This window comes from Nostoc sp. (assembly GCF_036917575.1).
In the GTDB taxonomy this organism is placed as follows: domain Bacteria; phylum Cyanobacteriota; class Cyanobacteriia; order Cyanobacteriales; family Nostocaceae; genus Nostoc.
Genome location: NZ_JBALDC010000050.1, coordinates 57672 through 115342, shown reverse-complemented (window position 1 = coordinate 115342; position 57671 = coordinate 57672). Strand labels below are relative to the sequence as shown.

Sequence of the window (57671 nt, the reverse complement as noted above, 5' to 3'; positions counted from 1 at the left end):
ATAATTTCTGGGAAAGTACCAACCGTTACCATCTCGATAGCTAACTGGGGCATCGACGACCGTTGAATCTGGCGCATACTTACCACTAGCAAAAGCAGTATAGTATACAAATGGTTTAAAAGAAGATCCGGGCTGCCGTTGAGCTTGAGTTGCACGATTAAATTCACTGGTCTTAGGATCTATACCACCCACCAGTGCTTTGATAAAATGTGTGCGCGGATCAATTGCCACCAAGGCCATTTGATTCTTAGATAATCCTTGCCCCAGAAGTGTTTTATGCCACTTACTAACAGTTTCCTCCGCCATAACTTGAAAGTTGGCGTCAACTGTAGTTTGCACCCGCATTCCACCTTTAAGTAGTGTCTCACGCCCAAACTTCTTAGCTAACTCCTGGGCTACGGTATTAGTTATATAGGGTAGGGCACTACCTTGAAAGGATTTAATTTTTCCAAGTTTGATTTCTTGCTTGAGGGCATTGTCGTATTCTGACTGGTCGATCCAGTTCAAATCCCGCATCCGTCCTAGCACTTCTTTTTGTTTCTGTTTTGCCAGCTTCATGCTCACAAAGGGGCTGAATTCTTCTGGGGCTTGGATCAAACCCGCCATCATTGCCGACTCACCCAAGCTTAAATATTCTGCTGACTTATTAAAGTAACTGCGGGCCGCCGTTTGTACACCATAATTGTTATGACCCCAATAAACTTGATTGAGGTACATTTCTAATATTTGGTCTTTAGTGAGAATTTGCTCTAACCGGATTGCTAGCACAGCTTCTGCTAACTTGCGGGTAAAAGCACGCTTGCGAGACAAAAATAGGTTTTTTACCAATTGCATGGTGACAGTAGAGCCACCCTCTTTGACTCCGCCGGCTGCTGCGTTAGTTATTATGGCCCGGCCAACACCAGTGGGATTAATACCGTGGTGATCGTAGAAGTGGTCATCTTCACTTGCTAATACTGCCCGTTTTAAATTCGGCGAAATTCTATCTAGAGGTACGACTTCCCGGTTGGCTTCCCCGTGAATACTTGTTAAAAGTTTACCCTTAACGTCATAAATGTAAGTTGTTTCTGAGGGAAAGAAGTTACGTAGCTGTCTCACATCTGGCAAATTACGGAAACTGATGGCTAAACCAACTAGTCCTCCGGCTACAATGGAACTTGCCAGCATGGTGATTGAGAGGAGAGTACCGCCAGTTACCTGACCGACTCCTTTCAAAAACTCAAAACCTGATGAAGCCCGACGCTGTGGCTGTTTATCTTCAAAAGTCCTAGACGACGACACGGCTATTTCACTTCCTCACTTGTAAATTTAACTGTAATTGATTGGGTGAAGCAAGGCGGTTAGTTTTTTGCAATTATAGTAGTTTGGCGGATGAGAAAGTGGATAAATTGCCAGTGAGTATAACCAACTTAACTTCGAGTGTGCAAAACATAGCTAATAATCAATCTCTTCGGATGACGCAAGATATGAATTGGTTACGTCGTGGTGTAGTAGAAGTATTCCCACAATCAGATGATGTTAACAGCGAAAATTTAGAAAAACTCTTGCTAACTACACAACAACCTTTAAGGATCAAATTAGGCATTGACCCTACAGGTACTGATATTCATCTTGGTCATAGCATACCAGTACGAAAACTGCGAGGATTTCAAGATGCAGGTCATACAGCAGTTTTAATTATTGGCGATTTTACCGCACGTATTGGTGATCCAACTGGTAAATCTGAAGTGCGTCGTCAGCTTACAGAAGCAGATGTAGCTAAAAATGCTCAGACTTATTTAGATCAAGTACGTCCTATCTTGGATTTTGACACACCAGGAAGGTTAGAGGTGCGCTATAACTCCGAATGGCTCTCTGGATTAAACTTAGAGAAAATTTTGGAGTTACTCTCCACGATGACGGTGGGACAGATGTTAGCGAAGGAAGGATTTGCCGATCGCTATAAAAAAGAGAATCCGATTTTTATTCATGAGTTCCTGTACCCGTTAATGCAAGGTTTTGATTCGGTTGCAGTAGAGGCAGATGTGGAATTGGGTGGCACTGATCAAAAATTTAACCTTGCTGTAGGCAGAGATTTACAGCGCCATTTTGGTCAAAAGCCCCAATTTGGTATGCTATTGCCAATTTTGATTGGCACAGATGGCGTGCAAAAAATGTCTAAGTCTTTAGGTAATTATATCGGATTGTCAGAACACCCAGGACAAAAGTATCAAAAGTTGCAAGGAGTTCCCGACCATTTGCTGTCAGAGTATTTTGAACTGTTGACGGATTTACCTTTGGATCAGCTGCCAGAAAATCCCCGCGATCGCCAAACACTTTTAGCATGGGAAGTTGTTAAACAGTACCACGGTGAAACCGCAGCCCAAGAAGCCAAAGAAGCAGCCCAAAGCGGTGGTAAGGAAGGTGCAGTTCCAGAATTTTCTCTAGCTGGCGTGGAGCAATTCCCTTCTAAGTTAGCGTATATTCTCAATGTCACTGGCTTGTGCAAAAGTACCGGGGAAGGAAAGCGAAAAATTCAAGAAGGTGGAGTGCGCCTAGATGGCGATCGCATCACTGATGCTGATATCACTTTCGATGCTCCTAGTGAATTACAAGGTAAAGTTTTACAAGTTGGAAAAAATAAGTTTGTGCGCTTAGTGCCTTAAATGGGGAATGGGGAGTTGGGAATGGGGAATGGAGAACAGGTAGGACAACGAGTTATTGTGGCTTTGGATGTGCCGGATGAACAAAGTGCGATCGCTCTTATAGATCGGCTACCGCAAGTAGTTTGGTGGAAAGTCGGTTTAGAGTTGTTTACTAGCACTGGCCCGAAAATTCTAGAAGTGTTAAAGTCTCGCCAAAAGCGCATTTTCTTAGATTTAAAGTTTGACGATATTCCCAATACCGTTGCTGGTGCTTGCAGGAGTGCAGCTAGATACGGAGTGGATTTACTGACAATTCATGCCACTGCTGGTAGAGATGCCCTGAAAGCCGCAACTGAGGCGGCACAGGAGGGGGCTGCAAAAGCAGGCGTACAGCCACCAAAGTTAATTGCTATTACCCTGTTAACGAGCATTTCGGCTCGGCAGTTGGCATTTGATTTAAAAATACCCCTAGAATTGCCAGAATATGCTCTAGAAATGGCACTGCTGGCTCAAGAATCTAGTTTGGATGGCGTAGTTTGTTCGCCTCAAGAGGTGGCACAGCTACGACAAACTTGTGGAGATGACTTTTTGCTTGTTTGTCCAGGGGTTAGACCAACTTGGGCTGATATTGGCGATCAAAAGCGATCGCTCACTCCAGTACAAGCCATTAAAGCTGGTGCAGATTATCTAGTGATTGGTCGTCCCATCACCGCTGCTACTGAGCCTGAATTAGCCTGGAAGCGGATTTCTGAGGAGTTAATCACGGTGGCATGAAGCTAAGAGTCAGTGAGAAACTCAGAGTGCAGAATGTAGGGGAGAACAATCTTGCCTCTTCGCTCAGTCAGAAAAATTATAATTTTTTGTTTGCTTGTGGCTTCTGGGTTGTAATTTCAAATAGCTTTGCTTACCCAGCCTTCTCAATCAACCCCACCCCTAAACCTTCAGCGCTAGCAGAAAAGGAAAATGTCAGCAGTGATGCGAAGTCTTTGTGTTCTGAGCAAAATTTAGAAACATTAACTATACAGCTACTGCAAAAACTACCTAGTTATACCAATCGCGCTAGTCAACGCGCCCGCCGCCTCAGTAGAAGCAGTCAGGTTTACAGTTATATGTTAGTGGCAGGAAAACCTGAATTTATTCCTCTGCCCCTCAACCTGGAAGAATATAGTGCAGATGCGTCTAAAAGTGCTGCATCAAAAGTTGAGCAAGTTTTCTTTACTACCTTGGAGCGGCAGTACATAGATCAGAAAGCTGTAGAATTGCAAGAGTTTCACTGGCTGTTATTGACTAAAACTAAAAGTGGTTGGCAACTAGTGATGATGTTTTCTCAAGTTGGTTCCTATTCACAACAGCAGCCACTATCTCCACCACGAGATAGTAGTAACGGTACTGTTGCCCAAGGGGTTAAAGCTTGGTTACGCGATTGTGAAGCTGGAAGTTTACGTCAATAAAACCTAATTCCCAATCTTCGTAAATTAGAAAAATATTAAGTGATGTCTAAATATACTTACTCAAATTCTCTCTAAACAGGATTATCACTTGTGGTTATAAACTACATTGAAATAATTGCCAGAACGAGATTTAGAACATCTTGATTATGATCGTTTTATTGAGGAGATTGAAAAATTGGGTAATGAACAATAACATAAGTTTGAAAGTTATTTACTTCCTTTGAAATACTCTGGTGCGGTATAACTCCTTGTTAAAAGTAAGCTAACGTTTTACAGCACGGCGTAAATAAATTATCCATTTCAAATCAGTAAAATGCTTACGCTGTATTCATTTGGAATTTTGTTCGTGAGTCCGCAAGCGTCATTGTGAATTTTGAATTCGCCTCTTACGGTACTATTTATTTTCATAGAAGATACATCACTTAACTAGCTCGTATCAGTATGATTTTGCCTGTATCTTTAGGAATATTTTTAGGAAAAATAGTTAATAAATAGCTAAAAGAAGCAGACATTATTTAAAAACGCAGATTGGCTTTAATTTAAGCGTTGTAACTCCCGTTTTTTGGCGATAACATGGAAAGAAGTATATTTCAAGCTTTATCAAACCGCGTTTATCGTCAGTTTTTTTATGGATATTCAGTTAATCAATATCGGCTTTGGTAACATCGTGTCTGCCAACCGAGTAGTTGCCATTGTCAGTCCAGAGTCTGCCCCGATTAAGCGGATTATTACCGATGCACGGGATAGAGGTCAACTGATTGATGCAACTTACGGTCGTCGCACTAGAGCTGTAATTATCACTGATTCCAGCCACGTAATTCTGTCAGCAATTCAGCCGGAAACGGTAGCGAATCGCTTTGTAATTTCTCGCGATCATCAAACTGTAGATAATTGATTAGCAGTGGATTTTTCCCACTCCTCTTTGTACCGAATCGGTAGTACCATGTGAATTAGACAAATTTTTTGTCGCTCTTGCTACAAATTCTTTAGTCAGTAGTGGACTAGACCAGGAATACAAGACTAATGAATAATATGTATTGATTGATTCACAGGTTGAAGGGATAATGCCAGCCATCCACAGCAGTGCAACTACCGAAGAATGCTTACATTTAGGCAGGTTAATTGTTTTAACTGGCCCCAGTGGGGTCGGCAAAGGTACTTTAATGCGATCGCTCCTAGAGCGTCATCCAAAACTCTATTATTCTGTATCTGTAACAACTCGTTCTCCTCGTCCAGGGGAAATCGATGGCAAAAGTTATTACTTCATCAGCCGCAGCAAGTTTGAACAATTAATTGCTGAAGGTAAATTTTTAGAATGGGCAGAATTTGCTGGTAACTATTACGGCACTCCCCGTGAAGCTGTACTTAACCAAATTCATGCTGGTAAGTTGGTGGTGCTGGAAATTGAATTAAAAGGGGCAAGACAAATTCGTGCTTCCTTTCCCAGTGGCTTTAGCATTTTTATTTTACCGCCTTCTTTTGATGAATTAGAGAGACGAATACGTTTTCGTGCCCAAGACTCTGAAGAAGCGATCGCCCGTCGTCTGCTCCGCGCCCAAGAAGAAATTCAAGCCGCAGATGAATTTGATATTCAAATCGTTAATGACGATTTTGAAACTGCTTTAAATGATATTGAAGCAGTTTTGTTTAAATAAATTAGGAGTTAAGAGTTAGAAGTTATGAATTATTTAAACTCCTAACTCCTAACTCCTAGTAATTAACCAAATAGACCTTGAATTAGTGCCAAATTACTAGTCAAAAAGTAAGCAACTACTGCACCACCAATACCACCAATCAAGAAAGAACTGGCGAAGTTGTTCCAGCTTTCTTTAGAGTTAAAAGCATCTGCTGGAGGCTTGGGTACGGTAACACTAGGAAGTGCTTTGGGTGGATTGCTACTGGCATACAGCGACAGAGCGCCTGTAAGAACTACAACCAGACCTATGGCTGACAGCAACCCAGCTAAATTAGCATTATCTGTGTCCCGCAGTGGGCCCAATTTGGCAAAGGGGCCAAATAGCCAGTAACCATGAGCCATACCAACTTCCAAACCGCGTCTAGCAGGAGCCAGACCTGGGCGATAGGCAGGTAAATTATTAATGAACCACTTGCTCAAGGAAGAAGAATTAATCGGGGTTTCTAGATTACCTAGCTGTGGATCGCCGAATGCGGGAAAAACAACTTCACGATTTCTCGGATCGCTGGGAAGATTCTTTGATGCATCTACTGCTTGTGCCATATTTTATGTTCGCCTCTAAAATTAAAATGGTGGCATTTTCATATTAATAATAATTGTAGCTAAAGAAGCATTTTGTTTAAGAAGTTTAGAAAAATTAATTTAGCTTATTTTAAAACCGTGAAACTCGCGATCTGTAAGCAGAATCACGAGTTTCAAAAAACTATTTTTGCTGCCTATTTTTGTGATAATTCTGCCTAACTAAGGTGAATACATCAACTACATAATATTAAGCAAAAAATAAGACATTGATTCAACTGTCCTAAATTCCATTTGACACTTATGGTAGTGGGTGGAAAAGTAAGTCGGGGAAAAAGCGGTTGAATTCAATCAAGATACCTGCTGTGATGGTCAGCCAGATGGTAGCTGCCACGGGCGCTGTGGAAAGGAATTTAATCAAATAGGCTGATTGAGCGCCTTTGTCTGCCATGAATTTAGTCTCCAAAACGAATGAATTAGTTAAGCTGATTTAGCGTGGAGAAATGGGGATTTCTGAATCCTTGGCTGCTAATTTTGCAGAGAGCAATTCTTGGACTGCTGCTACTGGCCAAGTAAAACCTGAAGCTATTATGGGTAATGCCAAACCAATATCGATTTGGATTTCTTTTAGTTCAGTGTTAGATTCCTTTTTAATTGCTTGCAGATAGGCACGACCTACCCAACCAATCCAACCAGCAATATATAGAAATAAAATGCTAGGGATCAAAAAGTCACCAGCATGATCTAGGCGACCATCAACAATCAAGTGGGGGTATCCTTCAGGACCGCACAGCTCCTGAGAATAACGCTCAAACCGCTTTCTCCCTGATTCGGGATCAGCGGTGGTATTACGGGCATTAGCTGCTAGCTCTTGAAAAGCGGGATTATCTTTGCACGGTGTCAAATTGGCCCCTAAAGCTTGTGCTGGGGGGGCAAAGTTGAACCAAAGACTAATCGCTAACATCAAAGCAAACAATCGTCGCATAGAGTTGTTTCCTTTTATTACAAAACAAGAAGTTCTTTGTACAAAACGAAGCGGCTTGTACAGTTGTTTATTTGCATAACTAGGAAGTCATCATACTCTTGGGTGGGAACCGAGTAAAGTTTAAGTAAATAAAAGTTAAAGCTTCTCAACCAAAATTAGTGCTGAGTGCTGAGTAATGAGTGCTGAGTATAAGAATTGTTGTAGGGTAGTAAAGAAGCAAGATTTTCTCTCTACTATTCAGGACTCAGAACTCAGAACTTAGAACTCAGAACTTAGAACTCAGCACTCAGCACTCAGCACTGATTACTCTCAATGGCAAACGTTTTAGCAATAGAAACCAGTTGTGATGAAACAGCCGTCGCAATTGTTAACAATCGTAAAGTTTGCAGTAGTATCGTAGCCTCGCAAATTCCAGTCCATCAGCAGTATGGCGGGGTAGTGCCAGAAGTAGCGTCTCGCCAGCACTTGGAAACAATAAATGTTGCGATCGCACAAGCTTTAGAGCAAGCCGAATTAGACTGGGGAAAAATCGATGCAATTGCCGCCACTTGTGCGCCTGGACTTGTCGGAGCGCTATTAGTGGGGTTAACTGCTGCCAAAACCTTAGCAATGGTACACAACAAGCCATTTTTGGGAGTTCATCACCTCGAAGGTCACATTTACGCAACTTACTTGAGCGAATCAACTTTAAATCCCCCTTTCCTTAGCTTACTGGTTTCAGGCGGACATACAAGCTTGATTTATGTCAAAGATTGTGGTATATACGAAACTCTGGGACAAACCCGTGATGATGCTGCGGGTGAAGCCTTTGATAAAGTGGCGCGATTGTTAAAGCTGGGTTATCCGGGTGGGCCAGTGATTGACAAGTTGGCACAAGAGGGGAATCCTCAAGCCTTTGCTTTACCGGAAGGAAGAGTTTCTCTACCCGGTGGGGGGTTTCATCGTTATGATGCGAGTTTTAGTGGGTTAAAAACGGCTGTATTACGTTTAGTACAGCAGTTAGAGAAAGATAGTGGACAAGTACCAGTGGCAGATGTAGCAGCTAGCTTTCAGGAAGCGGTAGCGCGATCGCTAACCAAAAGAGCGATCGCCTGTGCCCTTGACTATAATCTAGACACAATTGCCATTGGTGGCGGTGTAGCAGCTAATAGCGGGTTGAGAAAAAACCTTCAAGCCGCCGCCATTAAACATAACCTACGCGTCCTATTCCCACCTTTAAAATTCTGTACCGATAACGCCGCGATGATTGGCTGTGCTGCTGCTGACCATCTATCCCGTGGTCATACATCTCCCCTGACACTAGGCGTTGAGTCTAGGTTAGGGCTTACTCAGGTGATGAAGTTGTATCAACCAATTGAGTAGTCATTTGTCATTTGTAACTACCAATGCCCAATGCCCAATGCCCAATGCCCAATGCCCTATATCCTATATCCTATAACTATTGACTATCGCTCGGATATGATCGGCCACTGCATCCGGCTGTTCTAACATCGCTAGATGTCCACAATTAGGAATTTCCAGAACATTTTCACCACAATATTGAAAAAGTCTGTGAAAGCTAGCTAAATGGCGCACATACTTGGGTTCCATAACCTTGTCTTCGGCGCCAGCCAAAAAATAAACTGGCTGCTTCAGTTGGGATACCAGTTCAGGTAAACGATTGATTTCTTCTTCAGTTGTGGAGTCTAACAGAGTTCCCAGAGCTGCTTCTGGATCAGCCACAACGAAATCTATTACGCGCTGACGTGCCCAATAGCGCTCCAAAGGACGAGCCACACTAGCTCTAGTAAACAGCAAATCAATCAAAGGCACTTGGGAAAGCCAGCGCGGACGGATTTGCAAAAATTTCTGACCCGCCGAGCGAAACTGCTCAAAGGCTTCTTTGAGGTAAATACCACCGCCAGCGTTGATACAGATAACTCCCTTAACACACTCAGGCATTTGATCTGCTCCCCAAAGAGCGATCGTCCCCCCTAATGAGTGACCAATTAGCCAAGCACTCGTAATGTTGAGTTGTTTCAACAGAGCTGCTAAATCCTGAGTATACGCAGCAGGAGTATAAAGAGAATCAAAAGATGAATCAACCGTACTACTAGAGATGGGCGTCAGACTCAAAGACGTTTGTGCTCGACTAAAATCGGTTTTTACCTGAGATTGGGATTCGCCAAAACCCCGCAAATCATAGGACAGGCACTGCAAATCATTTGATAAGCGGGAAATCACAGGTTGCCAATATCCACGGCTATTGAGCCAACCGTGGATAAATACTAAAGCATGGGGGCAGGAAGTGGGAGCCGTTAGCTCGTATGCGTGTGGAACGCCCAAGATTTCGATAGTTGCCATACTTATATCGTACCCTTAAGGATGGGTGCGACTAAATACTAAAGTGGAAACAGTTAGAAGTTGGGAGTGAGGAATTTTATTTACCCAGCAACCTCTGTCGCACTCCTTCAGCAATTTTGTGACCCAGATATTCAGGAATGAGGCTTTCATTCGGCCCTAACAAGTAGAGAATTAGCCGTGTACGTCCGCGCCAAACCAGTAAATTGGCATTGACTACCAAAAGGTCTTCTTGCCAGATGGCGTACATCACTTTATAGAATAATCCTGGTTGATTATCAGCTTCAATCACTAAAGCAGGCAGATGAAAGACCGGATCGACATAGAACTCAGTTTGTACCTGCTCTAAACCAGTGTCAAGATTAAATTCTACTGCCAGCATCTCTTCTACCTCAAACCGACCTCCTAAAGCCTCGCGAATGGCGCGACAGACATTTTCTGCGGTTTTCTCGGTCAAGGCTTTGCTACCACGAGATACCAAAAGTTTGATAAAGACTAACATTGGCGGACGGATCTGACCATATAAACTCAGACCGTGGATAGTCAACCCGTAAGCTGCTAGTACACCAAAAATATCGCTGAGGAGAAAAGACTGGTTACGGTAAGCAAAATGCAGGGCACTTTTACTACCTTCCGGTTTCAGTTCAATAACAGCGCGTCTAGTTTTATAGAGACGGTAGGCTAGCCGCAAATTTTGCAGTTGAATTTCACTACTGACGAATTGCTCATAAAACTGGGGAAACGCTCGGTTAAAGCGCTTTAGGAGTTCCAGTGTTGAAGATTTTAAACCAGAAGCCATTGTTAAGGGTAAAACTCGCTTGCTTTCGTCATCTGGGGGCTAGGTATTTGGGACTGGGGGCTGGGGGCTGGGGACTGGGGACAAGGGGGACAAGGGGGACAAGAGAAGAGTGTTCTCAATATCCAATGTCCAATGTTTTATGCTTCATGCCCAATCCCTTGTATACAATACACTTCTAAGCTAACGTGCATTTAAACTCTATACGAGCAATTGCCAGGATTAGGTTTTTTCATTTTGAATTTTGAGTCGCACCTTTGGTGCGCTAGAAGCGCAACTTGAATTTTGAATTAGTTATATCCTTCCCTTTTTGGTGAATTTCTCCTAGCCTTTACAACAAAATGCTAAAGTTGAAAATGATTGGTGTGAAACATGCTCTAACTGGCTGTTACCATTGCAAATCCCGAAAACAACCGAAAAACTTTGAGTGTAAAGGGTAGTAAATGGGGGTAGCGATGTTAAAAGTGAATCAACACTCCTGAGAGTGGAAACCAATTCAGTTATACTACCCGAACCGCGTTGGCATGGGTTTTTGGAAAACTTGGTTTAGTACTCCTGAATCTGTAGGGACAACTAGGACTAACCTCTTTGAAGAGCATACAGCAGAAACTGCGGGCAATAGCCCCAGTAGTATTAGCGAAGCTTCTCCAAAGGAGGCTCGGATCGTGTTCAGCACGGAACGAGATATTGACCTATATGAGCTAGAAGAACTCTGTGATGCAGTTGGTTGGTCGCGTCGCCCTCTAAGAAAAGTGAAAAAAGCTATTGAGCATAGTTTTCTCGTTGCCTCAATGTGGCAAGTGAGAGGAAACCAAAAGCGGCTCATTGGTTTTGCCCGTGCTACTTCAGATCATGCGTTTAATGCCACTATCTGGGATGTAGTAGTTCACCCAGACTTTCAAAGTCAAGGACTGGGTAAGGCGCTGATGAAATATGTTCTCAAAAAACTTAGGAGTGAAGAAATTAGTAATGTCACTCTCTTTGCCGACCCCCATGTTGTAGATTTCTACCGAACTATGGGGTTTATGGCAGATCCAGAAGGCATCAAAGGTATGTTCTGGTATCCTCACTAACACTCAATCCAAATAAAACCCGATTCGCACAATAAAATCAGGTAGGTATAGTAGTATAAATCTATTATTTTAATTTGGTTTGACAAGGTTTAGCCGACGAACGAACAAGTAATATCTCTTGTAAAACGAAGTCGGCAGACAAACCTTTATCAGTGTAATTATCTAAATTTAGCTCTAATTTGCAGAAGATATAAATATATTAGGCATGAGCAGTGTTATGTGATATGATTGGCTTAACGCTTTTGTGAAGTGCGATCGCTTTGATGGGAAACTAAAACCAAACCCAAAAAAGCAGATTGAGTATAACGGGATGTAGCGCAGCTTGGTAGCGCGCCTGCTTTGGGAGCAGGATGCCGCAGGTTCAAATCCTGTCATCCCGATTTTATCAATAAATATAGTCAATACTTAAGGTAATTAGCTAGGTTTATCTTTGCTAAATCTGCAATTTAATTGAATATTTTTACGGAGAATACCGATTAAGCTGTTCTGCCGTTGAAGCTTAACAGGCAAATTTCATCATTAAGTTAAGTAGGTTGGCAGAATAAAACCAAACTATGTAAACAAAAATAAATAAGGCTAAAACCCTCTTGCCTCCTACCTTTTGCCTCTTACCAACTACAAATATTTACGCCGTTCTATTTAGTAAGGTGATTTTTGACACTGAGCTTTGTATATATTTCAGAAGATATTAAACCAATCGCAGATGGAACGTTGATTAAGTAATAGCGTCAACCAATATTAGAAAAAGCCGATAAAATAGCATTTATCATCTCCAATGTTGGAGAGAGCAAGAGATTTTTTGCTGTTTGAGAAGACATATAATAGGCATCTACGACATTTCGCGCTAAATAGCGAAGCAAAACCTGGAAAAACACAACGTTAACAGCCAATTTGTGAAAACGATACTATAGCAACTCTAAATAGTTAGGGAACATTGGATTTTGACTGTTGAGGCTTAACACTCAACTTCAAGGCGCACAATGAATTTTTTCAAAACTAAAATGAATTGCTATATAACTAAAGCTAGTTGGTGCTGTGCAAATCCAACCATTTGTTGAATTTAATTGGACTATTGATGCGAGGAGCAGTCATGAAATCATTTATTCGCTTAGGTGCGACATTGGGTATAGCTGGCAGTGTATTTTTAACAGGGCTTTCAGGAATAGGCAATATGCCAGGACTGGGCAATCTAGAAGCGATCGCTTTACCACAAGATCAGGTTGTGAAAAAGCTCCAAGAAGTACCTGTATTCACGCTTACCAATCCTAAAGGCGAATTCGTAGTTCTATCAAGAAACAACGCATCTAAGCCGATCTCACAAGTAGGATTTTTTATTAGCAAGCAAGATGCTCAAAAATTCCTTGACAGCCGACTCAAAAAAGAAAACCCTCAGTTAGCAGGCACTCTACAGGTTAGACCTTTGTCCTTGGCAGACTACTACAAAATAGTCCAAGAAAGCAAAAAGAAATCAGATTCTGTGATTTATACTTTAGTGCCGACGCAACAGCAAGTAGCCTCGGCAACAAGTATGCTGAATCAAAATGGTAAAAAGGTAGAGCAATTCAATGGTATTCCTTTGTTTGTACCCAAATTTAAGAAAGATAATAGCTATCTGACTATTCCCCTTGCTAAAGGTAATGAGCGATACATCCCTTTCTTTTTTGAGAAAGAACAAGCAGTGGCTTTGTTAGACGAATTCAAAAAAGCCGTGCCAAAGGAAGCAAATAACACTGAAATTCAAGTGGTGGATTTGTACGGTGTTATGGAGGCTCTCAATAGCAGCACCGATCCTAGTATCAATAAAATTATTCTGTATCCATCACGGGAGTCGATTAACTTTATTCGCTCCCTTGCGCCAAATCAATCACCAGCAGCCAAGCCAGCTGCCGCCGCCCCCGCCCCGAAAAGATAACGGATATGCGCTCCAAGGTTGAGGTATGGGGGAGAAACATTTAATAGTCTCTGGTTTACAACTTTGGCAGTGGCGGAATGCAGCTCTAAAAGCAGCGATCGCCACTGATGTGCCACCAAGGGAGGTAGATTGGCTACTCCTCGAAGTTGCTGGATTAGACCGCTTGTCACTGCGTTTAGAGTCTTTTAAAAACTGGCCACAAATCCAGCTGCAACTACCTTTAGAAGAGTTAGACCAACTGTGGCAAAGGCGATTAAATGACCGCTTACCAGTGCAGTATATTGCCGGCGTTACACCTTGGCGTAACTTTCAAATCGCTGTGTCAAGTGCAGTTTTAATTCCCAGACCAGAGACAGAGTGCTTAATTGATTTAGCTTTAGCAGCTGCTAGTGGTATGTCAGGACATTGGGCGGATTTGGGTACTGGGAGTGGAGCGATCGCACTGGGATTAGCAGATGTCTTGCCAAAAGCAACAATTCATGCGGTTGATTACAGTTTAGAAGCTCTGGCGATCGCTCGATCCAACGCCGATAATTTGGGTTTTGCAGACCGGATTCGATTTTATCAAGGTTCCTGGTGGGAGCCACTGACATTCTTAAAAGGTCAGTTCAGTGGTATGGTGTCGAATCCCCCTTACATACCCACCATCACTTTACCTACTTTGCAACCAGAAGTAGTTAACCACGAACCACATCTAGCTTTAGATGGTGGCGTTGATGGCTTAGATTGCATTCGCCATTTGATCGAAATCTCCCCCAGTTATTTGCAATCTGGTGGCGTGTGGTTGATTGAGATGATGGCAGGACAGGCAGATACAGTGCAAGAACTTTTGCAAAATCAAGGTAGCTATTATAAAATTCAAATTCACGCTGATTTAGCTGGAATTGAACGCTTTGCCCTGGCTTATAAAAGTTAGGAAATAGGGTATGGGGCATGGGGCATAGGAAATAGGAAAAATGTCCCATGCCAAACTCCATATAAAATGACACAAGTTTCTCTAACAAATCTAATAGCTGGCGCACACGCTGGTCTTTTGGTGAGCTTTCCGACTGATACTGTTCCGGCACTTGCAGTAGTACCAGAAAAAGCAGCATTAATTTTTGCGGCGAAGCAACGTAGTCAAGACAAACCTTTGATTTTGATGGCTGCTAGTGCTGAAGATTTGTGGCTGTATGTCAAAGGTAGTGAGAACGAGTATAAAGTTTGGCAAGAAGTAGCAGATAAATATTGGCCAGGAGGGCTGACATTAGTTTTGCCAGCAAGTCAACGCTTACCAAAAGTTATGAATCCTATCGATCCCACAACAATTGGTATTCGAGTACCCAACAGTGCGATCGCTCAAACTATTTTGGCTCAAACAGGCCCTCTTGCCACCACTAGCGCCAATTTTTCTGGTCAGCCGCCTTTGCAAACAATCGCAGAAATTGAGAATCAGTTTCCCCAGGTTTTGACTTTAGCAACGACAGAATACCAGGGTGAAATGTTGGGGATGGGTATACCTTCCACCGTTGCGAAATGGACAGGGATTAATTGGCAGATTTTACGCCAAGGTGCGATTGAGTTAGATTTATCAACTGATAACCAAGTATAGGTAGCTATAATGTTGTTTTCATGTTTTAACAACAGAGAAATCTGAAACTTTAGTTGGCGCTGTTGTATTTAATTAGCAAGTTAATAATTGCCAGATATGAATTGGAGCAACTGGATATATTTAGGAGTAGGAATAGCACTAGGTATAGTTTTCCGTCAGTTATTTGGGCGATGGCCTAATGTTTCATCTAGTTCATCCCCAGTAGCGCCATTAGCTGAACAGGATATACCACCAATATCGCAACAGCTACAGCAAACGCAGCTAGCATACCTGATGGCCAAGGAGATGAGCCAGTTTAAAGCTGGTTTTTTGGCGCGGACTACCCATGAATTGCGATCGCCTTTTAATGGTTTGATTGGCTTACATCAATTAATTTTGTCAGATTTGTGTGAAAATCCAGCTGAAGAGCGAGAATTTATTGCCCAAGCTAACGAGCGAACACTGAAGCTGCTGAAGCTAATGGATGAAATTCTCAACGTTGCTAGAACTGAACATGGCACCAATAAATTAGATATTCAGCCTATACCCTTAGCCTCAATTTTAGAGGAGGTTCATGACTTAACTTATATGCTGGCGGCAAATCGCAATTATCCCTTACAGTTATTACCTGCCGACTCAGAAATTTATATTTTGACAGATTACCTCTGGCTGCGCCAAGTATTAATCAGTTTAATAGATACTACTATTACTCAGATGGAGGAAGGCAGCATTTGTATTTCCAGTAGCACTCTATCTACAAACAATTTTGTAAATATTTGGCTAGATATCCCAACCCATGCTATGACCTGGAGTGAGCCGATTGATTTGCTCAAAATCGAAGATCAGTTGACCCAGATTGACCAGAAGAAGACTGCTCTTTCTCCAGGAATGAGACTGTTAATTAACCAGACTCTGCTGGAAGTTATGGGAGGAAAGTTAGAAATCTTGCCCTCAACCACAGTGAAGGAACCACCTCAGCAGCTTACCAGACTACAAATATCTATCCCCTTAGTGAGTAGTCCTGAGTAGTAGAGAGGAAATCTTGTTTCTTGACCACTCTGCTACTACAACAGTTCTTATACTCAGCACTCAGTACTCATTGCTTGGAACTGTTTTGGTGATTCCTGAAGCTGAACTTCTGTAGCAGAAACGAAAACACGGTTAGCTTGATTGTGTAGCACCATCGTAGTGTTAGTATTGGGTTGAAAACCAATCTTTTCGTAGAAACCCTGGTGGTGAGTAGTCATCAGATAAATACGCTCAACCGACTTCATGCGGGGATGTCTCAAAACAGTTTCTACTAAATTGCTTCCCAAGCCACTATGTTGATAGTCTGGATGAATCACAACATCCCAAATTGTGGCGCGATAGATGCCATCAGATGTTGCTCTGGCAAAGCCAATGAGTTGATCGCGAAGGCAAACAGAAATTACTGGCTCACTGTTGGTAATAGCTATATCTAAATCTTCAATACTGCGTCCCTTTGCCCAGAAAGCGGAAGCGTTTAACAATTCTTGGAGTTGATAAAGGTCAATTTCAGACTTGCGATCGCTAAATTTAATCTGAAGATGATTCATGTATGTACGTGTAGAGAAAGAATTCAATGACAAACCCACTTCCATAGAGGATGAGTTGCTCCCTGTTGACGTATCCGATAAACTTGTTTTTCTAAACGTTGTTTTTCCTGCTGTGGTAGTCCGAGTAGAATATTCCGACTTTGCCAAACTAAAACAGCAGCAGTCATCCCTAGACAAAAGGCCAGACCGAAGGTAGACAGTGGATGGTAGAACAATCCAAATCTCACTGCCACCCAGGTAAAATCTTGTTGCCACAGAGCAATTTCTGCACGTAGACCCCACAAAGAAACAGGCGCAATGGTCAGCCATAAACAACCCACAAACAGCCACCGACCATATACTGTTAGCTGATGTAGTCTTTGTACTTGTTGAGCAAATGATGGGTCAGATTTCTCAAAATCTGGGACAGTATCTAATGGTTCTTTCGGTTGATCCATAAGCGAATAAGATTGCAAGGCGTGGGTGAGCAATTCAAAATGCTTTCACCCAATTGTGAAATATACACAAGTTTAACTATCCATCCTGAGAACTGGGAGAAGTATCAATCGACTCAGTACTTACCACCTGGGATTCCCCTTTTCGCTCTCGCCACCAAGCTAAAAGAGTACTGGCGATAAAAATACTTGAATATGCACCCATTGCAAATCCAACAATTAAGGCAAGGGCGAAGTTTCTCAGGGTTTCACCGCCAAATAGGAATAGGGAAAATAATGTTAGCAAAACGGTTAACGTGGTATTAATCGATCGCGTTAAAGTTTGATTGGTTGCATCGTTAACAACTTTATCAATGCGATCGCCAGGATGTTGATTCAGTATTTCCCGAATGCGATCGTAGATGACCACGGTATCTGTTACCGAGAAACCAGTAATAGTCAAAATAGCAACGACGAAAAGGCTATCAACTTCAATACCTGCTACTAATCCTAAGATGGAGAAAACACCCAGCGTAATCAAAACATCATGGAACAAGGCAAGAATTGCGATTACGGCATAGTCCACTTGGAACCGCACACTTAAATAAATAACTATCCCAGCAAAGGAAACAACTAAAGCTAATAACCCTTGAGAAAATAGCTGACGACCAAGTGTTGGGCCAACAGTGTCAATTTGAGTAACTTTCGGGTTAAAGACTCCAATTTTTTCACTCAAAGCTGTTTGCAGCCGGGTGCGTTGCTCGACATTTAGTGTCTTTGTGCGAATGGATATTCCCTGTTGTTTTTGACCAACAACTTGGATGCTACTATTATTTAGCTTCTCGGCGTCTACTACTTCCCTAACATCAGAAATTTCAATCGGTTGAGTACAGCTATTTGGTTGCGTACAATCGCGTTCAAATTGTAGTCGCGTACCACCAACGAAATCTAAACTGGGACGTAGTGGTGCGCCTAGTTGTTGCCAAGAAATCACCATCGCCACGATGCTAACGAGCATCAGGGTGGCAGAAATTGTCCACCAAAGTCTCCGACGTTTGATGACACTAAATTTCATGACTGTACCTCCGCACCAGACTTAATTGACGTTGAGAGATTGGGACAAAACAACTCTGGCTTACGCAAGTTGGGAAATGCCAATGTGAGAAACAACAGTGTACGACTACAAGTAATAGCAGTAAACAAATTCACCCCTAACCCTAGCGCCAATGTCAAAGCAAAGCCTTTAACTAAACCTGCTCCTAAGAAAAACAGTGCTGCACAAGAAATTAATGATGTGACATGACTATCTAAAATGCTAGACCAAGCTCGGTAGAATCCTGACTCTACAGAACGATATAAACTTTTACCAGCACGTATTTCTTCACGGGTGCGCTCAAAAATCAATACGTTAGCATCAACTGCCATACCGATACTGAGGATAAACCCAGCAATACCGGGGAGAGTTAATGTAATGCCTAGCAAAGCGAAGGTGGCATAGGTCAATAGTGCATAGATAATTAAAGAAAAGTCGGCAATTAACCCTGGTAGTCGGTAGTAAACTAACATAAAAATTAATACTAACAGCAATCCGCCAATACCAGCGTAAATACTGCGTTGAATACTATCTTTACCTAAACTTGCCCCGACGGTACGGTTTTCAACTATTTCTACTGGTACGGGTAATGCTCCACCGCGTAGTTGCACGCCTAAGTCATTGGCTTGTTGGGCGGTAAACCGTCCTGTAATCACCGCAGAGCCACCAGTAATACCAGTGGCGGCAAATTCTATACCCACGGTGGGAGCGCTAATAATTTCATTGTCTAGAAAAACACCAATGCTACGCCCAGTACCAGCGAGATTTTTCGTCAAATTGGCAAATAGTTCACCACCCTTTTCGTCGAAGCGAATGGCAACATTCCAGTTGTTACCTTGAGTGGGTTCACCATAGGCATCCTTGAGGTATTTGCCAATGAGCGGTGGATTGGTGCTTTCAAACAATTCTGCGATCGCTTGATTGTTTTTCTGTAAATCTTCTTGATTCTTGACAATTGCTGCTTTGTCGGTACTTTTTCTTAACTCTTCTTGCTTGAATTTTAATTCGGCTCTTGATGCTTGAAAAGCAAGCAGTTGAGTTTCTGTATTCGGCTTTTGGGTACGAAATTCTAACTGCGCCGTACCCCCTAATACCCGTTCCGCTTGTTCTGGATCGTTGACTCCTGGTAGTTGCACCAATATTTTATCTGAGCTGACTGTTTGGATCGCTGGCTCAGAAACACCCAGACCATTAATCCGGCCTTCAACAACTTTCTTTACACCTTCCAATTCTCGCTCGGTGATTTTGGGAATTTCTGCTGATGGTTTCACCTGAATTGTAAGCTGTGAACCTCCGCGCAAGTCTAGCCCAAGAGGTATCGGAATTGTGGCAATCACCGTAATAGCGGCGATTATCAGGACTAAAATCAAAATTAATAGCGATCGCTGTCTTTGCATACCATAACTCGCAACTGACAAACGCTATAATAGCGCTCTTTTGAGGAGTTATGAGTAAGTATTGGGGACTGGGGATCGGGGATTGGAGATTGGGCATGAGTTATTCTCCTAGTACCCAGTCCCCAGTCCCCAGTCCCCAGTTCCCAGTTCCCAGTTCCCAGTCCCTAGACTCGCAACGCCACCATTTTTTCCACAGCTTCTACTATTTGCTCTGGTTGGATAATTGTTAATCGTTCGAGATTGCCGTTGTAAGGTGTGGGGATATCTTGGGAAGAAAGCCGCAGTACTGGCGCATCCAATTCATCGAATAAGCGATCGTTTATTGAGGCGATGACTTCTGCTCCAATACCCGCAGTTCGCATCGATTCTTCCACAACAATGACTTTATGCGTTTTACGTATTGATGCACCAATGGTATCAAAATCTAATGGCTTGAGGGATATTAAATCGATAACTTCTGGATCGTATCCTTGTTTTTCAAGAGTTTTTACGGCTTGCACTACATGATGGCGCATCCGCGAGTAAGTAATAATTGTTACGTCTTTCCCTGGACGCACAATTTCTGCTTTATCAAGAGGTAGTAAATATTCTTCTTCTGGTAAATCTTCTTTCAAGTTGTAAAGCAGAACGTGTTCAAAGAACAACACTGGATTATCATCGCGAATAGCGGATTTCAGCAGTCCTTTAGCGTTTCTTGGTGTGGAGCAGGCAACAATCTTCAATCCCGGCACAGCTTGGAAGTAGGTTTCTAGGCGCTGGGAATGTTCTGCGCCTAGCTGCCGTCCTACACCTCCAGGACCGCGAATTACCATCGGAATTTTAAAATTCCCGCCAGAAGTATAGCGCAGCATCCCAGCGTTGTTGGATATTTGGTTGAAGGCGAGCAGTAAAAAGCCCATGTTCATGCCTTCGATGATCGGACGCAACCCTGTCATTGCGGCTCCTACAGCCATCCCAGTAAAGCTATTTTCAGCGATAGGGGTGTCTAGAACGCGGAGTTCGCCATATTTTTGGTACAGGTCTTTGGTAACTTTATAAGAACCGCCGTAATGCCCGACATCTTCACCGAGAACGAATACGCTGGAGTCACGCGCCATTTCTTCATCAATGGCTTCCCGTAAGGCGTTGAAGAATAGTGTTTCTGCCATTTAGACCTTTTAGTACGATTATGGTTTTAGAATTTTATCGTGCTGCTGTCCCAAATAAGGTGAGCGATCGCACTAGTTAGAGTTTAGGTTTTTTAAATAAACTGCCCCTAGTAGAGAGCGAGTGATTGCCATAACTATATCAAAGCTATTTAATTTTGATTTTAGAGGTTTTATCAGCGATCGCCTCCACTCTGCCAAATCCAGCTGATTTAACTCTGTAATAACACGTACAAACATGTATAAAATATACTTAAATATTTGCGATTGAAATATACTAACTTAACTTCAGTCACACCAGAGTAAAAAATTTGTTGTAGTAATAATTTAAATATATCTACTTTAGAACAAAGGATAAAATTGAATCAGACTCAAATATGAAAATTAGGAAGACAGCTATTATTGCCAAAGTAACGGCTGATGGAAAGCTAGAAATTCCCCCAGAAGTGTTGGCACAGCTTCAGCCGTCTACTGAGTATGAAGTCTCGGTTACAGAAGATAAAATTGTGTTGAAAAAAATTAGTAAACTGAATGTAGATTTAGATGAATTTCTGCAAGGATTAGAAAATTTATAACCGGATCATAATCAACCCACGCTAGAAGAAATTAGTGAAATTGTTAAGGATGTCAGACAGGAGTTATGGTCTAATCCATGAGAGTTATCCTTGATGTAAATGTTTGGATTTCAGCCTTGTTATGGGGAGGTGTTCCTGGTAAAATTTTGCGTTTAGCAAGAAATCAACAAATTAATATATTTGCTTCTAAATTTTTATTATTAGAACTAGAAACAACTTTTAAACGTTTTTAAATTGTTATTTCTCAAATTCATAATTAGAAGTTGATCAAGCCAGTAAATACGCATTGGTACTTTGCAATCTATCATTCTTCAATTGGGATTACCTGGTGTTTTATTTGAAGTTACTTAAACCGAAAAAGCCTTTTTAGCTTTATTAATTGAATTTGCGTAGGCGTAGCCCACCACAGGCATTGTACTAACTATAAATAAAGAATCTCACGCTCAAACACCAAAACACAACTCTGTGTCTTTGCGTCTCTGCGTGAGCTTTTCTCAATTCTTACCATTCAATTGCACATCTTACTTTAACCATCGCGCCGCATCTTTGGCATGATAAGTCAAAATCAAATCTGCACCAGCCCGTTTAAACCCAGTTAAAGTTTCCATAACCACCCGTTCTTCATCAATCCAACCATTGAGAGCCGCAGCTTTCACCATCGCATACTCACCAGAAACATTGTAAGCCGCAACTGGTAAGTTACTCGCTTCCTTCACGCGCCAAATAATATCCATATATGCCAAGGCTGGTTTAACCATGAGCATATCAGCACCTTCGGCAATATCTAAGTCAATCTCTTTAATTGCTTCGCGGGCGTTTCCTGGATCCATTTGGTAAGTCCTTCTGTCCCCAAATTGTGGTGTCGAGTCTGCTGCATCCCGAAATGGGCCATAATAGCCCGAAGCATACTTAGCAGCATAAGACAAAATCGGCGTATCTTGAAATCCGGCTTCATCCAAACCCTGACGAATTGCCTGCACAAACCCATCCATCATTCCTGATGGCGCGATGATATCGGCACCAGCTTTCGCTTGAGAAACTGCTGTTTTCTTTAACAATTCCAAAGTTGGGTCATTTAAAACTCGCCCTGTTAAATCACCAACTTGCAGATAACCACAATGACCGTGGCTAGTATACTCACATAAACAAGTATCAGCAATTACAATCAAATCTGGCACTGCTGCTTTTACCGCCGTTGCTGCTTTTTGGACGATACCGCAATCATGCCAAGCGCCAGTGGCATCCACATCTTTATCAGCCGGAATCCCAAATAAAATAATAGAAGGAATTCCTAAGTCGTAAACTTCTTTTGCCTCTTCGACAATTTTATCTACCGAAAGTTGGTAGACTCCGGGCATGGATTTAACTTCATTAGCGATTCCTTCACCTGGTACAGCAAATAGTGGGTAAATTAAATCGCTTGTTGTTAAAACAGTTTCACGAACCATCCGGCGCAGTTGAGGATGAGTACGCAGACGACGCGGGCGATGTATAGGAAACATAAAATTTTATGAAGAAAAACAACGCGAATGGACACAAAATAAAGCGTCACAAAAACAGGCTAAAATTTTCCTGCCGTCAGAGAGACTACAAACAGTACTTAACTGTCATTTGCCCTACTCTTAATTAAGTTGTGGGGCAATTTTGTATTTTACAGCTTGGTTGCACCTATCTGACGGGCTGGGAAAAAAACATAATAAGCAATTCAAAATTCAAAATGTAAGACTGTCTGTTAGCAAAATAGTGGCGAATTGAGGGTTGAAATTTAAACGCAAAGGGGCGCAGAGGTAAACGCAGAGGCACGCAAAGAATTCGCTACAAATCAATGAAATGTTGTAATTAGATAACAAATAATTTACAATGCCCATTGATAATTTGTGTTAAAAAACTCGAAAAATATAGGGATAACGGAAGGGTGTATCAGGATTGTTGAAAACTCCGATCAGTGCCCAAATTGTTAGTCCCCAGTGTAAGAAATATCCCAGACCGGCTAGTGGGCCCAGCAATAATAGAGGTAATACTAACCAACCGAATATGAAAAACAGCGCTCCTAGAATTGCACCATAAAACCAGACATTAAAGTGGAAATTGATAGATTCTTTGGCGTTTTCTTTGACAACAGGATCGTTAGAGACGAACAGTATGGCGATAGGTATGCCTACAGATATCAATGTTGTGCTGAAAAAAATCGCTCCATGAGACAAGGCAGATAGAAGCTTTCGCTTGTCTGTATCGTACATTGCTTTCTCCTATTTAGTTAGATTGTTGGTTATACTACGACCCTATCATGAGCATCGTTGTCTTAAGATTAAAAGACTTGCCAGAGTCAAAAAAAATTAAGCTAGCTGACAAACAAATACATTTATGTCTACTGAACTTCAGTCTGAACTTATTCAAGCAGTTGAACTTCGCCGCAACTTTGCGATTATATCTCACCCCGATGCTGGTAAAACCACACTAACTGAAAAGCTACTTCTGTACGGGGGTGCAATTCACGAAGCTGGGGCCGTGAAAGCGCGACGGGCACAGCGTAAGGCGACTTCTGACTGGATGGCGATGGAGCAACAACGGGGTATTTCTATTACCTCTACAGTGTTGCAATTTGAATACCAAAATTTTCAAATCAATTTATTAGACACTCCCGGACACCAAGATTTCAGTGAAGATACTTATCGTACCCTTGCTGCCGCCGATAATGCCGTGATGTTGATTGATGCGGCAAAAGGTTTGGAACCGCAAACGCGTAAATTGTTTGAAGTGTGTAAGTTGCGGGGTATCCCAATTTTTACATTTATTAATAAGCTCGATCGCCCAGGTAGGGAACCTCTGGAACTGTTGGATGAAATTGAGCAAGAATTGGGATTGCAAACCTATGCGGTAAACTGGCCAATTGGGATGGGCGATCGCTTTAAAGGTGTTTTTGACCGACACAAGCAACAAATACACTTGTTTGAACGCAGTGCCCACGGTAGCCGAGAAGCCCGCGATACAATCGTGGAGTTAGGCGATTCGAGAATAGAAGAACAGCTAGAACAAAACCTGTACTACCAACTGAAAAACGATTTAGAACTGTTAGAAGGAGTTGGCCCAGAGCTAGATTTACAGTTGATACACGAAGGCAAAATGACCCCTGTGTTCTTTGGTAGTGCCATGACTAACTTCGGGGTCGAGTTATTCCTCAAGTATTTCCTCGATTATGCCCTCAAACCCGGTTCTCATTACAGCAGTGTCGGCGAAGTTGCTCCTACATACCCAGAATTTTCGGGGTTTGTTTTCAAACTGCAAGCGAATATGGATCCGAAACACCGCGATCGCGTCGCATTTATCCGGGTTTGCACTGGTAAGTTTGAAAAAGATATGATGGTGAATCACGCCCGCATTGGTAAACTTATCCGTCTATCTCGCCCGCAAAAACTTTTTGCTCAAGAGCGAGAATCGATTGATGTGGCTTATCCTGGCGATGTGATCGGTTTGAACAATCCCGGTGTTTTTGCGATCGGAGATACAATTTACACGGGACAAAAGCTCGAATATGAGGGGATTCCGTATTTTTCGCCGGAACTGTTTGCGACTCTGAGAAATCCCAACCCCTCGAAGTCTAAACAATTCCAAAAAGGCGTTGCGGAATTGCGAGAAGAAGGCGCTGTGCAAATTATGTATTCAACTGATGAAGCCAAGCGCGATCCAATTTTGGCAGCGGTGGGTCAGTTGCAATTCGAGGTGGTACAGTTTCGCTTACAAAATGAGTATGGTGTAGAAACCATACTAGATTTATTGCCCTACAGTGTCGCCCGTTGGGTTGAGGGTGGTTGGGAAGCATTAGAAAAAGTGGGACGGATATTCAATACCACTACAGTTAAAGACAGCATGGGACGACCAGTGTTGCTATTCCGTAATGAATGGAATTGTCAACAGTTATTAGGCGACCATCCAGAGTTAAAATTAAGCGCGATTGCCCCAGTATTTTCTAGTCAACCAGTGGAAAAATAAAGAAGAATACAGAATTCAGAATCCAGAATTCAGAACTATTCTTACAGAAGACCAAACTGAATTTTGAGGGCTGACGCATTTATTCAATCTTTATGCTTCACTTGACAAGCAAAACTTGAGCGCCGTTGATTTCCACGGCATCCGGGGTTCGCGCTTTTGCACAAACGTGGATCATTTAGAAGAGATTGGAGTGCCAGAATTTGTATGCCTTCACATGCCAAACCGTCTTTGGAGGCTGGTTTAGTTGCCCTCAAGCAAGGAAATTACCAAACAGCGATCGCTCAACTAGAACCTATTGCTAGTATTCAAAGCAATGCTACTGCTAGTTTACAAGCCCAAGTTGGTTTAGTGATGGCTTATGCTCGCACTGGCGAAGTTCCCAAAGCGATCGCTATTTCTCAGAATCTCATTAAGAGTAACAATCCGCAAGTTCAAGAGTGGGCAACACGCGCTCTCGAACACCTAACAAAACGTAAAAAACCTGAGCAAGAATCCAAAAAAATCGAAACTGGATTTGTTGCCTTTGAAAATTCAACTCCAGATTCAACTCCTGTTACTTCCCCGGAAACTCCTACATTAGAGGAAAAGCCGAACAATGATCGAGTAATAGAAACCAAAAGCGACGACATCCCGGCGATGGTGCCACTAGCTAAACTCAAAGCTACATTAGCACCACTACCACCACCTACGCCCCTGAGCGGCTTCATGGGTTCTGTTACCCGCACCCAAGCCAAATTATTCGGCGTTATTTATTGGCGACAAGCACAACGTGCCAGAGCATGGCAACCACTACGTAAACCAAAATTAATTCCTTTGCGGCTACTGTCAGCCGGAACATTCATCGCCTTGTTTTGGACGATCCGAGAAATCCTCAAGTTAGCACTAGGATTGATCAACCAGACTTTAGTCAAACTACCTTATCTGGAGCCGATACAGCTTTTATACTACGACCCTACTCGACTGTTGCTAATAGTATTGGTGATTTTAATCGCAGTCTCACCTTGGCTGCTGGATCTGCTACTGGCAAACTTGTATGGTCAGCGAGAATTTCCGAAAGATGTATTAAATACCCATAGCCGCGAAGCTGTTCGGGTGCTACAACGTTGTTGCCAACAACGGCATTGGCCGTTACCCAAACTGCGGATTTTACCAACGGCTGCACCAATTCTTCTGACTTATGGTAGTTTACCACGTAATGCCAGGATTGTTGTCAGTCAAGGGCTATTAGAGCAGCTGGCAGATGATGAAATCGCCATTATTTATGCCACGCAGCTAGGGCATATTGCTCACTGGGATTTTGCTGTAATGTCTTTGTTGCTGCTGGTGACACTACCAATTCATCAGCTATATCAACAGGTGTCAAAGTTGGGAGACAAAATATCAGCGAAAATTTGGCGCTGGCCAGTGACAATTCTGGCGAGTCTAATTTATGGAATTTGGTGTTTGCTGACTGGAACTACATTGTGGTTGTCGCGGTTGCGGCTTTATTATAGCGATCGCATTGCTGCTGAAATCACTGGTAATCCCAATGCCCTGATTCGCGCTTTACTCAAAATCGCCATTGGCATTGCATCTGATATCCAAAAACAAGAACACACTAGTTGGCAACTGGAAAGCTTAAATCTTTTAACACCAGTTAGTTACCAACAAAGTTTATCTTTAGGTACTATTGCCAGTAATCTCTCTTTTGAATCCTTTTTGAAGTGGGATACTGCCAATCCCTATCGCCGATGGTTTACGATTAATAATAGCCATCCTTTAATGGGCGATCGCCTCGAACGCCTCTGCCAAATAGCTCGTCACTGGCATCTAGACACCGAACTACATTTTGCAAGCGTTCCATCGAAAGTTAAGCGTCAATCTTTTCTATTACAAGTCGCTCCCTGGTTGGGAATTCCTCTAGGAGTTCTGTTTGCAGCTTTCGTCTGGCTAACCTGGCAACTAGCATTCACACTCAAGTTTTTAAATCTAAAGTGGATATATGAAGATTGGTCTTTCATTACAGGCTGCCTTCTGATTGGCTTTAGCATTGGTACTGTAATGCGGATTAATTCTTTCTTCCCCGATATCAAACCTGCCACCATACAAACTGACGACAGCTTACCCAACCTGTTAGCCGACCCTTCTGCCTTACCTATTGATAGCGTTAGTGTGCGTCTTGTGGGTAAATTATTAGGTCGTCAAGGCACTAGCAACTCCCTAGCGCAAGATTTAATTCTTCAATCCAGCGTCGGTTTGGTGAAATTACACCATATTTCTTGGCTAGGACAGTCAGTCAATCACCAGGAGCTAATCGGGAGGCAAATTATCGTCACAGGTTGGTTCCGGCGAGGAGCAACACCTTGGATCGATATCCAAACCCTAGAAACTCAAAGTGGTAAAACCATTCATAGCCCTCATCCCATTTGGTCTATTTTTTTGGCTGTTGCAGCACAGGCTTGGGGCGCATACATCTTTCTCACTGGTTAGTCATTAGCAAAGGACAAAAGACAAAAGACAAAAGACAAATCCGAATGTAAAGAAAAATTGCAGATTTACTCAAAAAATGTTACATTTATTTACACAAACAAGAGTAACTGACATAACTCAGCATCACCGCTTAGTTATGAATTTAGGTGCTTTTTCCCCGCTCTATACCTTTTTACCCTCCCAACACAGCAGTAAATTAACCAGCCAGTGGCTGGTTTTTGTTTCAAAATATGCTCACTTGAATAAAAAAATGTGTTTTATGTTACGATGCAACAATACTAATGTCGGAAATGTATGCGCTAAACTAGCTACGTAGAAAATACCATGGTAATGTAAGGAATGGTATTTGATTCTGCGAAAAAAGGCATAAGAAAAAGCGTGTACTTTAGCAGGCAATAGACTATTAAATTTACAATTCTTAGAATTAAGGTGTTATTAGCTCACCATAGTGTGAGCCTTTGGATTAAATAAGCTTGATCCCGACGAAAAACTGTATTGTTGTATAGGTTGACAGTTTCGAGCAAAAAAATTGGTTTATGGCAGTCTTGGTCAATAGCATCTATTTAAAAGTTAAAGCTAAGTGATTGTTTTCTTGCCTTGCCATGTTCATTCAACTCTGGAGGTATAGTTCATGTCCGTTCGCCTATATATAGGTAATTTGCCTAAAGATGAAATAGATCGTCAAGATCTACAAGCCGTTTTTGCAGCTGAAGGTGAAGCTGTAACTACTAAATTAATTAAAGACCGTAAAACTGGCAAATGCCGTGGTTTCGGTTTTCTTACAGTCAACAATGACGAACAAGCTGACGAAATTATTGAAAAGTATAATGGTCAGATGTTCAAAGATACTCCCATTAAGCTAGAGAAGGCATTACCTCGGACAAAGGGTGAAGAGGGCGACGAGCAAGCTCCTAAACCAGTTACTCTTGCTAGTAATAGTACCCCAACTCCTAGCCCCAACAGAGAAGGTAGCCGCCGCGAGAAAAGCTCTAAGAAGCCTCGTCGTGGCGGCGGTGGCGGCGGTTCTCGTGAAAACAATACCGCAACTACCGATTCAGACGCTATTCGTCCAGATCCTCGTTGGGCTTCGGAATTAGAAAAGTTGAAGCAGATGCTAGCTGCACAAACTACAAATTAATCCTTAAGGGAGAGGAATTAAAAATTAAAAATCAGAATTTTTTTGATTTTTAATTTTTAATTGTTGATAATTATCTAGCTGCTTAGTTTAATGAACTTGCAGCTAATTTTGTAAGTACGTAGGCGCAACCCGCCTTCAGCATTGCATCCACACTAGTCACACTAAAGCGTACCTGAGAATTAGTAGCTAGGAGAGTGCAAACCGATTAAGCTCCACAAAATCTATCGGTATTTCAATCAAATTAAACAATACATAAGTTTCACGAATTTATCATACTTACGTAATAAAAGTGCATATTGATGCAACTATAGTTTATGTAGACTTATTGTTAAAACTTGCTTATAAAAAACGTGAAATTAAGTTTTTGTGATTAGACACATCAAAAAACTCGATTTTTATCAATGCGATCGCACTAATTAACTGGATTTGATAAATTATAGTTAGTAATGCCAAGAGAACCGCAGGCGCGATTGCTCTAAAGGTAATCTACACTCAAGGTGATACCGATCGTTTGCAGCTTCTGTTATGTCCTCAACTCTAGATTCTTTGCCACCTGCGCTCGCTAAAATTGTCCAGCGCTTTCAACGCGCTTCCGAACCGAAGCGACGCTACGAACAGCTAATCTGGTATGCTCAGAAGCTCAATGAGTTCCCAGAAGCTGATAAATTACCCGAAAATAAAGTTCCTGGTTGCGTATCTCAAGTTTATATTACAGCAGCCTTGGATGACGGTAAAGTTGTATTTCAGGGCGATTCTGATTCCCAATTAACCAAAGGATTAGTAGGGCTTCTGGTAGAGGGATTAGATGGACTAACGCCAACTGAAATTGTCCAACTTACTCCAGATTTTATTCAAGAAACAGGTTTAAATGTTAGCCTGACACCTTCCCGTGCTAATGGATTTTACAACATTTTTAAAACCATGCAAAAAAAAGCATTGGAATCTAAAATTGGTCATTAGTCATTAGCAAAAGACAAATGACAAATAGGTACAACTACCAAAATTTAGTCTAATGTCAACAAATTTATTATCTACCTCTGCTGCTATTGGCTTTGGTGGAGTAATTCAAGAATATCTCTGGAATTGGGAAAACCAGCAATTGCGCGTTGTTTATGAAACCCTTGGTAAAGGTTCACCGCTATTGCTGTTACCATCTTTCAGCAGTGTTTCGACGCGTTTGGAAGTAGGCGAACTTGCCAGGTTACTAGCTCCCCATTTTCAAGTTGTAGCCGTAGACTGGCCCGGATTTGGTGAATCTTCTCGCCCTAGTTTGAATTATCGACCAGAAATATATCAGCAATTTCTGGAAGATTTTGTCAAAGCTGTTTTTAATACTCCTATTACTGTGGTAGCGGCTGGTCATGCTGCTAGTTACGTTTTACAATTAGCTGTCAAACAGCAGACTGCTTTCTCACGAATTGTGTTGTTAGCTCCTACTTGGCGCGGCCCTTTGCCGACAATGGGGGCAAGTCAACAAATAGCTGGGATTGTGAGAGAATTGGTGCGATCGCCTATAGTTGGTCAAGCTCTCTACAAACTCAACACTACTCAATCTTTCTTAAGTTTTATGTACCGCCGTCATGTCTTTACTGACGCGGCTAAAATTACACCCAGTTTCATTGAGAAGAAGTGGCACACGACTCAACAACCAGGAGCGCGATTTGCATCTGCTGCCTTTGTAACTGGTAATCTTGATGCTGTACACGAACAATCTGATTTTTTAGAACTTGTGCAGTCTTTAACTGTACCGATCATGGTAGTAATTGGAGAATCTAGCCCCCCCAAATCACGAGAAGAAATGAACGCTTTGGTAGCCTTACCAGGAGTGAAAAGCGTTGTCATTCCTGGTTCTCTGGGACTACATGAAGAATACCCAGCAGTTGTTTTAGAAGCAGTTCAAGATTTTTTGTTATCTTCAAAAAATTAAATCTTCACATTGCACCTTGGTGCGAGACTAAGATTATAGAACTAGCCCTTTCAAGATGGGTAAAAATATTAGTCAAAGTCATTCTTTTAAACCGCAGAGGACACAGAGAGAGAACCAAATGCAGTTCTCGCATTTTTTCTCTCTGTGCTCTCTGCGGCTCGTTAAAAAAATGACTTTGACAAAGAGTGCCAACCTTAACCCAATTGTATTAACGGCATAATAAGTCCGGTAGGATGCAATATTCCTAACAGTTACGCCAACTTGTGAATATTTATTACTTATTACAGATGCATAAAAATGAAATGTCTCTTAATTAAATTATGTGATGATTTTGCTGAAACCCAAAATAACAGCAAGTTCGCACAAAAATATAAAAAGATTTATCATAGGCGATAATGATTATCCATAAGGTGAGATAAGGGGAATTTAGAGTATGGTAGCTGACGTAATCAACAATTCAGTTCCCGTTACTGTTCTTACAGGCTATTTGGGAGCAGGTAAAACGACTCTACTCAATCACATCCTCACCTACGAACACGGCAAAAAAGTTGCTGTGATTGTCAATGAATTTGGGGAAGTGGGTATTGATAATCAATTGATTATTGATACAGATGAAGAAATATTTGAAATGAATAATGGCTGTATCTGTTGTACAGTGCGCGGTGATTTGATTCGCATCATTGGCAATTTGATGAAGCGCCGCGATAAATTTGACCATTTAGTAATTGAAACAACTGGATTAGCCGATCCTGCACCAGTGATTCAGACATTTTTTGTTGATGAAGATTTGCAAAGCCAACTGTCTCTAGATGCAGTGGTGACAGTCGTAGATGCCAAACATATCTCACAGCACTGGGATGCAGACGAAGCCCAAGAACAGATTGCCTTTGCTGATGTAATTTTACTTAATAAAACAGATTTGGTAGCGCCAGAAGAATTAGATGAATTAGAAAAACGGATTCGGGCGATGAATGCGATCGCAAAAATCTACCGTACCCAAAATTCTGAACTAGGAATGGATGCTTTATTAGGTGTGAAAGCCTTTGATTTAGACCGCGCATTAGAAATCGATCCAGATTTCTTAGGCGAAGATGCCCACGTACACGATGAAACTGTCTTTTCTGTGGCTTTAGTAGAAGCAGGTGCAGTCGATGGAGAAAAATTAAACACTTGGCTTTCCGAGTTACTGCGTACCCAAGGCCCAGATATCTTTCGGATGAAGGGCATTTTAAATATTGCTGGAGAAGATAATCGATTTGTATTCCAAGGAGTACACATGATATTCGATGGCAAACCCGATCGCCCCTGGAAACCAAGCGAAACTCCCAAAAACGAACTAGTCTTCATCGGCCGCAATCTTGATGCAGCCCAACTCAAGCAAGATTTTCTCGCTTGTCTAGTTTAAAAAGTGGGGATAGGGAAAAATTCACCTTCTAATACCCAGTTCCCAGTCCCCAGTCCCTAATCCCCAGTACCTAATAACTATGAACTCCACAACCAAATCTAAGGAATTTGAACAAAACTATTCGGGGACACTTTCAGATTATGTAACTGCGATCGCTTGGTCGCCACAAGGTAAAACTTTAGCAGCAACTTCCGCCGCCGGTGAAGTAGTTTTGTGGAATGATGGCGAACTCACAACCTTACAAACTGGTAATGGTAAATCAGTAGACTGTCTGGCCTTTTCGCCAGATGGAAAATTTTTAGCTGTTGGCGGACAAGATGGACAAGTGAAAATTTGGTGCAACACTGAATTAATCGCCACGTTGGAAAATGCCCCTGCATGGGTTGACAAGTTAGCTTGGAATTACACCAGTAACCAACTGGCTTTTAGTTTGGGGCGTTACGTCCAAGTCTGGAATGCAGATACTCGTGAAATTGTCGTGACGCTGAATTTCGACAACTCTTCAGTACTGGGTATAGATTGGCGCATTGACGGACAATACTTAGCCATTAGTGGTTACAAGGGAGTGAAGATTTGGCATAGTCAAAGCTGGGATGAAGAACCATACAGCTTAGATATGACTACTGTCAGTTTAGCGATGGCTTGGTCGCCCGATGGCAAATTTCTGGCTTCTGGCAATATGGATCGTAGTGTCACCGTTTTGGAATGGAACAACCCCGATCCTTGGGTAATGCGTGGCTTCCCTGGTAAAATTCGCCAATTAGCATGGTCAGAAGCTATGACTAAAGTAGGTGCGCCAATACTGGCATCTTCTAGCGTTGAAGGGATTGTAGTCTGGGAAAAGCTAGAGGATGATTCCTTAGGTTGGGAAGCACGAGTCTTAACTAATCATGTGGGTGTAATCAATGCGATCGCCTTTGCACCTAAAAGCTTCTTACTCGCTTCTGCTGCTGCTGACGGCTGGTTATGTTTGTGGAACCAAGCTAAAGAAGTATCCCAAATTATTACAGGTGTCTCAGGAGGATTTTCTAGTCTAGCTTGGCATCCTCAAGGTAAGTTATTAGCCGCAGGGGGCGAACAGGGCGAATTAGTTGTATGGTCAAAGGTTTTGCGAGGTCAGGGATTCGCGCGTAGTTAAGCAATACTCACTAATTAAAGTTGAACCTCGGCAATTTATTGGCTATGCTATATCAGCAAAGGTATATTTGTGTAAATTATGAACATTATCAAACTAATTTTACTTGCCTGTCCTGCATTTCTGGTATCTATGATGCTGATAGTCAATCCAGCAAACGCATCAAGTCTAAAATCTGCTTACGCTACCCAAATTATGACGGTAGTATCTACACAACAAATTTCCGATTTGGCAACACCAAACTTGATTGCAACATCTAATCCGATAATTGATCAAATTGGTTGCAATTGTGCCAACTGTGTTCAGTCTAAATTTCAGTCGCTACAAGGCAAGCTGCCATCAGTAGATTTTTAATAAAGTTAGAAGTTATAAATATTGTTGGGGCACAGCATTGCTGTGCCTTTATTAATTTTATTAGCTTTTTGTACGTAACTATCGCACTGGTTGCACCATAATTATTTATGAGATTCGCTAAAAGTCACGCCTAAAAAACGAAGTAGAAAAGTTGTTAAGTGAATCCCTAGATACTGAGAAAGCTGCTGGTAAAGTACTAAGGTTGGTACGTTCGCCATCTGCACCCAAGCTGTTAAGCTCTTGTTAAAAGAGCTAGTCTGGGGATTAGAAAACTTGCTAGAGTGAACGTAGAGTTAGCCTTAATGTCTAATCGCCAAAACCTATACATCTCATGGATTTTGCTAATATTGCATCCCAGCTAAACGCTGGAACGATTTTGCCAGAGGGGATTGTTATTCTGACCCTCTTGGGGGTTTTGATTGTTGATTTGATTTTGGGGCGTACATCCGCACGCTGGATTGGATATCTAGCGATCGCAGGTTTATTTGCTTCGATTATCGCCCTATATTTTCAATGGGACTCTCCTAATCCCATCGGTTTTACCGGTGGCTTTATCGGTGACGACCTGAGTATTGTCTTTCGCGGGATTATTGCCTTGTCTGCGATTGTGACTATACTGATGTCAATTCGCTACGTTGAGCAGAGCGGCACCGCCTTAGCCGAATTCATCGCTATATTGCTGAGTGCTACATTAGGAGGGATGTTTTTATCCGGGGCTAGTGAGTTGGTGATGATTTTCATCTCCCTAGAAACCCTGAGTATCTCCTCTTATTTATTGACAGGTTATACCAAGCGTGACCCTCGCTCCAACGAAGCAGCGCTGAAATATTTGTTAATTGGAGCTTCCAGTACAGCAATATTTTTGTACGGTGTATCACTGCTGTATGGACTATCTGGAGGACAAACCGAACTAAGTGCGATCGCTAATGGCATTGCCACAGCGAAAGTCGGACAATCTTTAGGTTTAGTGATTGCCCTAGTTTTTGCGATCGCAGGTATTGGCTTCAAAATCTCCGCTGCACCTTTTCACCAGTGGACACCAGACGTTTATGAAGGCGCTCCCACCCCAGTAATCGCCTTTTTATCTGTTGGTTCCAAAGCAGCTGGGTTTGCTTTAGCTATCCGCTTGCTAACAACAGCCTTCCCTCTTGTTGCTGACGAGTGGAGATTTGTCTTCACTGCTCTAGCCGTTCTCAGCATGATTTTGGGTAACGTAGTCGCCCTAGCTCAAACCAGCATGAAACGGATGCTAGCTTATTCATCCATTGCCCAAGCTGGGTTTGTGATGATTGGCTTGATTGCTGGCACACAGGCAGGATACGCCAGTATGATATTTTACCTACTGGTTTATCTATTCATGAACCTGTGCGGTTTTACCTGCATTATCCTATTCTCACTGCGGACAGGAACCGACCAGATTACCGAATACTCTGGTTTGTATCAAAAAGACCCACTTCTAACACTGGCATTGAGTATCTCCTTGCTTTCCTTGGGTGGTATTCCACCATTGGCTGGGTTTTTCGGCAAGATTTACTTATTCTGGGCTGGTTGGCAAGCAGGACTTTATTGGTTAGTTTTGTTGGGCTTAGTTACCAGCGTAGTCTCCATTTATTACTACATTCGTGTAGTTAAGATGATGGTAGTCAAAGAACCCCATGAAATGTCCGATGTGGTGAAGAATTATCCACAAGTGCGTTGGGATTTGCCTGGGCTAAGACCTTTACAAGTCGGGTTGATAGTAACATTAATTGCCACTTCTATAGCAGGGATTTTATCGAATCCACTGTTTACATTGGCTAACAATTCCATATCCCATACCCCGTTTTTGCAAGCAACAATCAACAGTAATCTAAAAGCAGAAAATCAACTGCTTTTACCAAAATCAGATTCGGTTAGTCAGTCTCAACCCTCAGTTGATTCTACTGCCAAAATATAACTGAGTCTTAACTATACTTTGTACTCAAAGACACGCCTGTTTGCTAATTAGCAGACAGGCGTTGTTATATCTTTTCATTTAAATTTTATAAAGTTGATTGAATAGGTATTTTAATTACAAATTCTGCACCTTTTCCTGGAACAGAAAAACAGTTAAGTTCTCCCTCATGTTTTTCAACTATAATCTGATAACTTATATATAGCCCTAATCCAGTGCCTTTGCCAACTGCTTTAGTGGTGAAAAACGGATCGAATAGCTTTGAGAGAACTTGTTCATTTATCCCTAAACCATTATCAGCAATACTAACTGCTATCCATTTTTCATCGATTAGCTCGGTTTTAATTTGAATTTGGGGATTATTATTTATCAGTTTTTGATTGTCAGTTATTTGTGGATTTACTGCTGACCACTGACCGTTGAGCGCCGAAGCTTCCAGTGCATCGACCGCATTCGCAATAATATTTATAAACACTTGATTTAGTTGACCAGGATAGCAAGTTACATTCGGTAGTTGACTATATTTTTTGATGACTTTGATTTCTGGATACTCATGACTAGCTTGCAGACGATGCTCTAAAATCATTAAACTACTCTCAATTCCTTCATGAATATTAACTTGCTTAAATTCTGCTTCATCAAGCCTAGAAAAGTTACGTAGTGATTTAACGATTTCCTGAATGCGCTCTGTTCCTACTTTCATTGACTGGAAAAGTTTACTTATATCCTGAATTATAAAATCTAAGTCTATTTCTTCTACTTTTTCTTGGATTTCTGGAGGAATATTTGGACAAAGTGGTTGATAAATTTGCACCAATGTTAGTAAATCTTGAGTGTATTCATGGGCGTGGTGAAGGTTCCCATAAATAAAACTTACGGGATTATTAATTTCATGGGCAATACCAGCGACCATCTGACCTAAACTAGACATTTTCTCAGCTTGGATAAGTTGAGTTTGCGTAAGTTGTAGTTCGTTTAGTGTTTCTTGTAAAGTAGTTGTACGTTCTTCAACCCGAATTTCAAGCTCTTGATTCGCTTTCAAAAGCGCTTCTTCCGCTTGTTTTCGTCTCTGCACTTCCTTTGCTAACTCATCGAGTTTTTCGTTTAAAAGAACGAAATTACTGCTAGCCAGATTTCTATTTTCCAAGCGTAAGAGAATTAAAGCTGAAGATTCAGGAGACCAAGGTTGAATAACTGCTCCTTGACTACGACATATTAACGTTTGTCCATCATTCTTTCGGAAAGTCAAGGAGCCAATAACCATTGCCCTGCTACTTGAACAAGCTTGTAGGTACTTTACAATATCGTTAGCAGGCTCACTTACAAGTTCAAACAACATTATTCCCCGCAGCTGCTGACGGCGTAAGCCCAACATATCTGCTACTGGTTGATTGGCAGCTAACAACTGACCTTCTCCACTCACCAGGAGTAAAGGTTCTGGTAAAACTCTGGCAAGTTCAAGAAATTGTTCAGGAGTCATGGGGCTTCCAATTTCAGGGTTCGACCCTACTTTACATATCTGCACTAAGCTTGATTCTGGAGTTATTTTGTTTGATGCTGAAGGATTTACACAGATTCTATTCCTCTAAAGTATTCTCTACCTTCTGCATCTTCTGCCTCTTCTGTAAGTTTTAAGTAAACAATAACTCTGCATCCAGAAGCACCTTGTGCTATGGTCTCTTGCAATTCTACTTTCGCATATCCTAGATTATTAGCTGCGATCGTTCCAAAAACGTTTGAAGTCATCATGCACATGACAGGACGATTAAGTACTTTGTCCCCAAATGGACAAACACGGTTGCCAAAGACAATTTTTTCATCATCCTGCTCAATGACATAAAAATCGCCCTGAATTCGTTTTTTTAAATCAATCAAGACATCAGCTACCTGTTTTTGAGAAAGGTTAGAGATTTCTAGGGCAGATTTATAATCTTGGTTAATCTGCCTCCCCATCCTTTCACCAACGACGCTAATAAATCCTGAAGCTTCTTCTAAACCAACTACATCCTGCAAAGTACCAGATAATTCTCTGATGAGTGTACGTAAAAATATATCGCGTTCTAAAGAAAGATTAAGCGTAGCTATTGAGTGCTTAAGTGCATCGATCATAAATTTTGAATATACCATCTTGGAAGTACAGTTATAGAGTTCCCTAAAATGTTTTTAAATTAACTACTTAATCTTTGTGTTATGAAAATTTAATGTTTGCTTTTGGTTATAATAAAAAATATCTATAACTAATTCTGAGCCTGATCATTGTGACAGGTTACGGTTTTACATAATCTCTTATAAATTACGTCCCATTATCCTTTCTAACCCTCCTTACCAAGTGGGGAATGAGATTGAGTTTTAAAAAGGTTAGCCAGCAAAACATTAAGTTTTTCACCATAATTAGTGAACTTGGGCTGAAAGAATATTTTGAAACAGAATATTGTTAATACTAAACATATTTTATTATCAAATTACACAAAAATATATTTGCTCGCAACCAGTATGTAAATTTTCTATTTTGTAGAAATTGAATTTGTTACTTTCAAAACATAATTAATTACAGTGTATAAAGTATAAATTATTTCGCTGATCTCAATTATTAATATATTTAATATTTTTCTAAATAAATTATATAATTTATATTTTTGCTAATTTAATAAATAGGTATAGTGATTATAAATTCAGAACCTTTTCCTAAGACAGAATTTACTTCTAAAGTTCCTTTATGTTTTTGGACAATTATTTGATAAGCAATTGATAATCCTAATCCTGTTCCTTTTCCCACAGGTTTTGTTGTAAATAAATGATCAAATATTTTTTGCTGAACATCAACCGATATTCCTACTCCATTATCTTGAATCCGAATTAAGACATGATTCTTATTTTCAGTGAGGGTAGTCTGAATTGTAATTTGATTGTAATTTAGCTTGATATCATTAAAATTAAGTCCGGTAGTAGACTCATCTAAAGCATCAATGGCATTTGCCAAGAGATTCATAAATACCTGATTCAATTGTCCTGAAAAACATTCTACTAAAGGAAGTTCTTCGTAATATTTAACTACTTGAATAGCAGGACGAATGTTATTCGCTTGTAAACGGTGCTTGAGAATTAAGAGAGTACTGTTAATACCTTCATGAATATTAAATAGAGTTTTTTGTTCTGTATCTGCTCTAGAGAAAGTTCGTAGGCTGTGGCTAATATTGGAAATACGGTCTGTACCTTCTCTCATTGAGGAAATGAGTTTAGGTAGATCCTCGCGCACGTATTCTAAGTCAATCATTTCGATTGTTTCTTGAATTTGCTGAGATGTTTTGGGATAGGTCTGCTGATAGAGGTCAATTAGATGTAATAAATTATCAATATACTCTTTAGCCGGAGTCAAATTAGCTGCAATAAAGCCAACTGGATTATTAATTTCATGAGCTACATCTGCTACCATGCTTCCTAAAGTAGACATTTTATTCTGCATTATCTGAACATTAATAAGCATTATTTCTAGTTCATGGCTTCTTTCTTCTAACTTATTTTGATATTCCTTTAATTCATCAATTACTCTTCTAAGCAAACATTCTTTTTTTTGATTTGTTTCTTCAAGTTTTATCCGGTCTGATTCAGAGCGCTCTAATTTCTTTTGGAGAATTCGATTGATTTTTTTTAATTCTTTAATTTCTTGTTGATAATCCAATATTTCCATTAACTTTTACTGATTTCCCAAAATTAAAGTTACAAAAGTCTCATTATGGAATTGCGTTTGGCTAATTCCATCTAGAGGAGCAATTTCTCCATAAGAATAAAATCCACAGGCAGGTAAATAGTCAGTTAAACAAAGTTTCGTATTCAGATACTCTTCTTGTGCCCTAGTACCAAGTATTTGCCGACGAGCTACACATGAAAAAAATAAAATAGCACTTGGTTTTGTGCCAGGATAATTATCTAAAGCCTTCATAAATGATGCTTTGGAAGCTGCCAAAATATCTTCATAACCTGCTTCAGAAATTTGAATAATTGCTTGCTCAGGAATATCTCCAAAAAAGGTTATACTACTAGATTCTTGATTGTAAGCAATAGGTGCTCTAATATAAAAATTGTCTTTATTCTCATCAAAAACTGCTAGTGGATATTCCATTGAAGGAGGAAGTAAACCTAAATAATTATGATAAAAATCTAAAGCTGGTTTACTATCTATTTCATAGACTATGTTTTTATCTACTTTAGTCACTTTGCTTGTTTGACCAATAGGATGCCAACCACTTGCAACAGCATGGGAAAACAATATTGTGCCGGAAAAAAGTAGAATTGGTACAGAATCACTTAATACTTCTGTTTGAAAAAATTGATATGTACTTTGGTATCTTGATTGATCACCTGCTAAACCACCGAATATTGGCACATATTGACCAAGAGCTAGCTTTAAGCCATTCAATATAGAGACACCACTAGTTGTAAGACTCTCTGGATGAGTTAAGCATAGCTTTGGAGGTACGGTACTTTTTGCTTTGGCTTGATCTACAGCTTGTTTGGTTGCAGTAATTGGATCGTTTGAAACTTTGCGTCCAACTCCTGCATAAATTTCAACTTCGTCTGAGCAAAACAACATTAAGGTGATTGAATCTTGCTGAAACTCTAAGACTGAAGAAATTTCTCCATCTGTTGTTCCACCAATCAACTCAATCCCCGGAAAAGCCCGATCTATTTGCTGCAAAATGAGAAAATGATCAAAGTCAATTGCAGCAAAAATAATCCCAGCTTTTGGTATATCTCCTGTAAGAGAACTGGCACATTGCTGAAGAACTTCTTCAACTGCTGCTAAAGAATCTGGATCGTTACTGTGACCTACTACTGCTTTAAACATACATTTATTTATTATGTTAAGAAACGTAACTTACTATGATTATTAAATGGGAAGTTTAATGATAAACTCTGAACCTTGCCCTATTGATGAATTTACCTCTAAAATTCCTCCATGTTTTTCGACAACAATTTGACGAGCAATTGATAACCCTAATCCTGTACCTTGACCCACAGGCTTGGTAGTGAATAAATAGTCAAAGATTTTTTGTTGGACATTAACCGACATTCCTACACCATTATCTTTAATCCTAATCAAGATATAGTTTTTATCTTCAGTCAAAGTAGTTTGAATCAAAATTTGATTAGGATTTGCTTCAATATCCATATAGGTAAGTCCTACATTAGACTCCTCTAAAGCATCAATAGCATTAGCTAATAAATTCATAAATACCTGATTTAGTTGTCCAATATAACATTCTAATTCTGGCAAAATATCGTAATTTTTAATTACTTGAATATCGGGTCGATTTTTGGATGCTTTTAAACGGTGTTTGAGAATCATAATTGTACTATCTATGCCATCATGAATATTGCAAGAAATTTTGCGATCGCTATCTGCTCGAGAAAAGGTTCTCAAGCTAGTACTAATATTGCGAATGCGCTGAACTCCTTCTTTCATTGAGGAAATTAAATTAGGTAGATCGGCAAGTATATACTTCAGATCTTTCGCTGCAATTTCTTCTTGAATTTCTGGAACTGGATTAGGATAGTGCTGCTGATAGAGGTCAATAATGTTAATCATGTCTTGGAAATATACTGAAGCGTGTCCAAGATTGCCATGAATAAAACCAACTGGATTATTAATTTCATGAGCAACTCCTGCTACTAATTGACCAAGGGCAGACATTTTTTCTGTCTGTACAAGCTGAAGTTGAGACTCTTGTAAATCTTTTAATGCCCTAGATAATGCTGATGTCCTTTCTGAAACTCGTTTTTCTAAAGTTTTTGTAAGATTTCGTAATTGAAGATGGGTTTTAATTCTAGCTAATAATTCTTCTTCATGAAAGGGTTTTGTGATGTAATCAACTGCTCCTATATTTAGACCTTTTACCTTACTCTCAGTATCAGAATTGGCTGTCATGAAAATTACGGGGATATCACAAGTAGCTGAATTTTGTTTCAGGTTTTTACAAGTTTCAAATCCATCTATTCCTGGCATCACAACATCTAATAAAATTAAATCAGGAAGCTGGAACTCAACCTGCTTAAGTGCTCTTTTGCCATTATTTTCTGTTATAACTTTAAAGCCTACATTAGTTAATATATCAAAGACAATTTTTAAATTAGTATTGGTATCATCTACTACTAGTATTAAACTATCTTCTGGAGTATAAAGCATTTTTATATCTAATTTTTCATTCATATATTTAAATTAATTTTATTCATTATTAGTTATTCCCTATTTGTCCTACGCTCGCAGCTAAGTCACCTCTATTTTATTGATAGACTGCAAATTTATCGTCCGACAACCCTATAATTCCCAAAAACTCTGAGAACAGCAACATTTTCACATTAAATCGCCTACAGCTTTTTGCTGAAGCGATCGCTAATGGACATCAACCACTAGTTTTAGTTTTTACCAAAATTTAAAATCCTTTTTTATAAAGTCGAGCGCTCTGAAATTAGTTATTTTTGCCCTTGTTTTATTAAAAAATTAGCGCTACGTAAGAACAATATTCATCATGCCTGAAATTAATCTTTTTAGTTAGTCAACACTGATGATCATAAATATCCCTAAATGTAAGTTTTTTATAAAAGTTTTATAACAAAATATATTTATAGCTCGTTACAGTTATTTTTTGAATCTTGAACAATATTGGTTAAGTTTGAAAAACCTTATATAGATTTACACACTATATTAGTTAGTTGAGTTTTTCAAAAAATTGTCATAGGCTCTATTTTACGAAAGCTTTGTATTTGGAATTTACTAAGACGTAGCTGTTACGGTAGTTTTCTAAGCTATAGGTTTTGACTAGGCTATGAAAAATCGAGGTTTTTGGTGATGATATATTGAGTTTGGAACTGAACTATTTCTGCGAAGATAGGATATTCATTTCGGATCAATTTGAGAATGACTGATTTTTGGTCTTTTTCTCTAATGCCCTAATCAACTAGGGTTTTACTGCCTGAGTAGATTTGTTTAGTAATACGATAGCCAAGAAACGAATATAATGTATCCAAATTAAGTTAAGTACACATCAAAACCTCACTCTCAACCCCTCCCCGAACTAACGAAGAGGGGAGATAAAGCACAGCTTTACCAGGATGAGGTTAAGCTGTACTTTACTAAAAAATGATGATTTGTCAACATAAGTGTTTTTGAACTAACTATTTTTACCCGCTTTTTATCAGACACCAGTATAGATGGTGTATTTTTGGCTGCGATAATATAACGAGCCCAAATACTACTTAATTTTTTGTTTAATAAAAGTCACAACCTGAGTTAGCTGTTTCTTCAAACCATCAATTTCTGCTTGCATTTTGACAATTTTCTCATTCAATGCTTTAATTTCTGCGTCGGAGACTCCTCCAGTAATAGGGGTTGCGTTGCTTGCCGCCGTAGGCATCGCAGTATTTTCAGCACTAGGAATTGCTACTGCAACATTGGCGACGCTAGGGACTGCTACCGCAACATTAGCCACACTAGAGGTTGCAACTGTGCCATTTTTAACAGCAACTGCTGCTCCTACTGGGACTAGTTCTGGACGTGGCTGTTTCGCCTTGGCCATAGCTAGCTTAATCGCACCAATTAGTTGTTTCTGATCAAAAGGCTTGCCCAGAAATTCAAAATATTCAAATGGTTCTGTGATTTTCTCCGTCACCTCTTCCTTGCGACCAGACATGATCACTAAAGGAATTTTCCTTAGTTCCGGATCGGCTTGAACTTTCTGAAAAACTTCCCAGCCACTCATTTTAGGCAACAGGAAATCTAACATAATTAGGCTGAGTTTTTCCTTAAGGATGAAATTCAGTCCTTCTACACCGTCTTTTGCTTCCAGTACCTCAAAATTGCCCGGAGGCAACATTTCTCGTACTTTTACCCTGACAACTGTAGTGTCATCGATAACTAAAATCTTGTTGCTTGCCACGACTGTTTGCTCTAACAGAAACTATAAGTGTAAATAGCGGCTTTGCCGATTGTCCTTGAGAATCCTCCCACTATATACAAAATTTCTAGCAATTGGGGGATAGTATATTTCGGTATAAATGACATTGCTAGAGGTGTTTTGCAAAACTTGTGCTCGCCCTCTTTTCAATTTGTGTCATGGTGATATTTGATCAACAGACCACTACATCTATATCCGCATCTTGCTGGGATGTCTATGATTTCGTCACAACAAGCCGAACTAAAGTCTGAAATTACGGCAATGCCTAGCTGGTTACGTCGCCCGATTGGCAAAGCCAGCGAAATCTCTACCGTACAACGCATTATTAAGCAGCGCCAAATTCACACAATTTGCGAAGAAGGGCGCTGTCCCAACCGGGGAGAGTGCTATGCCCAAAAAACAGCAACTTTCTTACTAATGGGGCCTACTTGCACACGCTCTTGTGCTTTCTGTCAAGTAGATAAAGGTCATGCACCGATGCCTCTTGATTTAGAGGAACCCCAAAAGATAGCACAGGCGGTGCAGCTTTTGGAATTACGTTATGTGGTGCTAACTTCTGTAGCCCGTGATGACTTGCCCGATCAGGGGGCAGGGCACTTTGTAAAGACGATCGCGACTATCCGTCAATTGAACCCAGAGACTCAAATTGAAGTGCTGACCCCAGATTTTTGGGGTGGTGCTGGTGTTGGAGAGTCAGGTCAACGCCAGCGAATAGCGATGATTGTCAAAGCCAAACCAGCTTGTTTTAATCACAATATCGAGACAGTGCAACGCTTAACTGGGCCAGTGCGTCGGGGAGCCAAATACGCTCGCTCGCTCTTGGTACTGGCTATGGTTAAAGAAATCGATTCAACAATTCCCACCAAATCAGGTTTGATGCTGGGACACGGAGAAACATTTGATGAAGTCATTGAAGCAATGGCTGATTTAAGGACTGTGGGGTGCGATCGCTTGACTATTGGGCAGTATATGCGTCCTTCTCTAGAACATTTGCCAGTCCAAAAATATTGGACTCCAGAGGAATTCGATCAACTCGGCAGATTAGCATGGGAAATGGGATTCAATCATGTTCGTTCTGGGCCTCTGGTTCGCAGTTCCTATCATGCTGGAGAGGAGGGAGTGGGGGAGTAGGGAGCAGGGGAGCAGGGGAGCAGAGGAGGCAGGGGAGAAGTTGCAGTAAGTTTTTCCCCTGTGCCCCTCTGCCCCTCCGCCTCTTGTGCCCAATGCCCAATTCCTAACTTCACACAAATATTCTTAAAGAATTTGGATATTTGGTACACCAGTTTGGTATTTCTTAAAAAGTCCTGACTTAGGAGAACCGCATTATGACTGCTAAAGCTAAGAATTCCCCAGTTGCCGACAGTGGAGCTAAACCTCCCTACGCCTTTCGCACAGGCTGGGCGCTGTTATTATTAGCTATCAACTTCCTGGTAGCAGCCTACTATTTCCACATTATTCAATAGTTAGAAGTGGAGTGGTGCTGCTCAAATCGTTCCTTTGAATAAACCTTTGGGACGAATGAGCAGCACCAAAATCATGATCAACAGTGCGACACCTTGTTTATACTGTGAACCCAGCCAAGGCGTGCTGATTTCCTGGACGATGCCAATGATAAAAGCTGCTGCGATCGCACCGTAGGGGTTGCCAATCCCACCAAGAATTACTGAGGCAAACAATGGTAATATTAAGAACCATCCCATATTCGGGCGCACAGCTGTAATTAACCCATACATACTTCCGCCCAAAGACGTAAGAGTGCCAGCTATTAGCCAAGTCCAAAAAATTACTCGGTCAACATTGATACCTGAAACCCTGGCTAAATCAAGATCGTCGGCAACTGCTCGCATCGCTTTACCAATTTTGGTATTTTGCAACAGGTAATGCAGCGCTAAAATTGCTAGCACCGCCAACCCTAATACCAATAATTGATTTTGCGGTATCTTTAAACCCAAAATATCTAAAGCCGGAGTAACAGGTAAATTATAATTTTGGTTTTTGCCGCCCCAGATAAAAATAATTCCATTGCGAAGAAATAAGGCAAGCCCGATAGAAATAATAATCAGCGTAGTGGAAGTAGCACGGATAGAGCGCATCTTTGACCACAGTAACTTTTCCGATAACAGCATTGCTGCCACTGTTCCTGCTGCTGCCAGGATCATTGACAGCCAAATATTGACTCCAATGGTGTTTATCAGCCAAGTTAGATAGGCTCCTAAAGTGAGAAAGTCACCATGAGCAAAGTTAGACAGCCGTAAAATTCCATAAGTAAGAGTCAGTCCAACTGCGGCTAGAGCAATAATGCTCCCCACCGCAATCCCATTAACGATTAGTTGGGCGAATTGTGCATCCATTAGTCTTAAGTTACGTTTGGAAAATTTTAGGTTAGTAGTTCATACAATAATTTTTTTTTGAACTAGCTGCTAAACTCGACATCATAAGTTATGGTTTATAACAACATAAGTTATCGTTTATAAATAAAAAAGAATTCTCGGCTAATATACATAAAATCCTTTTGGGATTTTTATGCAAAGCTAAACTTGTCAAGCGGTCTAGTTGACCATGCAGCAGTATTCAAGCTTACCAGACCATAACTCACTGATAGATGCAACGCCAAAACTTTTGATAACAACAGAGCAACTTCGCGCGCAGCTGTGGCTGGAGAGCAGCTTAAACCAGTTGCAAAGTCGTCTTAATGATTGCTTGCTTTCTGCTTGTAACACTGTCCCACAGCCAGAAGCCGCACAAGCGGAAATTTTCCAAACCGTGGTTAACGAGATTAATAGTGCTGTGAACAGCACTACTAATCTGGCACTTTCAGAATGTGCCGTAGGCATCGCTATGTGTCAACCACAAGAAACTGTTGCCACAGTTTGTTATATTTCTCGTTCTCTATCCTCAAATTCACCACCTTTTTTTCTAAAAGTGCTAACAGCAGAAAAAAAGCTGCCATTGAGGTTACAAGAGGTCATAAAACTTGAAGATTTGCAACAGCTTGAGAATCAACAACTACCGAGCGCTTGGCGGTTAGCTGATGATTCTGGCAGCCTTATGGGCTGGCTAATTATCGCTACCGCGCCCCTAAGTTCTGCTCATGAGTCGCTCATAGAATCGCAAGCTCAACTCAGATCGCAATTGATGGCAAGGTCTGCCAAACACTGTACTACAGCCTTAGTACAACTTAGACATATCCTATCTTGGCAGCAACAATGTCAACAGTTAAGTAACTCTAATCAAGAATTGGAGCGCACCAATCAACTGAAAAATCAGTTTCTGGCAAACACCAGCCATGAAATTCGCACATTGCTTAGTTGTATTACTATGCCGGTTTCCATGCTTTTAACCCCAGGGTTTGAAGCAACTATAGAAAGCCTGCGAAACTATTTAAATATCATTCAGTCTAGTGCCAAGCACTTGCTAACTCTGATTAATGATATTTTGGATCTTTCTAAAATTGAAGCAAATCAGCTAGAAGTAAACTGGAAAACACTAGATGTGCAATTCGTATGTGACAGTATTTTCGCACTGGTGAAAGAGAAAGCTGCTGATAAAGGTTTAAAGCTACGTCTAGAAATTGACTCCGATATCACAACCCTAGTAGCTGATGAATTGCGACTCAAGCAAATGCTGTTGAATTTACTCTTGAATGCCCTAAAGTTTACTAGGGAAGGAAGTGTTGGCTTAGAGGTTGTTCTTGAAGGTGTATTTGTGCATTTTACAGTTTGGGATACTGGCACTGGCATTTCCCAAGAAGACCAAGTTCAACTGTTTCAACGTTATTATCAAATTGCCAAGGCTGATGGTGTTGAAGGTACTGGTTTGGGTTTAGCACTGACTCAAAAACTCGCCCAAATTCACGGTGGTTCTGTGAAAGTGGAATCTGAAGTAGATCGCGGCTCCCGTTTTACCCTTATACTTCCCCTTAACCAAGAGACAGGAGCAGGGGGAGCAGAGGAAGCAGTGGAAGCAAAATTTTCCTCATCTCCTGTGCCATTGACTCCTAGTTCTTCTGTAGAGATTTTGCTGGTAGAAAATGATTTACCCAATGCTAATTTGATGCAAATTTATCTATGTAAATTGGGATATCAAGTGACTTGGGTTAAAAATGCTGCTGAGATGTGGGAAGCTCTAACACAGTTAGATCCGGCGGTAATTTTAATGGATGTTTTTCTGGCAGATGGAAATGGTCTGAACTTGGTGCAACAACTGCGAGAACATCAGCAATATCAAACGATTCCGGTAATTGTTCAGACAGCAATGGCGATGAAAGGCGATCGCGAAACCTGTCTAGCAGCTGGAGTAAATGATTATATTTCTAAACCGATTGATTTACCGCTTTTAGCCAGTCTGGTGGCCAAGTACAGTCAAGCACCAACCTTGATTGATGGAGAGTGGGGATTGGGGAGTGGGGAGTGAGGGAGACAAGAAGAAACCATGCCCAATGCCCAATGCCCCATAACTAATGACTACAATATAAATGATTGGGTGCTGTAGGGTTTTGGCAGGATTGGGAAATGATGCTGACAGAAAAATTTGAGCAATTAAGAGCCTTATTTAGAGAAATGGAGCAGGCGTTGATTGCCTACTCTGGAGGCGTTGATAGCACTTTGGTTGCCAAAATTGCTTATGATGTGTTGGGCGATCGCGCCTTGGCTGTCACGGCTGTTTCTCCTTCGCTGTTACCAGAAGAATTGGAAGACGCGAAAATTCAAGCTGCAACTATCGGGATTCCTCATAAAATCGTCCAGACTCACGAGATGGAAAATCCCAATTACACTTCTAACCCGGTTAATCGTTGTTATTTTTGCAAAAGTGAGTTGCACGATACTCTCAAACCTTTAGCTTTACAGTTGGGTTATCCCTATGTAGTGGATGGGGTGAATGCTGATGATTTGCATGATTATCGCCCAGGAATTCAGGCAGCCAAAGAAAGAGGGGCGCGATCGCCTTTAGCAGAAATAGGTGTCACCAAAGTAGAAGTTCGCCAACTTTCGCAACAACTCGATTTACCTTGGTGGGATAAACCTGCTCAACCTTGTCTGAGTTCCCGGTTTCCTTACGGTGAAGAGATTACTGTGGCTAAGTTGCAACGAGTTGGTAGAGGGGAAATTTATCTGCGAAAACTAGGTTGGCAAAGTTTGCGCGTGCGATCCCAAGGGGATACAGCACGTATTGAATTACCACCAGAACAAATCAAAGAGTTTGTGCTGACTAACGATTTACAAACGTTAGTTTCGGCATTTCAAAATTTTGGATTTATTTACGTAACCTTAGATTTAGAAGGTTATCTTAGCGGTAAGTTAAATCAGGTTTTAAATAGGGAAGCCTTGGGCGTTAAAGTATAGGATTTTAATTGTATAAATATAGAGTTTATTTACCTTCTAAAGAAACTAGAAAGCAACCGTTAATCCTCCAGATATTATCGAGCTGTTTTTCCATAAAATACAAAGCCCTCAAGGGGACTCCATCAGGAGCAAGTAGCAGTACTGGTTGAGTTATGTTTCCCTGGATAGTTGTTATTTTCTCAAAAAAGATAGAACGAGGACGGTATACTGCTGGGTAGCTTGTCTTTACCATCTGCATAAAATTTTCTGGGGTTCCAAATTGCGCCTGAATCGCTGGACTAGCATAGGCAAAAGCGCTTTGGGCATCATCTTTTTTAAAAGCTGCCAATTGGTATTCAATTACAGAACGTATATTGATGGCATCGATATCAGGAACTTCCATAAATTTAAAAATTGCGAGCGCTCCAAGTGTCGGCAAAGCGATCGCTTAATTCTCAAGCTGAGTGAGCTTGTATTCTATCTGCTGTAGTGCTGTTCGCCACACATCATATCCCTCTTGAGACAGGTGTAACCCATCTGTGGTCAACTCTGGACGCATATTGCCTTCCATATCTGTAAACCAGCTATAAATATTGAGATAATTAGCACCTTCTTGTTTGGCAATCACGGTTAGTTGGATGTTGATGTGACGAATACGGCTATTGGAAATTTTTGGTAGACGAGTAGGCAAAATTGATTGGACAATGATTTGAGCTTGGGGGTGAGCTTGCCGTAAACGACGGACAATTCGGCGATAATTACGCAAAATTGTTTCATCACTAGCGCCTTTTCGTAAGTCGTTAATCCCAGCCATGATGTAAATTACATCTGGCCGCGTTGCCGAAAATGCTCCCAATCTTTTTAAAACGCCACTAGAAGTATCTCCAGATATGCCTTGATTCAGCCACAACTTACCGGCAGGCAGTTTTTCTCTGGGAAACCACATACTCAAAGAATCACCAACTAAAATACTTAGATGATTGGCTCCTTGACCTTGAGCAAGAGCTCTAGCTTCTAAAGCTAATAAACTTTTCCAGTCGTCATAAGTTAGTTGACGTTTCTTGATCGACTCCCACAATGATTGCAAATTATCGCTATCTACGCGTGTATAAATCTGACCTGTTTTCAGAGCTGCCAATCTTTGGTAGTAAAGTTGATTCCCAGATGTCAATAAGAGGCTAGTTGCTTGGGCGTTGGGGTTGAGTGATGACTCTGTTGATACTGGTAATGCCTGACTGCTGAATTCTGGTACGCTAGGGACGTTTTTCTCACCTACTATCGGCTGTGAACTTTTTAGGGGTTGGAACGCTTGAGTGCTGAGTTCTGGTAAGGAGAGATCGACGCTATTGATAATTTTTGTACTGGCTATTGTCTGCGAACCCTGTTTTAAATCCCACAGGAATCTAGAACTTTCTGGCAGGACAATTGACAGATGTGGAAGAGCCGATGCTGGTATTGCTAATCCTGTTAACAAGCCTGCTGCCAACAGATAAGGGTCCCTCATCGCTTTCTCTCTCCTCTACTCACTGCTTTTCCATATCACGGTATTAGTTGCCTGTATTCAGGAAAATTTTACTTCGGTTAAGTTATTATTCTTATTTACGCTGTATATTTCTGTAAAGCGTGTTCATAAGATTATATTCGACAATTTACAATCTCTTTAAAGTACAGTTTTCTCGGTGGTATAAAAGTCTTATTTGTGCGAATACTTCTACTGAAAGCACTGTTTTCATCAGCCGACTACTTTTCTAACTCAGTTATCACAAATATTACTAGTGTTTGCAAACTCGGCGATTAGTAAGTGACTTTTGAGGATCTCAAAACAAAGGTTTTGCTTTTGATGTTGCTAATATGTGAAATAAACATGATATTTTAGGTTTCTAGATTTTAGTCAATTGTCGCGATCGCTTGAGAGTTTGCTAGACCGAGAACGCTACGGTAACACTTCAATATTTTTCACTTTCTCATGTAAAATTAAGCAGTCCAAATGCACTATTTATTAAAGATGTGATTAGTTCAGATTAAAGATTCGATAACTAGCAAAAGTGAAAACATAATCAATAAAAGAAGTTTCTGACCATTTTGGGCTAATTTGCGACAACAGTTAACTTTACTACTATCTACAAATTAGCTCGTATTTTTAATGTGATGATTGAGGACTTAGTGGAAATTATGGATAACTAAGCAAAAGTTTAACTGTTAAGAATATTGATATCATACGATGATGTGTCCTCAATGAGCAAGTACCACATTTGCCATACTAAGAATTTGAGAATTCTCTATATATAATTTGAAACTTATGTTTACTCATTGAAGTATGAGTTGAAACACACTTAAATTAAGTTTTAACTCTAGAGAATAACCTCATTGAAAGTGCTAAGATTTAGGCTTAATCATTAGTGTTTCCTTTTCTTCTGTGGCTAGAGCTAGTACAGCGATTGGTGTCAGTCCTATTATTAAAGAGATTGTGCAAAAACAGGCACATTCCACACGTTTGACCCTGAAAGAAGTTATTCTAATGGGTATGTTAGCTATTGATAAACTAGATGATCGAGGTCGTCAAGAGCTAGCCGATCAAGTTCATCAAATGCAGGTGAATGGAGAGATTTAATTGAGTAACTATGAGTTAAGAGTTATGAGTTATAAATTTTAACTTTTCACTCCTGACTCTTTACTTAATTTGGTTATTAGCTAAATCGATAACTACTTCCCATTACATAATTTTCATTAATTTCAAAAGATATCCATCGACGTTGCAGATTTTCAGCAACAAAGCCGATTGTATTAGAACCTGCAAATGGACTTAATACTATATCATCTTCATCAGTTAAAAATTTGATGAAGAACTCGGCGATCCCTTGAAGAAAATGTGCTGGATGGGGTCTAATTTCTGCTGTTTTGCAGCGTCGAAAATAAGCACTACTCGATTCAGTATTAGCAATTTATAGTAAATTCGGCAAAATTGCACCTTGTGATTTTAACAAAGTTTTGGGGTTTAATTCCCCTGGCACAATTGCAGCACGAATTTAACGCCTAATTTAAATCACCGTTACAAAACGTAATTGCAAATGGGCGAAAAAACAAATTGCGAATTGTTTTAACGCGATCGCCTTCGGGATCTTCTTGTTTTTCCACATTTAAGGTAAAGTCAATGGCGCTCATAACCCTGTCGCCGAACTTGTTGTGAATCACGGCTTTGATTGGAAATCCCTATACCTGCATAATCTCGTAGAAACGATAAATTAGTGGGTCAGTTGGTACAACTAGGCCCAATCCTTTTACAGGATATTTAGTCAGTTCAATTTTAGGCGATCGCAGTTTTCACTAGCTTCATAACAGACTTGAGATTATATCAGTTTCAAAGCTTGAACCATTACTGTATTCAACTGCTGAACTTGATTTGCTCCTAATTTACCTATCCTTCTGGTGATTAGTCCACGCTCGCTCTATGGTAGTTATTCGAGTCACCCTAACTTTAGAAGCAACCTGTAATCCAGTACTAGTAAAATCTGGATCTGATGGTTCTAAAATGAACTCTTCTGGACTCAAACTATTTATATTTTGAGATGAAATAAAACATAAAGTGACATCATCGCCTATAGTGTCTATCTATAAAACTAAACCAGGGCGTAGCTTTGTTCCACTCAAGTCTGTAAATGGAAATGGAACCAAGACTATATCACCTTTTTGGAGAGACATTAGATAAGTTCTCCGTCGTCAAGTGAGTATATATCTGGTTCATTTTCAAGAAAGTTAAAGGTTTCTCCAGTCTGGGCAAGTAGCATTAAATCACGAGTTGAAGGCTCTGATAAATCGAAAAATAGTTTTTCTTCCAAAAGCGATCGCTCCTCATCAGAGAGAGATAGGATAGCTTGTAACAGTGATTCAATAAGTTTAGTGTTCATTTCGTATTTCGCTTTGTTTTACATACATTTTTTCTATTAATTGCTTTTCGTTTTTTCCTTTTGGTATCTGTATGAGACACAACAGGATACCGAGTTCTTCTTCATCTTCTTGGTCAAGTAATTCAAATTGTGTATATTCATCCTCCATTAAGGAGTAACGTGCTTCTTCTTCATTAGAAAATGTGTATTTAGAACCATCACAATCTAATATCTCAGTGGATAAATCATCGTAGGTTATTAACCTTGCCCAATTTAAGTTAGGAAAACTAGACCACATGAGCCACCAACTTTCTTTGAGAATAGGTTTTTCTTGGAATTGCATTTTATTTCCATTTCTTTTTATAGTATCTTCAACTTTTCTTACTGTAGTTTTAAACTTAATTAATTTCACAAAAAATCCCCCACCTTGCGGCAGGGGATTTTTATTACTTACCTACAAAACTAGCAGTTGAATTAACCGAACTTACCAGCAGTAGAAGCAATCAAGAATGCTGCGTAAGTTACGATGTAGCCAACAGTGAAGTGAGCTAGACCAACTACACGAGCTTGAACAATTGACAGAGCCACGGGCTTGTCCTTCCAGCGAACTAGGTTAGCCAAAGGAGTGCGTTCGTGTGCCCAAACAAGGGTTTCAATCAACTCTTGCCAGTAACCTCTCCAGGAGATTAAGAACATGAAGCCAGTAGCCCAAACTAGGTGTCCAAATAAGAACATCCAAGCCCAAACAGACAGGTTATTCACGCCGTAGGGGTTGTAACCGTTAATCAACTGAGCAGAGTTAGCCCAGAGGTAATCGCGGAACCAGCCCATGAGGTATGTAGAGTTCTCATTGAACTGAGCTACGTTGCCTTGCCAAATACCTAGATGCTTCCAATGCCAGTAGAATGTCAACCAACCAATGGTGTTGAGCATCCAGAATGTAGCGAGGTAGAAGGAATCCCATGCTGAGATGTCGCAAGTACCGCCACGACCGGGTCCGTCGCAAGGGAAGGCATAGCCGAAGTCCTTTTTATCGGGCATCAGCTTAGAACCACGGGCATCCAAAGCACCTTTGACCAAGATCAAGGTGGTGGTGTGCAGACCTAAAGCGATCGCATGGTGTACCAAGAAGTCGCCAGGGCCAATTGTTAAGAACAGGGAGTTAGTACCAGCATTGATGGCATCTAACCAGCCTGGCAACCAAACGTTAGCGTAGTTGGGCCATGCTGTGTAAGCAATACTATCTGGGTTAGATAACAAAGCATCTAGACCGTACAGTACTTTACCGTTAGCAGCTTGGACAAATTGAGCAAACACTGGCTCAATCAAGATTTGCTTTTCAGGAGTTCCAAAAGCAACTACTACGTCGTTGTGTACGTACAGACCAAGGGTGTGGAAGCCCAAGAAAAGGGATACCCAGCTAAGGTGGGAAATAATCGCTTCTTTGTGCTTCAATACACGGTCAAGGACGTTACCTTTATTTTGCTCTGGGTCGTAATCACGTACCCAGAATATTGCTCCGTGAGCAAAAGCACCAAGTATCAGGAAACCAGCAATGTATTGATGGTGCGTGTACAGCGCTGCCTGAGTCGTGTAGTCCTTCGCAATAAATGCGTAGGAAGGCATGGCGTACATGTGCTGCGCTACCAGAGAGGTGACGGTTCCCAGAGCAGCTAGGTGAATACCTAACTGGAAGTGCAACGAATTGTTATAGGTGTCGTACAACCCTTGGTGAGGAAGGTTGAACTGACCTTCACTGCTAGTACCAGGTACTAAACCAGCTTTGGAGTTCAGCATTTCTTTGATGCTGTGACCAATCCCGAAGTTAGTCCGGTACTGGTGGCCGGCAACGATGAAGATAACTGCGATCGCTAGGTGGTGATGAGCTATGTCAGTCAACCACAAAGCTTCTGTCTGGGGATGGAAACCACCCAAGAAACTCAGAATTGCAGTTCCTGCACCTTGCGATGTCCCAAAGATATGTCCTGGTGTGTCAGGGTTTTGAGAGTAAACACCCCAGTTACCCGTAAAGAATGGTGTCAAACCTGCTGGGTGGGGTGGGGTACTCAAAAAGTTATCCCAACCTACGTGCTGACCGCGAGCTTCGGGAATAGCAACGTGAATTAAGTGACCAGCCCAAGCCAAAGAACTAACACCAAACAAACCTGCTAAGTGGTGGTTTAGGCGATGTTCAGCGCTCTTAAACCATGCCAAGCTAGGACGGAACTTGGGTTGCAAGTGTAGCCAACCAGCGAACAAGAATACAGCTGCGAATAACAGCAAGAACACTGAACCGTTGTACAGTTCGCCGTTCGTCCGCATTCCGATGGTATACCACCAATGGTAGAGACCAGAGTAGGTAATGTTTACCGGATTGCTAGCGCCCGCTTGGGTAAAAGCTTCGATCGCTGGTTTACCGAAGTGGGGGTCCCAAATCGCATGGGCAATGGGACGGATGTGAAGGGGATCTTTAATCCACTGTTCAAAGTTACCTTGCCAGGCTACGTGGAACAGGAGGCTGGATGCCCACAGGAAGATGATTGCCAAGTGACCGAAGTGAGTTGCGAAAATCTTTTGGTAAAGATTTTCTTCCGTCATGCCATCATGGGTTTCAAAATCGTTGCCTGTAGCGATCGCATACCATATCCGACGAGTCGTCGGGTCCTGTGCGAGATCCTGGCTAAATTTGGGAAATTTTGTCGCCATAGGTTTAATAAATCCTCTGACCTTTAGCCATCAAGTATCAGCGTCTAGAGTCCTGAATACCAAGTTTTGAGTATTTATCTCAGCACTCAGCACTCAGCACTCCACAACTGATTGCTACCCTACCGAAAGGATGTGTGCATGGAAGAATGCCCAAGTTGTGGCAATTCCTCCTAAGAGGTAGTGAGCTACCCCTACAGCCCGACCCTGAATAATGCTCAGAGCGCGAGGCTGAATTGCTGGAGCTACCTTCAGTTTATTATGCGCCCAAACAATGGACTCAATTAGTTCTTGCCAGTAGCCGCGACCACTGAACAGGAACATCAAGCTGAATGCCCAAACAAAGTGAGCGCCTAAGAACATGAGTCCATAGGCAGATAGTGCACTGCCGTAGGAATTGATGACTTGTGTAGCTTGTGCCCACAAGAAGTCTCGCAACCAACCGTTGATGGTAAGTGCACTTTGGGCAAAGTTATCACCAGTGATGTGAGTCACTACACCATCTGCATCTACGGTTCCCCAGACATCTGATTGCATCTTCCAACTGAAGTGGAAAATTACAATAGACAAGGAGTTGTACATCCAGAAGAGTCCGAGGAATACGTGATCCCAACCAGAGACTTGACAGGTACCACCACGACCGGGGCCGTCGCAAGGGAAGCGGAAGCCCAAGTTTGCTTTGTCTGGAATCAGACGAGAGCTACGGGCGTACAGCACACCTTTAAGCAGAATTAGGACTGTGACGTGAATGGTGAAAGCATGAATGTGGTGAATTAGGAAGTCCGCTGTTCCCAAAACAATGGGTGCAGCTGCCACTTTTCCGCCAACAGCCAAGACACCGCCGCCAAAGACATAGCTAACTGGTTCTAGAGCATTGGGTGCAGTTGTACCAGGAGCCAAGGCATGGATATTTTGTATCCACTGGGCAAATACTGGCTGCAATTGAATCCCTGTATCAGAGAACAAGTCTTGAGGACGACCCAATGCACGCATTGTGTCGTTGTGGATGTAAAGTCCAAAGCTATGGAAGCCGAGGAAAATACATACCCAGTTCAGGTGAGAAATAATCGCGTCACGGTGACGAATCACCCGATCCAGCAAGTTGTTTTGATTCACAACTGGATCGTAATCCCGCACCATGAAGATCGCAGCGTGAGCCGCTCCACCAACAATCAAGAAACCACCGATCCAAATATGGTGAGTGAATATACACAACTGCGTCGCGTAGTCAGTTGCCAAATATGGATAGGGGGGCATCGCGTACATGTGATGCGCGATGATAATGGTCAGCGAACCCAAGAAGGCTAGGTTAGTAGCCAACTGAGCGTGCCAAGATGTGGTCAGGTTTTCGTAGAGACCTTTGTGACCTTCACCTGTGAAAGGACCTTTATGGTTTTCCAGAATCTCTTTAATACTGTGACCAATACCCCAGTTGGTACGGTATTGATGACCAGCAACGATAAAGAGAACTGCGATCGCCAAATGGTGATGAGAAATATCAGTCAACCACAAGCCCCCTGTTACTGGGTTCAGACCGCCCTTGAAGGTCAGGAAGTCAGCATACTGACCCCAATTCAAGGTGAAGAAAGGTGCTAAACCAGCAGCAAAACCGGGATACAACTCGGTCAACAAGTCTTTGTTCAAGATGAACTCGTGGGGCAAGGGTATATCTTTGAGAGCAACGCCTGCATCCAAAAGCTTGTTGGTCGGTGCGGACACGTGGATTAAGTGACCTGCCCATCCCAAGGAACCACAACCTAGCAATACTTGCAAGTGGTGATTCAACATCGACTCCACATTCTGGAACCATTCCAGTTTGGGAGCGCGTTTGTGGTAGTGGAACCAGCCGGCAAATAGGAACAAGCCTGCTAATACCAAGCCACCGATCGCAGTTACATAAAGCTGGAAGGAGTTTGTAATACCCCAGCCACGCCATACTTGGAACAAACCTGAGGTGATTTGAATACCGTGGAAACCACCGCCTACATCACCGTTTAAAATGTCTTGTCCCACAATGGGCCAAACGACCTGGGCACTAGGCTTAACGTTTAACGGGTCGGTTAGCCAAGCTTCGTAGTTAGAAAACTTCGCGCCGTGAAAAATCATCCCGCTCAACCAAATCGTCACTACGGCTAAGTGGCCAAAGTGGGCTGAGAATATCTTCCGGGATATGTCTTCTAAATCGCTTGTATGTGTATCAAAATCATGGGCGAGTGCGTGCAGGTTCCAAATCCATGTGGTGGTTTTGGGACCTCTGGCTAAGGATTTGTCAAAGTGCCCAGGTTGCGACCATC

General features: G+C 41.3%; 54 protein-coding genes, 1 tRNA gene and 2 pseudogenes (2 of these 57 cut by a window edge). 28 read left to right on the top strand and 29 right to left on the bottom strand.

Going from position 1 to position 57671, the window contains the following annotated elements; all coding sequences use genetic code 11:
- Positions 1-1281: the 5' portion of a transglycosylase domain-containing protein gene (locus V7K79_RS13895; protein ID WP_335048469.1), read on the bottom strand. The gene continues 651 nt to the left of window position 1, outside the view; 1281 of the gene's 1932 nt are visible here — the first part of the coding sequence; it begins with the start codon at positions 1279-1281; the stop codon falls past the left edge of the window.
- 173 nt (positions 1282-1454) lie between these two features.
- On the opposite strand from V7K79_RS13895, the gene tyrS reads away from it, so the two are divergent.
- From tyrS to gmk, 5 genes are all read left to right on the top strand, one after another.
- Complete coding sequence (gene tyrS, locus V7K79_RS13890) at positions 1455-2645, top strand: tyrosine--tRNA ligase (protein WP_335048895.1); 1191 nt, start codon at positions 1455-1457, stop codon at positions 2643-2645.
- A 21-nt stretch (positions 2646-2666) separates the two neighbouring features.
- Positions 2667-3398 (top strand): orotidine-5'-phosphate decarboxylase, encoded by a 732-nt coding sequence (gene pyrF, locus V7K79_RS13885; protein ID WP_335048467.1) that lies wholly within the window; start codon positions 2667-2669, stop codon positions 3396-3398.
- Positions 3395-4075, top strand: coding sequence for a hypothetical protein (locus V7K79_RS13880; RefSeq protein WP_335048465.1), 681 nt, complete (start codon positions 3395-3397; stop codon positions 4073-4075). Before pyrF ends, V7K79_RS13880 begins: the two co-directional genes overlap by 4 nt.
- A gap of 628 nt (positions 4076-4703) precedes the next feature.
- The gene (gene remA / locus V7K79_RS13875) at positions 4704-4970 is read left to right on the top strand and encodes an extracellular matrix/biofilm regulator RemA (protein ID WP_073639751.1); all 267 of its coding nucleotides are present in this window, start codon (positions 4704-4706) and stop codon (positions 4968-4970) included.
- Positions 4971-5139: 169 nt separating this feature from the next.
- Positions 5140-5730 (top strand): guanylate kinase, encoded by a 591-nt coding sequence (gene gmk, locus V7K79_RS13870; RefSeq protein WP_335048894.1) that lies wholly within the window; start codon positions 5140-5142, stop codon positions 5728-5730.
- 62 nt (positions 5731-5792) lie between these two features.
- On the opposite strand, the gene V7K79_RS13865 is transcribed toward gmk, so the two are convergent.
- The 3 genes from V7K79_RS13865 to V7K79_RS13855 all read right to left on the bottom strand — a co-directional run bounded on the left by V7K79_RS13865 (position 5793) and on the right by V7K79_RS13855 (position 7275).
- Positions 5793-6314 carry a photosystem I reaction center protein subunit XI gene (locus tag V7K79_RS13865; protein ID WP_335048463.1) on the bottom strand — a complete coding sequence of 174 codons (522 nt, stop codon included), beginning with the start codon at positions 6312-6314 and terminating at the stop codon, positions 5793-5795.
- A gap of 277 nt (positions 6315-6591) precedes the next feature.
- Complete coding sequence (psaJ, locus tag V7K79_RS13860; RefSeq protein WP_335048461.1) at positions 6592-6741, bottom strand: photosystem I reaction center subunit IX; 150 nt, start codon at positions 6739-6741, stop codon at positions 6592-6594.
- A 39-nt stretch (positions 6742-6780) separates the two neighbouring features.
- Positions 6781-7275, bottom strand: coding sequence for a Photosystem I reaction center subunit III (locus V7K79_RS13855; protein ID WP_335048459.1), 495 nt, complete (start codon positions 7273-7275; stop codon positions 6781-6783).
- Positions 7276-7587: 312 nt separating this feature from the next.
- Between V7K79_RS13855 and tsaD the strand changes: the two genes are divergently transcribed.
- A complete protein-coding gene (gene tsaD / locus V7K79_RS13850; protein ID WP_335048457.1) occupies positions 7588-8637 on the top strand; it encodes a tRNA (adenosine(37)-N6)-threonylcarbamoyltransferase complex transferase subunit TsaD in 1050 nt (349 codons plus the stop codon).
- Between the two features lie 63 nt (positions 8638-8700).
- Here tsaD and V7K79_RS13845 read toward each other — a convergent pair whose 3' ends face one another.
- On the bottom strand, positions 8701-9618 hold the full coding sequence (locus V7K79_RS13845) for an alpha/beta fold hydrolase (protein WP_335048455.1): 918 nt from the start codon (positions 9616-9618) through the stop codon (positions 8701-8703).
- 76 nt (positions 9619-9694) lie between these two features.
- The gene (locus V7K79_RS13840; protein ID WP_012410214.1) at positions 9695-10414 is read right to left on the bottom strand and encodes a hypothetical protein; all 720 of its coding nucleotides are present in this window, start codon (positions 10412-10414) and stop codon (positions 9695-9697) included.
- A 521-nt stretch (positions 10415-10935) separates the two neighbouring features.
- On the opposite strand from V7K79_RS13840, the gene V7K79_RS13835 reads away from it, so the two are divergent.
- From V7K79_RS13835 to V7K79_RS13810, 6 genes are all read left to right on the top strand, one after another.
- On the top strand, positions 10936-11484 hold the full coding sequence (locus V7K79_RS13835; RefSeq protein ID WP_335048454.1) for a GNAT family N-acetyltransferase: 549 nt from the start codon (positions 10936-10938) through the stop codon (positions 11482-11484).
- Positions 11485-11790: 306 nt separating this feature from the next.
- Positions 11791-11864: transfer RNA gene (locus V7K79_RS13830), tRNA-Pro, on the top strand.
- 710 nt (positions 11865-12574) lie between these two features.
- Positions 12575-13396, top strand: coding sequence for a Tic22 family protein (locus V7K79_RS13825; protein WP_335048453.1), 822 nt, complete (start codon positions 12575-12577; stop codon positions 13394-13396).
- Between the two features lie 25 nt (positions 13397-13421).
- Positions 13422-14312: a peptide chain release factor N(5)-glutamine methyltransferase gene (gene prmC, locus V7K79_RS13820; protein ID WP_335048452.1), complete on the top strand. Its 891-nt coding sequence runs from the start codon at positions 13422-13424 to the stop codon at positions 14310-14312.
- 66 nt (positions 14313-14378) lie between these two features.
- Complete coding sequence (locus V7K79_RS13815) at positions 14379-14987, top strand: L-threonylcarbamoyladenylate synthase (protein WP_335048450.1); 609 nt, start codon at positions 14379-14381, stop codon at positions 14985-14987.
- Positions 14988-15083: 96 nt separating this feature from the next.
- The gene (locus V7K79_RS13810; protein WP_335048448.1) at positions 15084-15995 is read left to right on the top strand and encodes a sensor histidine kinase; all 912 of its coding nucleotides are present in this window, start codon (positions 15084-15086) and stop codon (positions 15993-15995) included.
- Positions 15996-16048: 53 nt separating this feature from the next.
- Here V7K79_RS13810 and V7K79_RS13805 read toward each other — a convergent pair whose 3' ends face one another.
- The 6 genes from V7K79_RS13805 to V7K79_RS13780 form a co-directional block, all read right to left on the bottom strand.
- Positions 16049-16543 (bottom strand): GNAT family N-acetyltransferase, encoded by a 495-nt coding sequence (locus tag V7K79_RS13805; RefSeq protein ID WP_335048447.1) that lies wholly within the window; start codon positions 16541-16543, stop codon positions 16049-16051.
- Positions 16544-16566: 23 nt separating this feature from the next.
- Positions 16567-16980: a hypothetical protein gene (locus V7K79_RS13800; protein ID WP_335048446.1), complete on the bottom strand. Its 414-nt coding sequence runs from the start codon at positions 16978-16980 to the stop codon at positions 16567-16569.
- Between the two features lie 76 nt (positions 16981-17056).
- Positions 17057-18031, bottom strand: coding sequence for a protein translocase subunit SecF (secF, locus tag V7K79_RS13795; RefSeq protein WP_335048444.1), 975 nt, complete (start codon positions 18029-18031; stop codon positions 17057-17059).
- The gene (secD, locus tag V7K79_RS13790) at positions 18028-19446 is read right to left on the bottom strand and encodes a protein translocase subunit SecD (protein ID WP_335048893.1); all 1419 of its coding nucleotides are present in this window, start codon (positions 19444-19446) and stop codon (positions 18028-18030) included. Before secD ends, secF begins: the two co-directional genes overlap by 4 nt.
- Positions 19447-19610: 164 nt before the next feature.
- Positions 19611-20594 carry an alpha-ketoacid dehydrogenase subunit beta gene (locus tag V7K79_RS13785; RefSeq protein ID WP_335048442.1) on the bottom strand — a complete coding sequence of 328 codons (984 nt, stop codon included), beginning with the start codon at positions 20592-20594 and terminating at the stop codon, positions 19611-19613.
- Positions 20595-20666: 72 nt separating this feature from the next.
- Positions 20667-20831 (bottom strand): hypothetical protein, encoded by a 165-nt coding sequence (locus V7K79_RS13780; protein WP_335048440.1) that lies wholly within the window; start codon positions 20829-20831, stop codon positions 20667-20669.
- A gap of 137 nt (positions 20832-20968) precedes the next feature.
- Between V7K79_RS13780 and V7K79_RS13775 the strand changes: the two genes are divergently transcribed.
- Both V7K79_RS13775 and V7K79_RS13770 read left to right on the top strand, forming a co-directional pair.
- Complete coding sequence (locus tag V7K79_RS13775) at positions 20969-21166, top strand: AbrB/MazE/SpoVT family DNA-binding domain-containing protein (RefSeq protein WP_335048438.1); 198 nt, start codon at positions 20969-20971, stop codon at positions 21164-21166.
- 77 nt (positions 21167-21243) lie between these two features.
- On the top strand, positions 21244-21399 hold the full coding sequence (locus V7K79_RS13770; protein WP_335048436.1) for a putative toxin-antitoxin system toxin component, PIN family: 156 nt from the start codon (positions 21244-21246) through the stop codon (positions 21397-21399).
- 288 nt (positions 21400-21687) lie between these two features.
- On the opposite strand, the gene hemB is transcribed toward V7K79_RS13770, so the two are convergent.
- Both hemB and V7K79_RS13760 read right to left on the bottom strand, forming a co-directional pair.
- Positions 21688-22668: a porphobilinogen synthase gene (gene hemB, locus V7K79_RS13765; protein ID WP_335048434.1), complete on the bottom strand. Its 981-nt coding sequence runs from the start codon at positions 22666-22668 to the stop codon at positions 21688-21690.
- Between the two features lie 378 nt (positions 22669-23046).
- Entirely contained in the window at positions 23047-23406 is a 360-nt protein-coding gene (locus tag V7K79_RS13760; RefSeq protein WP_335048432.1) for a DUF4870 domain-containing protein, read from the bottom strand.
- Between the two features lie 124 nt (positions 23407-23530).
- Here V7K79_RS13760 and V7K79_RS13755 point away from each other — a divergent pair, with 124 nt between their 5' ends.
- The 9 genes from V7K79_RS13755 (at position 23531) to V7K79_RS13715 (ending at position 35520) form a co-directional block, all read left to right on the top strand.
- The gene (locus V7K79_RS13755) at positions 23531-25156 is read left to right on the top strand and encodes a peptide chain release factor 3 (protein ID WP_335048431.1); all 1626 of its coding nucleotides are present in this window, start codon (positions 23531-23533) and stop codon (positions 25154-25156) included.
- Positions 25157-25360: 204 nt separating this feature from the next.
- On the top strand, positions 25361-27625 hold the full coding sequence (locus V7K79_RS13750; RefSeq protein ID WP_335048429.1) for a M48 family metallopeptidase: 2265 nt from the start codon (positions 25361-25363) through the stop codon (positions 27623-27625).
- A 631-nt stretch (positions 27626-28256) separates the two neighbouring features.
- The gene (locus V7K79_RS13745) at positions 28257-28763 is read left to right on the top strand and encodes an RNA recognition motif domain-containing protein (protein ID WP_335048427.1); all 507 of its coding nucleotides are present in this window, start codon (positions 28257-28259) and stop codon (positions 28761-28763) included.
- A gap of 525 nt (positions 28764-29288) precedes the next feature.
- On the top strand, positions 29289-29723 hold the full coding sequence (locus V7K79_RS13740) for a SufE family protein (RefSeq protein WP_104907546.1): 435 nt from the start codon (positions 29289-29291) through the stop codon (positions 29721-29723).
- Positions 29724-29775: 52 nt separating this feature from the next.
- Complete coding sequence (locus V7K79_RS13735; protein ID WP_335048425.1) at positions 29776-30690, top strand: alpha/beta fold hydrolase; 915 nt, start codon at positions 29776-29778, stop codon at positions 30688-30690.
- 433 nt (positions 30691-31123) lie between these two features.
- Positions 31124-32095, top strand: coding sequence for a CobW family GTP-binding protein (locus V7K79_RS13730; RefSeq protein ID WP_335048423.1), 972 nt, complete (start codon positions 31124-31126; stop codon positions 32093-32095).
- A 79-nt stretch (positions 32096-32174) separates the two neighbouring features.
- Complete coding sequence (locus tag V7K79_RS13725) at positions 32175-33233, top strand: WD40 repeat domain-containing protein (protein ID WP_335048421.1); 1059 nt, start codon at positions 32175-32177, stop codon at positions 33231-33233.
- 78 nt (positions 33234-33311) lie between these two features.
- Positions 33312-33584 (top strand): hypothetical protein, encoded by a 273-nt coding sequence (locus V7K79_RS13720; protein ID WP_335048419.1) that lies wholly within the window; start codon positions 33312-33314, stop codon positions 33582-33584.
- Positions 33585-33915: 331 nt separating this feature from the next.
- Positions 33916-35520: an NAD(P)H-quinone oxidoreductase subunit N gene (locus V7K79_RS13715; RefSeq protein WP_335048417.1), complete on the top strand. Its 1605-nt coding sequence runs from the start codon at positions 33916-33918 to the stop codon at positions 35518-35520.
- A gap of 85 nt (positions 35521-35605) precedes the next feature.
- Here the strand turns inward: V7K79_RS13715 and V7K79_RS13710 are convergent, their stop codons facing one another.
- The 6 genes from V7K79_RS13710 to V7K79_RS13685 form a co-directional block, all read right to left on the bottom strand.
- On the bottom strand, positions 35606-36997 hold the full coding sequence (locus V7K79_RS13710) for an ATP-binding protein (protein WP_335048415.1): 1392 nt from the start codon (positions 36995-36997) through the stop codon (positions 35606-35608).
- An 86-nt stretch (positions 36998-37083) separates the two neighbouring features.
- A complete protein-coding gene (locus V7K79_RS13705) occupies positions 37084-37626 on the bottom strand; it encodes a methanogen output domain 1-containing protein (protein WP_335048414.1) in 543 nt (180 codons plus the stop codon).
- Positions 37627-38161: 535 nt separating this feature from the next.
- Complete coding sequence (locus tag V7K79_RS13700) at positions 38162-39205, bottom strand: sensor histidine kinase (protein ID WP_335048412.1); 1044 nt, start codon at positions 39203-39205, stop codon at positions 38162-38164.
- A gap of 6 nt (positions 39206-39211) precedes the next feature.
- Entirely contained in the window at positions 39212-40363 is a 1152-nt protein-coding gene (locus V7K79_RS13695) for an FIST signal transduction protein (RefSeq protein ID WP_335048411.1), read from the bottom strand.
- Between the two features lie 42 nt (positions 40364-40405).
- Entirely contained in the window at positions 40406-41701 is a 1296-nt protein-coding gene (locus V7K79_RS13690) for a hybrid sensor histidine kinase/response regulator (RefSeq protein ID WP_442938941.1), read from the bottom strand.
- 1066 nt (positions 41702-42767) lie between these two features.
- Positions 42768-43451, bottom strand: a complete 684-nt coding sequence (locus V7K79_RS13685) for a response regulator (RefSeq protein WP_335048407.1) — start codon at positions 43449-43451, stop codon at positions 42768-42770.
- A gap of 234 nt (positions 43452-43685) precedes the next feature.
- Here V7K79_RS13685 and lipA point away from each other — a divergent pair, with 234 nt between their 5' ends.
- A complete protein-coding gene (lipA, locus tag V7K79_RS13680) occupies positions 43686-44600 on the top strand; it encodes a lipoyl synthase (protein ID WP_335048405.1) in 915 nt (304 codons plus the stop codon).
- 194 nt (positions 44601-44794) lie between these two features.
- Positions 44795-44932, top strand: a complete 138-nt coding sequence (locus V7K79_RS13675) for a photosystem I protein PsaX (protein ID WP_104907558.1) — start codon at positions 44795-44797, stop codon at positions 44930-44932.
- A 21-nt stretch (positions 44933-44953) separates the two neighbouring features.
- Here V7K79_RS13675 and V7K79_RS13670 read toward each other — a convergent pair whose 3' ends face one another.
- The gene (locus tag V7K79_RS13670) at positions 44954-45820 is read right to left on the bottom strand and encodes a branched-chain amino acid ABC transporter permease (RefSeq protein ID WP_335048404.1); all 867 of its coding nucleotides are present in this window, start codon (positions 45818-45820) and stop codon (positions 44954-44956) included.
- A gap of 208 nt (positions 45821-46028) precedes the next feature.
- On the opposite strand from V7K79_RS13670, the gene hrmK reads away from it, so the two are divergent.
- Together hrmK and larE are read left to right on the top strand one after the other, a co-directional pair.
- Entirely contained in the window at positions 46029-47882 is a 1854-nt protein-coding gene (gene hrmK, locus V7K79_RS13665; RefSeq protein WP_335048402.1) for a hybrid histidine kinase/response regulator HrmK, read from the top strand.
- Between the two features lie 98 nt (positions 47883-47980).
- A complete protein-coding gene (larE, locus tag V7K79_RS13660) occupies positions 47981-48811 on the top strand; it encodes an ATP-dependent sacrificial sulfur transferase LarE (RefSeq protein ID WP_335048400.1) in 831 nt (276 codons plus the stop codon).
- Positions 48812-48836: 25 nt separating this feature from the next.
- On the opposite strand, the gene V7K79_RS13655 is transcribed toward larE, so the two are convergent.
- Both V7K79_RS13655 and V7K79_RS13650 read right to left on the bottom strand, forming a co-directional pair.
- A complete protein-coding gene (locus V7K79_RS13655) occupies positions 48837-49193 on the bottom strand; it encodes a DUF4864 domain-containing protein (protein ID WP_335048399.1) in 357 nt (118 codons plus the stop codon).
- Between the two features lie 45 nt (positions 49194-49238).
- Positions 49239-50294 carry an SGNH/GDSL hydrolase family protein gene (locus V7K79_RS13650; RefSeq protein ID WP_335048397.1) on the bottom strand — a complete coding sequence of 352 codons (1056 nt, stop codon included), beginning with the start codon at positions 50292-50294 and terminating at the stop codon, positions 49239-49241.
- Between the two features lie 912 nt (positions 50295-51206).
- Here V7K79_RS13650 and V7K79_RS13645 point away from each other — a divergent pair.
- The gene (locus V7K79_RS13645; protein WP_292740248.1) at positions 51207-51401 is read left to right on the top strand and encodes a hypothetical protein; all 195 of its coding nucleotides are present in this window, start codon (positions 51207-51209) and stop codon (positions 51399-51401) included.
- 76 nt (positions 51402-51477) lie between these two features.
- Here the strand turns inward: V7K79_RS13645 and V7K79_RS13640 are convergent.
- The 6 genes and pseudogenes from V7K79_RS13640 to psaA all read right to left on the bottom strand — a co-directional run.
- Positions 51478-51765, bottom strand: a pseudogene (locus tag V7K79_RS13640) (DNA methyltransferase); the annotation flags it as partial.
- 58 nt (positions 51766-51823) lie between these two features.
- Positions 51824-52090, bottom strand: a pseudogene (locus V7K79_RS13635) (cyanase); the annotation flags it as partial.
- A 398-nt stretch (positions 52091-52488) separates the two neighbouring features.
- Entirely contained in the window at positions 52489-52695 is a 207-nt protein-coding gene (locus V7K79_RS13630) for a hypothetical protein (RefSeq protein WP_335048396.1), read from the bottom strand.
- A complete protein-coding gene (locus V7K79_RS13625; protein ID WP_335048394.1) occupies positions 52685-53086 on the bottom strand; it encodes a hypothetical protein in 402 nt (133 codons plus the stop codon). Before V7K79_RS13625 ends, V7K79_RS13630 begins: the two co-directional genes overlap by 11 nt.
- A 62-nt stretch (positions 53087-53148) precedes the next feature.
- A complete protein-coding gene (psaB, locus tag V7K79_RS13620; RefSeq protein ID WP_335048392.1) occupies positions 53149-55380 on the bottom strand; it encodes a photosystem I core protein PsaB in 2232 nt (743 codons plus the stop codon).
- A gap of 114 nt (positions 55381-55494) precedes the next feature.
- Positions 55495-57671: the 3' portion of a photosystem I core protein PsaA gene (gene psaA / locus V7K79_RS13615; protein WP_335048391.1), read on the bottom strand. It continues 82 nt past the right edge of the window; 2177 of the gene's 2259 nt are visible here — the last part of the coding sequence; its start codon lies off the right edge, out of view; its stop codon occupies positions 55495-55497.

Excerpts from the sequence above, each read along its gene's own strand:
- tyrS (WP_335048895.1), top strand. The coding sequence starts at position 1,455 with ATGACGCAAGATATGAATTGGTTACGTCGTGGTGTAGTAGAAGTATTC.
- pyrF (WP_335048467.1), top strand. The coding sequence starts at position 2,667 with ATGGGGAATGGAGAACAGGTAGGACAACGAGTTATTGTGGCTTTGGAT.
- V7K79_RS13880 (WP_335048465.1), top strand. The coding sequence starts at position 3,395 with ATGAAGCTAAGAGTCAGTGAGAAACTCAGAGTGCAGAATGTAGGGGAG.
- remA (WP_073639751.1), top strand. The coding sequence starts at position 4,704 with ATGGATATTCAGTTAATCAATATCGGCTTTGGTAACATCGTGTCTGCC.
- gmk (WP_335048894.1), top strand. The coding sequence starts at position 5,140 with ATGCCAGCCATCCACAGCAGTGCAACTACCGAAGAATGCTTACATTTA.
- V7K79_RS13865 (WP_335048463.1), bottom strand. The coding sequence starts at position 6,314 with ATGGCACAAGCAGTAGATGCATCAAAGAATCTTCCCAGCGATCCGAGA.
- psaJ (WP_335048461.1), bottom strand. The coding sequence starts at position 6,741 with ATGGCAGACAAAGGCGCTCAATCAGCCTATTTGATTAAATTCCTTTCC.
- V7K79_RS13855 (WP_335048459.1), bottom strand. The coding sequence starts at position 7,275 with ATGCGACGATTGTTTGCTTTGATGTTAGCGATTAGTCTTTGGTTCAAC.
- tsaD (WP_335048457.1), top strand. The coding sequence starts at position 7,588 with ATGGCAAACGTTTTAGCAATAGAAACCAGTTGTGATGAAACAGCCGTC.
- V7K79_RS13845 (WP_335048455.1), bottom strand. The coding sequence starts at position 9,618 with ATGGCAACTATCGAAATCTTGGGCGTTCCACACGCATACGAGCTAACG.
- V7K79_RS13840 (WP_012410214.1), bottom strand. The coding sequence starts at position 10,414 with ATGGCTTCTGGTTTAAAATCTTCAACACTGGAACTCCTAAAGCGCTTT.
- V7K79_RS13835 (WP_335048454.1), top strand. The coding sequence starts at position 10,936 with ATGGGTTTTTGGAAAACTTGGTTTAGTACTCCTGAATCTGTAGGGACA.
- V7K79_RS13825 (WP_335048453.1), top strand. The coding sequence starts at position 12,575 with ATGAAATCATTTATTCGCTTAGGTGCGACATTGGGTATAGCTGGCAGT.
- prmC (WP_335048452.1), top strand. The coding sequence starts at position 13,422 with ATGGGGGAGAAACATTTAATAGTCTCTGGTTTACAACTTTGGCAGTGG.
- V7K79_RS13815 (WP_335048450.1), top strand. The coding sequence starts at position 14,379 with ATGACACAAGTTTCTCTAACAAATCTAATAGCTGGCGCACACGCTGGT.
- V7K79_RS13810 (WP_335048448.1), top strand. The coding sequence starts at position 15,084 with ATGAATTGGAGCAACTGGATATATTTAGGAGTAGGAATAGCACTAGGT.
- V7K79_RS13805 (WP_335048447.1), bottom strand. The coding sequence starts at position 16,543 with ATGAATCATCTTCAGATTAAATTTAGCGATCGCAAGTCTGAAATTGAC.
- V7K79_RS13800 (WP_335048446.1), bottom strand. The coding sequence starts at position 16,980 with ATGGATCAACCGAAAGAACCATTAGATACTGTCCCAGATTTTGAGAAA.
- secF (WP_335048444.1), bottom strand. The coding sequence starts at position 18,031 with ATGAAATTTAGTGTCATCAAACGTCGGAGACTTTGGTGGACAATTTCT.
- secD (WP_335048893.1), bottom strand. The coding sequence starts at position 19,446 with ATGCAAAGACAGCGATCGCTATTAATTTTGATTTTAGTCCTGATAATC.
- V7K79_RS13785 (WP_335048442.1), bottom strand. The coding sequence starts at position 20,594 with ATGGCAGAAACACTATTCTTCAACGCCTTACGGGAAGCCATTGATGAA.
- V7K79_RS13780 (WP_335048440.1), bottom strand. The coding sequence starts at position 20,831 with ATGTTTGTACGTGTTATTACAGAGTTAAATCAGCTGGATTTGGCAGAG.
- V7K79_RS13775 (WP_335048438.1), top strand. The coding sequence starts at position 20,969 with ATGAAAATTAGGAAGACAGCTATTATTGCCAAAGTAACGGCTGATGGA.
- V7K79_RS13770 (WP_335048436.1), top strand. The coding sequence starts at position 21,244 with ATGAGAGTTATCCTTGATGTAAATGTTTGGATTTCAGCCTTGTTATGG.
- hemB (WP_335048434.1), bottom strand. The coding sequence starts at position 22,668 with ATGTTTCCTATACATCGCCCGCGTCGTCTGCGTACTCATCCTCAACTG.
- V7K79_RS13760 (WP_335048432.1), bottom strand. The coding sequence starts at position 23,406 with ATGTACGATACAGACAAGCGAAAGCTTCTATCTGCCTTGTCTCATGGA.
- V7K79_RS13755 (WP_335048431.1), top strand. The coding sequence starts at position 23,531 with ATGTCTACTGAACTTCAGTCTGAACTTATTCAAGCAGTTGAACTTCGC.
- V7K79_RS13750 (WP_335048429.1), top strand. The coding sequence starts at position 25,361 with ATGCCTTCACATGCCAAACCGTCTTTGGAGGCTGGTTTAGTTGCCCTC.
- V7K79_RS13745 (WP_335048427.1), top strand. The coding sequence starts at position 28,257 with ATGTCCGTTCGCCTATATATAGGTAATTTGCCTAAAGATGAAATAGAT.
- V7K79_RS13740 (WP_104907546.1), top strand. The coding sequence starts at position 29,289 with ATGTCCTCAACTCTAGATTCTTTGCCACCTGCGCTCGCTAAAATTGTC.
- V7K79_RS13735 (WP_335048425.1), top strand. The coding sequence starts at position 29,776 with ATGTCAACAAATTTATTATCTACCTCTGCTGCTATTGGCTTTGGTGGA.
- V7K79_RS13730 (WP_335048423.1), top strand. The coding sequence starts at position 31,124 with ATGGTAGCTGACGTAATCAACAATTCAGTTCCCGTTACTGTTCTTACA.
- V7K79_RS13725 (WP_335048421.1), top strand. The coding sequence starts at position 32,175 with ATGAACTCCACAACCAAATCTAAGGAATTTGAACAAAACTATTCGGGG.
- V7K79_RS13720 (WP_335048419.1), top strand. The coding sequence starts at position 33,312 with ATGAACATTATCAAACTAATTTTACTTGCCTGTCCTGCATTTCTGGTA.
- V7K79_RS13715 (WP_335048417.1), top strand. The coding sequence starts at position 33,916 with ATGGATTTTGCTAATATTGCATCCCAGCTAAACGCTGGAACGATTTTG.
- V7K79_RS13710 (WP_335048415.1), bottom strand. The coding sequence starts at position 36,997 with ATGACTCCTGAACAATTTCTTGAACTTGCCAGAGTTTTACCAGAACCT.
- V7K79_RS13705 (WP_335048414.1), bottom strand. The coding sequence starts at position 37,626 with ATGATCGATGCACTTAAGCACTCAATAGCTACGCTTAATCTTTCTTTA.
- V7K79_RS13700 (WP_335048412.1), bottom strand. The coding sequence starts at position 39,205 with ATGGAAATATTGGATTATCAACAAGAAATTAAAGAATTAAAAAAAATC.
- V7K79_RS13695 (WP_335048411.1), bottom strand. The coding sequence starts at position 40,363 with ATGTTTAAAGCAGTAGTAGGTCACAGTAACGATCCAGATTCTTTAGCA.
- V7K79_RS13690 (WP_442938941.1), bottom strand. The coding sequence starts at position 41,701 with ATGCTTTATACTCCAGAAGATAGTTTAATACTAGTAGTAGATGATACC.
- lipA (WP_335048405.1), top strand. The coding sequence starts at position 43,686 with ATGATTTCGTCACAACAAGCCGAACTAAAGTCTGAAATTACGGCAATG.
- V7K79_RS13675 (WP_104907558.1), top strand. The coding sequence starts at position 44,795 with ATGACTGCTAAAGCTAAGAATTCCCCAGTTGCCGACAGTGGAGCTAAA.
- V7K79_RS13670 (WP_335048404.1), bottom strand. The coding sequence starts at position 45,820 with ATGGATGCACAATTCGCCCAACTAATCGTTAATGGGATTGCGGTGGGG.
- hrmK (WP_335048402.1), top strand. The coding sequence starts at position 46,029 with ATGCAGCAGTATTCAAGCTTACCAGACCATAACTCACTGATAGATGCA.
- larE (WP_335048400.1), top strand. The coding sequence starts at position 47,981 with ATGATGCTGACAGAAAAATTTGAGCAATTAAGAGCCTTATTTAGAGAA.
- V7K79_RS13655 (WP_335048399.1), bottom strand. The coding sequence starts at position 49,193 with ATGGAAGTTCCTGATATCGATGCCATCAATATACGTTCTGTAATTGAA.
- V7K79_RS13650 (WP_335048397.1), bottom strand. The coding sequence starts at position 50,294 with ATGAGGGACCCTTATCTGTTGGCAGCAGGCTTGTTAACAGGATTAGCA.
- V7K79_RS13630 (WP_335048396.1), bottom strand. The coding sequence starts at position 52,695 with ATGAACACTAAACTTATTGAATCACTGTTACAAGCTATCCTATCTCTC.
- psaB (WP_335048392.1), bottom strand. The coding sequence starts at position 55,380 with ATGGCGACAAAATTTCCCAAATTTAGCCAGGATCTCGCACAGGACCCG.